Genomic DNA, 57,671 nt, shown 5'->3' on the forward strand with positions numbered 1-57,671 from the left:
CAGTAAATAAACGCTAACCTGCTGATAAGATGTCACTTTAGGTCTTATCACGACAGCGTTCGCCTTGAGAAAAGTATCAAGGCGTGACCACCTGAGCCGACAATCGCACAATTTACTTATAGAGAGACAACGGGCTTGTTCAACACTCGGGATTTAACGCTGGCTGGCGCAGCGCTTAATCCTTATTTGTTATGGCTTTAGCTCAAATTTATCTACTTTAGTTCCTTGATGATAAACCATTTTCCAGCCGTCCACTTCTAGTCTCCAAATTGAAGTACGACGAGAATATGCCCCGACCACATTATCGCGAGTTGTAATATGTGCTCTAAAAATTAACTGAGCAATATTCTCATCCAACTTTCGAAACTCAAAATCTTGTGCATGGCATTTCCAGTTATTTTGAATCGGCAGTTCGTTCAATACTTCTGGTAACCCGAAATAATCTCCTGATGCACCAACTTCTAAGAACTCAGATGATAGCAATGATTTCAACGCGCTTTCACTATGCCTTACCTCAAAGGTTAATAGAGAAAGCTCTTTTTCAATGATCAGTTTTTCTAAATCCAAGTTAGTCATCCTTAGCAAACGGTTAGGAGAGCCATAACGCCCAATTAACGTGTGAGCAACGCAAGCACTGAACTTGAACATTATGCCGTAAACACCAAACTCAACTCGAAGTGAGAGCGCCAAGCGTTGCGAATCACTGTTGAATTGTTTGTTATGTTTTACCACAAATACATGATTTACTTGAGAAAGAACTGCAATTTCTAACTAGTTTTCTGAACCAAACCACAAGGCTAAAACCTACTTGACCGCCAAAGGCGACCAACCTAAAACGTGTAATTCCACTTCCCTGCCTAATGAGACAACTCAGAAAAGCACCAACAAGTGCCCTGTCTTTCCAAGCAAAGCGCAAAACAATGGCAAATTGCCGAGACAACTGCCAAGCCAAAATACTACTTGGCTAAGAATCTCAAAGCGACTTTGAGCCAGTTAAACCTGAAACCGACCGCTACGACCTTACAATGAAGCAACCCTCGAATATTGGCATGTTTTACGGCCTGAGTGATTCAAGAATTTAAGCCGACAATACGGATTTGCTGAGTCTACTCGGAACAAATTGCCAGAGGGACAAAGAGCTAAAGCCTAAGATATTTAAGCCTTTGAAATACAAGTAAACATAACGCCAGCTTAAGCGGACAAAAATAGTTGGCTATAATTGTGGAGCGTAGCGGAACGTAGCCAACTGTTTTTGTTCCGTTTAAAGCTCTTGTTAGCAATAACTTACGACAATGCTTGTCTCATTTTACGACCACCAACAGGATTCAAACCGTTTTTTTGATAAAAGTTTAACGTACGTTCAAATTCAGGTAGAGGTGGCGTACATAATTCAATACATGACCATTCATTCTTATTACCATACTTTTTAACCTGTTCAATTAACATTGAACCTATACCTGAAGCTCTAAAATCAGGTGAAACGTAAAACTCTTGTATGACACCGATTTTACCACCGGCATATAATGCATATGTTTCTGACATAGTTACGACTGCAATAGGAGTATCGTTTTGACTTCCAATAATTGCGGCATAGTGACCATCGTTAATTAACGTTTTACAACGTTCAATTGTGCCTGATAAATCTATATCAAAATGTGCGGTATTGGTTAATTCACATATTTCAGCAGTAAGATCTACAACTAAAGAACCTATTAAATCTACATCATTCACGGTTGCTACTCTAAAGCTAATTTCCATATACCCACTCGATTATTGCTAACAGCTTATTAGTAGGCGTTCCCACTAATCCAAACAACACCGTCGGGACTCATAGCCTACTAATAGGTTTCCTATTAATTCATCAAGATAGTTATTAACCTGTTAATAATCAAACACATTTATCCCTGATTGCGATCCAATCGGGAATACTCATCGTAAATTCACACCTTTTTCAGTCCCTCAGTTTTGTTCAATCCCATATGCTAATAGCTTTATAACAGCGAGGGTAGGCTCGGCCGTATGGCAAGCGAATTTCTAAGTGAAGTGAAGCAAGGAATGCGACTGCGTGGGTATGCGCTTAAAACAGAAAAGAGCTATCTGTATTGGATCACCTACTTTATTCGGTTTCACAAGTTTCGACACCCCAGTGAGATGGGCGCAAAAGAGGTTGAAACATTTCTATCGCACCTTGCCAATCAGAAATGTGTTGCTATTGGCACTCAAAAACTGGCTCTTAATGCATTAGCCTATTTATACAACCAGCACCTTAATAAGCCGTTGGGAGATTTAGGTTTTCATCATGCAAAATCGCCTCGGAAGATACCGAGCGTCCTCACTCCTATGGAGGTAAAGCAACTTATTGAGGCGAGTGATGGTAAATTTCGCACGCTTTTTTCTTTGCTCTATGGTTCAGGGCTGCGGGTGAACGAGGGGCTTAGGTTACGGGTGATGGACTTTGATTTTGAGGCTTGCGCTCTTACTGTGCATGATGGGAAAGGGAAAAAAGATCGCAAAACACTACTAAGTCAGCATCTTGAACCCGAGGTTTCAGCATTAATTTCTCAAGCGAAAGCGCTGCAAATTAGAGACAATAAACAAAATGTTGGCCCATCGCTTCCCTATGCACTCGATAGAAAATACCCACACGCTTATAAGCAGCTAAGTTGGATGTATGTTTTTCCATCTGTTGGGTTGTGTCTACACCCTTATACAGGAGTTTTATGCCGTCACCACCTGAGCGACTCTGCGGCAAGAAAAGCATTGAAGAAAGCGGTGAGTGCCTGTGGGTTTGGCCACAAGCGGATCCATTGTCACACCTTTCGCCATAGCTTCGCCACCGAGTTACTCAGAAACGGCAAAGATATTCGAACGGTGCAAGAGCTGTTAGGCCATACCGATGTTACTACCACCCAAATTTATACTCATGTACTGGGCACTCATTTTGCTGGCGCTAGAAGCCCTTTAGACGACATAAAATAAAGCCCCGCGACTGCGAGGCTTTTGGAGTGATTATCGCGACTTATACGTCGTAGGTAGTCGATGCGGTATCGCCGCCTGTCCCTGTCCAGTTGGTGTGGAAGAACTCACCACGTGGACGGTCAATACGCTCGTAGGTGTGTGCGCCAAAGTAATCGCGCTGTGCTTGCAGCAAGTTGGCTGGCAAGCGAGCGGTTGTGTAACCGTCTAGGAACGTAAGCGCTGAGGTTGTACAAGGCATTGGAATGCCGACTTCTAGCGACTTAGCCGCAACTTTACGCCACGCGCCTAGGCAGTTGTCTAGGATGCCTTTGAAGTACGCATCTGAGCCAAGGAACGCAAGCTCTGGATCGCTTTCGTAGGCGTCACGAATGTTGCCTAGGAATGCTGAGCGGATAATACAGCCGCCGCGCCACATAAGCGCTACGTTGCCGTAGTTTAGATCCCAGCCGTTTTCGTTAGACGCTTCACGCATCAACATAAAGCCTTGTGCGTAAGAGATGATCTTAGATGCAAGCAGTGCTTGGCGCAGGGCATCAACCCACTCTTTTTTGTCACCCTCAACCGGTGCAATGGTTTTGCCAAACAGTTTTTCGGCGTCAACACGTTGGTCTTTTAGCGCCGACAGGCAGCGAGAGAACACAGACTCAGAGATCAAGGTCAGTGGAATGCCAAGATCTAGGGCGTTAATACCGGTCCATTTACCGGTGCCTTTTTGGCCAGCGGTGTCGAGAATTTTCTCAACCAACGCTTCACCATCTTCATCTTTGTAGCCAAGGATGTCGGCGGTGATTTCTACAAGGTAGCTGTTTAGCTCGGTGGTGTTCCAGTCGGCAAACACGGCTTGCATTTCATCGGCGTTCATACCAAGGCCGTCTTTCATGAACTGGTACGCTTCGGTAATCAGCTGCATGTCGCCATATTCGATGCCGTTGTGCACCATTTTAACGAAGTGGCCAGCGCCATCGTTGCCCACCCAGTCACAGCAAGGCTCACCGTTGTCTGTTTTTGCAGAGATGCCTTGGAAGATTGGCTTAACCGCTTCCCAAGCTTCAACTGCACCACCTGGCATGATAGACGGGCCAAAGCGCGCGCCTTCTTCACCACCCGATACGCCAGTACCAATAAAGTGGATGCCTTTTTCGCGTAGGCTTGCAACGCGACGGTTGGTGTCTGGGTAGTTGGTGTTACCGCCATCAATAATGATGTCGCCTTTGTCCAGCAGCGGTACCAATGCGTCGATGAACTTATCGACAACATCACCGGCACGTACCATTAGCATCACTTTACGCGGTGATTCTAGTTTCTCTACCAATTCTTCCAGTGAGTAAGCACCCACAATGTTGGTGCCCTTTGCTGGGCCTTCCAAAAACTCGTCCACTTTTGCAGCAGTACGGTTGTGAGCCACCACTTTAAAGCCGTGGTCGTTCATGTTCAATATTAGGTTTTGCCCCATTACAGCAAGACCAATTACACCAATATCACCTTTCATTATCTCTTTCCCTATATGTTTTGGTAGCAGTCAAATCAGGCGATTTTCGCTGCTGCATCTAAATCTAAAAACCACTCGGTGTCACCCTTAGTGGAGTGAATTTTTGCTGCCGGATAAGGCAGGTTCGCCGCGTCGGTGGTGTGAATTTCTTCTACTATGTCAACCTTGCCTGCGCCTAGCACCAAGTAGCTAATGCGTTTGGCCGCTTGCAACACTTTGGCGCTTTTGGATACGCGCACTTGCCCAGATTCTGGGTGTGTGGCGGTAATTCCTAGTCGCGGCTCGTTGTAATCGGTTTGCCCTGGAAACAGTGACGCAGTATGGCCATCGGCGCCAACGCCTAGCAGTATCCAATCGAACACCGGCACGCCGTCTTCGCAATCAATCTCGCTGGCCATTTCGTTGGCAAATCGCTCGGCTTCGGCTTGTGGCTCGTTTTCACCTAAAATGCGGTGAATATTTTGCGCAGGAATATCAATGTGGCTAAACAGCAGTGAATTGGCTTCGCCGTAGTTGCTCTCGGCGTCGGTTGGCGCAACACATCGCTCGTCACCCCACCAAAAATGCAAGTTAGCCCAATTGATACTGGTGGCGTAATCTCGCGCCAGCAAATTGAACAGCATTTTCGGTGTGCTGCCACCAGATAAAGATATATGAACAGGAGTGCCCTGCTCGCTCAGTTGTTTTAGCTCTTGCGCAAGGTGCATGACCACCTTGTCGGCTGAATCAAAGATCTTGGCATTGATCATAGTTCGCAATAATCCGTGTCAGTAAGGTTTTTACATGGGAAGCGCCAAGCGCGATCGCGACGTGCTAGCAGGTCGTCCGCTTCTTTTGGTCCCCAAGTACCACAGGCATAACCAAACAGTGCTTTTGGCTCTTGCTTGTAGTCCAGTATGGGTTGTACATATTCCCAGCACGCTCGCACCGCATCGCTACGGGCAAATAGAGTTGCATCGCCGTTTAGTGCGTCGAGTAGCAGCCTCTCGTAGGCGGTCAACATGCCAGTTTCTTGTAATGAGGTGTAGTGGAAGTTCATTTTCACTTCCTTGGCTTTAAAGCCAGCGCCTGGCTCTTTTAGACCAAAGCTCATCTGTATGCCTTCATCAGGCTGAATACGGATGATCAATTTGTTCTCTGGTGCATTTTGGCCAAACACAGGGTGTGGCGTGTTCTTAAAGTGGATCACCACCTCGGTGACACGCGTCGGTAGGCGTTTGCCACTGCGAATGTAAAATGGCACACCGTTCCATCGCCAGTTGTTAATGCACGCTTTTACCCCTACGTAGGTCTCGGTACGCGAATCGTCTGCGACACCGTTTTCATCTCGGTAGCTGGGTAAGAATTTACCGCGCACGGTCGATTCGGTGTATTGGCCTAGAACGAGATTGTCTTTTAAATCGTTTTCATCCAGTGGCTTTAAGCACTGCAATACTTTAACCACTTCGTCACGCATTGAGTCTGCATTAATTTGAGCTGGCGGCTCCATGCCCACCATCGCAAGCACTTGCAGGAGGTGGTTTTGGAACATGTCGCGCACCGCACCCGACCCATCGTAATAGCCGCCGCGCTCTTCAACGCCAAGCGACTCGGCGCCGGTGATCTCGACATACTCGATGTAGTTGCGATTCCATAGTGGCTCAAACATCGCGTTAGAGAATCGAAACACCAGTAGGTTTTGAACGGTTTCTTTGCCTAGGTAGTGGTCAATTCGGTAGATCTGATGCTCTTCAAAATGCTGATGAATATCGGTGTCTAGTTTGATCGCCGATTCCAGATCATAACCAAATGGCTTTTCAACAATGAGGCGTTTCCAACCGTCACTTTCGTCGTTAAGTCCATGGTAACCAAGGCTTGCCGGGATCACGCTGTATAAGCTCGGTGGCGTTGCCAGATAGAACAACGTATTGCGCTGCTCAAAGCTATATTGCGTGGCGAGCTCGTCTAAACGGGTCACTAACTTCGCGTAGTCTTCGCAGTCAGAGGTGTTCACTGCTTGGTAATGCAAATGCTCACAAAACGCATCGAGCTTCGAAGGCTCGGTTTTTTCTAACTGGTGAAGGGATTCTTTGAGTTTTTCTCTATAGCTTTGATCGCTATATTCAGTGCGGCTTACGCCCAAAATAACAAAGGATTTTGGCAGTTTGTCTGCGGCATATAGGTGATAAAGAGCAGGGATCAACTTACGGGAAGTTAGGTCACCAGATGCACCAAAAATCACAATACTACTGTTTTCAGGTATTACCATGGTCTTTCCTTGAGAAATAGTCACAGTTTGCACGTTAAGGCCTTTTTCCCCGACTCAATGCGGATAGGAGTCGACCAAGTCGCTTCGATCCCAAGGCTAATTTGTTAAAGAAGATGAGTCTATCTTGTTGCGAAAAGGCTATATGGCTAAGCCAACATCGTCAACATAATTTGATATTTATCACAATTCTCATTCTCACCTATACAGTTGTGGTCGACCTTAGCTATTTTCAACCCTCTAGGCGTAGATTCTGCGGGCTATTTTGTTCCTGTCTATACTTAATGCATCAAACTGATCATAAGGACAGACTATGAAGATTCGCCGCCTAGTAGCTCCCTTAATTTTCTTAGCTTGTTACGGCCTATCGTTAAGCAGCTTTGCCGCGGTAAACTTTGGCTTAAAGTGTCAGCTTATTGATACTCAAGATCACTTTGTTTTCTATCCGTCGCAATTGGTTTTTCAGAGCGAACAATTTGCGCTGTTTCAGAACTTTAAAGGACGTGTTGTGACCCAAGTGGATGTCAAGACATCGCAAATGATAAGGACAACCTACTTAGGGGTAGATTACACCCCTCAATACCAAATACTGTTTGGCCGCTGTAACAAAGTGACAGAAACTTTGTCACTTTGGCGTAATGAACAGGTGTCACTTCACTCTCTCAATTAACAAGCCATTAACCAGCGTGACGAGAAAATAGCCAGCCATTAATTTCAGCCGATTTTATGCGTGACATAAAAATGAGATTTGCTTACCATACGCCCAATTATCGAAACCCGATAATTGTTCCGGTGAAGACCGCAGGAGAGTGGAAACGTCCAGCTTATGATTAAGAACTGGCGCTTCCTACCGAAGAAGTAAATCTTTCAGGTGCTTTATTACGCAAGTAATGGGCGGGGACTGTCGTTGGAGGAACCTCTGGAGAGAGCCGTACTACTTAGTGGTAGAAATCGGCCGCCGAAGGAGCAAGCTTTGCGCATATCGCAGAGTGAAACTCTCAGGCAAAAGGACAGAGGAGCGAAAGGCACCAATAGTATAGTATTGTTTTTACTTCACATTTTTGTACGTACTATCTACTGGTCTGCAGGTTAATACCCATAAAATTTACCCTTTACAGTGTAAATCCTTTCTCTCTTCTCCTTATTTTTTAGTTGTTTAAGGAGAAATCATGCTTGATGCACACGCGATACTGCTCGCAATTGATAATTTTGTTTGGGGGCCTCCCCTACTTCTGCTACTGGTCGGCACGGGCGCGTATTTTACGTTTAAGCTTGGGCTTATTCAGATCCGCCATTTACCTACGGCTTTAAAACTCGTTTTTAGCAAATCCAGCTCCAGCAGTGCCAAAGGCGATGTCTCGAGTTTCGCGGCATTGTGTACCGCGCTATCGGCGACTATTGGTACGGGTAACATCGTTGGTGTCGCCACCGCCATTAAGGTCGGTGGCCCTGGTGCGCTATTTTGGATGTGGTTGGCCGCTTTATTTGGAATGGCGACCAAATACGCAGAGTGCTTGCTCGCGGTTAAATACCGCAAAACCGACAGCAAAGGCGAAATGCTAGGCGGGCCAATGTACTATCTGCGCGATGGTGTTGGTTCTAAATGGCTCGCAAACCTATTTGCTCTATTCACTATTGGTGTGGCGTGTTTTGGTATTGGTACATTCCCGCAAGTTAACGCCATTTTGGACGCCGCCAGCATTACTTTCTCACTCTCTCGCACTGGCTCAGCGGTTGTGCTAACCCTACTGGTTGCACTTGTAACCTTAGGCGGGATTCAATCTATTTCAAAAGTCGCGACCAAAGTGGTGCCTACCATGGCCGTTGTCTACGTTGTGGCGTGTTTAAGCGTGATTGTGCTTAATGCCGATAAACTGGCCGACGCGGTGCAACTGGTGCTAGTGTCTGCATTTACGCCAACAGCAGCCAGCGGCGGCTTTTTAGGGGCCAGCATTATGCTGGCCATCCAATCGGGTATTGCGCGCGGGGTGTTTTCTAACGAATCAGGACTGGGCAGTGCGCCAATGGCCGCAGCAGCAGCAAAAACCGACTCTTGCGTTAAGCAGGGCCTCATCTCTATGACGGGGACGTTTTTCGATACCATCATCATCTGTACCATGACGGGTTTGGCACTGATCCTAACGGGCGCATGGCAAACAGACTTTGCCGGTGCCGCCATGACAACCCATGCCTTTGCCACGGGGCTCAACTCGGACACCTTAGGTCCAATGCTGGTGTCTGTGGGTCTTATCTTCTTTGCCTTTACCACTATTTTGGGTTGGAACTACTACGGTGAGCGCTGTGTAGTTTACTTGTTTGGCCAAAAAGCAGTTCTGCCTTTTAAAGTGCTATTCATCGTACTGGTGGCGCTTGGCTCTGTGATGAAGTTGGATATGATTTGGATCATCGCCGACATCGTTAACGGATTAATGGCCATCCCTAACCTAATTGGCTTAGTGCTGCTGCGTTCTGTGGTGATTGAAGAGACTAAGCTGTTCTTCCAGCAGTCTAGAACTGCACCTGTCGATCACAACGCTTAATCTTCTGTGCTCGCCTCATTGATCGATTATTCTCTTTAACATCGATCAATGAAGCGAGTCGAATTGATACGTAACCCCATCCCAGCTTTGCTGCTTAAAGTAAAACTGCTTAGGCTGGACGCTCGCCAAAGACAAGCCTAGCTGGCTCAATACCTTGATTGCAGCCTCGTTGTCACGCAGCGTCTCTGCGTAAAAGCGCGTCACCTGATACTCGCTTTGCATAAACCGCATTAACTCTCGCATCGCCTCTACAACATAGCCTTTTCCCCAATGCTCAGGCGACAATCCAAAACCTATCGACGCAGTACCACTGCTTTCAATTCGTGCGCTGGCTACGCCAATCCAGCAGTCGTGCTGCGAGTGACAGATCGCCATGTGAAATCGCAAACGCGGCCACTGCTGAGATTCGTCAATAAAGCTGTTCACCAGTTGAGTGCCAAAGGCTGCGCTACACTGCTCGTCGGGGTAATAACGTTGATACGACTCACTGGCGGTCATCGCTAAATAGTGGGGAAGATCGTCTAAACAAAAATTGCGTAGCATGAGTCGGTCGGTAAATATTTTCATATCGCAGACTCGTTTTGATAGATCCCCGGCTGCCAAATTTGCATCAGCATTTCTGGGTACAATACAGGCTCAAATCCAAATTGCTTATACAACCCATGGGCGTCTTTTGTCGCTAACATCATGCGGCGAAGGCCCTGAAGCTCCTCATCGTCTAATAGTTGTTTTACCAGCTGTTTCGACAGGCCTAGCCCGCGATAATCGGGCATCACAAATACATCTGCTAAATACGCAAATGTGGCGCAATCGGTGATCACTCGCGCAAACGCAACTTGCTTACCATGTTCGTCTAAAAAGCCGTAACAGCGAGAATTGGCCAGCGCTTTATCAAACAGTGGCCGCGGCATATCTTTCGCCCAGTAGCTCTGACTGATAAATTTATAGATGGTCTCTGTGTCCATCTGCTCCAGTTGAGTATGTAGTTTATAGATCACAACCTCTCCTTGGTTATTACGGTTCAATCAATCCTTGAATGATTGTGTGTCGGTTTGAGTGCATATACTTAATGTCATTTTTGTAGGTGCCTAACTGCGAAGACGTCCCGTATTCGCCACCTTGGCTCGACTGCATAAAATCCACCAACGCCTGTACTCTATCTTGCATCACTTGCACAAGCTGAGTCCGCTGCTGATTGTCTAAACCATAGCTATCACAAAACACTTTGGCTCGTTGGATTTGCTGATTTAAGGTAAACAGCTGATCGTGCTCGTCGGTTTTAAAGGGTGCGAAGCAATACACAGTATACGCCACATCCCATAATGCAGGCCCTGGGTGTACGGTATCAAAATCAAATACGCCAGTTACCGTCTCTTTATTGAGCGCGACATTGTAAGGACTGAAATCCCCGTGACATAACACCTCAATAGGCTGGCGGCTGGGTAACATCCACTCTATTTGTTGCCAATCTGGGCGTTGACGAAGCTGCATTAAGTAAGCCGCAGAAAGAGTGTGGTAACGCTTGAGTAATTGTGCGCAACTTTTTAAGGCCGTTGTCGAGGCTATGGGACCTGTGAGCGGAAAGTCATACGTCTCTCCCTCGACCAGCGTCAACACTTCCCAGCGGCTGTGCTGCTGGTCTGTTTCTACACGTATTAGCTGTGGCGCAGTCTCGTATCCGGCCTCAGCGAGAAAATTAAGCAGCTTATGGACCTCGCATGACCATGGTTGAAAGGGTCTACGTACTTCACTGCCGTTTAGCGAAATGCCATCGCGGCCTACTGCGGGTTGCGTCATTGATAGTCCTGTTCTGTTTCTATGTTCTTAATCTCGCCATATAGATAGCATCAACATACTCACCTTTTCGATAAGCAAAGCCTTGTGCGATCCCTTCTTGGACGAACCCAAACTTTTCGTACAGTGCAATAGCCGACAAGTTATCTTCAAAAACGGTGAGTTCAATGCGTCGTACATTCAACCAGTTGTCGGCAAGCTCGATCATGGCACCAATCAGTGCGCTTCCTACACCTTGACCCTGATAATCATCCATAACCCCCATCCCAAATGACGCGACGTGGCGGCGACGAGGATTTTTTTGGATCTCCATGCCTAAGTTACCCACAATTTTGCCGTCAAATTCGGCGACAAAGCTGTATACATTATCGGGAATGTTGGATAGTCGCTGCTCCCATACCTTTCCTGATGGGTAAGGCAATTGTAGCGTACCGGAATGAGCCACCGGATGGGTGTAAATGTCTTTTACCGATGGCCAATCTTGTGGTTCGGTATGACGGACGACAATGGATCCCATAGTGCTTCCTCGCTGCTTTTAACTGTGATCATCTACAATTACAGTGTGCAACGAATGAGCAATGTAAAACAATAAGATTTTGTTTATTAACGGTAAATAGACGCAAAAAAGCCAGTCAATGACTGGCTTCTATCTTAAGAAAATTGGCTACTGTTGACGGCGACGGCGTACACCCACTCCCATACCAATCAACGCAAGACTGAATAGCGCGAGATGAGCCGGCTCTGAAATTGGGTCAGGGTCGATGCCGAATGTCGTAATCTCAAGGCCTCCTCCATAGATAAATGCACTGTCACTACATTCGCTATCCTGATCATCATCAAATGAAGTAATTACATCACAAGTCAACTCTAGTGCTTGCACGTGTGCGCCAAATATTCCACCAGGACCTGCGGCGTCGTCATTACTTTTGCCTAAGGGTGCACCGTCAAAATCTTCGATTACCCACGCTGAATTTTTGGTGACAGTAAAAATTAGGTCGTTGCTAACAGTGACATCTTCAACATCTTTTCCTGGAGGTGGAATGTCAGCTTCAAAGGCAAAACACGCACCACCAGACCCTTTAGCCGTACCGCCAATCGCACATGTTGGAGAGTCAAGCTCATCAATTGCCCACCCAGTTGGTGCTAAGCCGCTAAACGAAAACTGGTCAAGCTCACCGTTCAAGTTAAAGTAAAACGCATCTAGCTTCGCGCCGCTATGGAAATACGGCGGTGTCAGTCCAGCGTCGCCGCTTTCAGTCCAATCCAACAAATCGAATGTAAATTGAATCTCTGTGTCGGATAACGCTTCTAAGCGCAATTCGGCAAAGACGTTATTAGGGTTAGCTGGCCTTGAGTCCCCAACCATCAAAATCGTTGCGGTATCACCCGCTAAAATCGGGGTGGCCTGTGAGGTAAAAGGAAGTAACATCACTACGCAGAGTAAAAACAGTTTTCTCATTTGCGCTCTCCTATTTCTGATGTACGCCTTTTTCTAAACGCATAATTGATGCCATATTAGTAAATGATTGAATACGTTCACCTTGAAGTATTAACTCTAAACCCAAGTGTAAAAAAACCTGACAGTTACTAACTCTTAAACAAGCGTAGCCAGTTAATCCTTGGCAGCGTTATACTACTTGCAATTAATGCTTCTTTAGGAAAAGAACATGCAGAAAGTAAAAACGGCCATAATCGGCTTTGGGATGTCAGGACAAACGTTTCACGCGCCTCTTATTGAGGCTATTGAAGAGACTGAGTTAGTTGCATTTCTTTCCTCTAATGAAGCGCTGGTGCATCAGCGTTATCCGCAAGTCAAGGTCTACCAAGAGTACGATAAGTTGCTTGCTGACCCTACAATAGAGCTTGTTGTGATCACCACACCCAACCAACTGCACTACTCAATGGCTAAAGCCGCTATTTTGGCTGGTAAACATGTCACAATCGAAAAGCCTTTTGTCGTGGAAACTGTCGAAGGAGAGCACTTGGTTGATCTTGCAAAACAACATGGCGTTGTGCTCTCGGTCTATCACAATCGCCGCTTTGATGGCGATTTTAAAACCGTTAAAGCCCTAATAGAAAGCGGTGAACTAGGCGATGTTCATACTTTCGAATCCAGCTTCAACCGATATCGGCCTGAGGTTAAAACCCGCTGGAAAGAGTCTGATGATGCAGGAAGCGGTATTTGGTACGATCTTGGTTCTCACCTCGTCGACCAAGCATTGCAGTTATTTGGCTTGCCAACGTCTGTATACGGTTCTCTACGTGCACAAAGACTTAATGCTAAAGCAGTAGATCAGTTTATGGTTATCCTTAACTATCCGCATTTAGATGTCCTTCTACGTGGCGATTGCCTTAGTACCGAAGCAGGACCAAGATTTACCATTAAAGGTACGAAAGGTCATTTTATTAAATATGGTTTAGACCCTCAAGAAAGCGCGCTACAGCAGGGCCTTACACCCGAAAAAGGCTGGGGTATTGAGGATCCAAGTTATTACGGTACGTTAACCAACGAAAATGAAATCAGCAGCAAAGTCGCTACAGAGAATGGAAGCTACCCTGAGTATTATCAGCAACTTGCTGGGCACATACGCCATCAATGCGACACTCCAGTGTCTGCGATTGACGCGCTAAATGTTATTAAGGTTATTCAGGCGGCAGAGGAAAGCGCCGCGACACACAAGGCAACATTTGTTTAACGCCATGTAATTTCCACTTTCACCTAGGACATATTTTGAAACACACAAAACACGCCCCAGCTCACAATTTGCACACATCATCACAATTTAGTGAACTTTAGGACTAAAAAACAGTCCAGCTTACACGCCGTTACAATTGACCCTGTTTAACGTTCGTCGTACTATTAATCAGATAAGGAACCCCGTTCCGTAACAAAAAATTAACAACGACACAAGGCAGTGGCTATAATGAAAAAAACTCTTCTATCGGTGGCGATCTTGTCAATCGGTTTTGGCCTAGTGGGCTGTAACGAAGTTGACCAAAATGGTGAGCTTTGCAGATACTACGTAAAACAAGATCTAAGCACCCAAAATTTCAACTCAGCATTGACTCGTCTTGACTCCCAATCATGTCAAGATTCGTACCCAAATGGTGATTACATGGTTGATCAAGGCGCCGCCTATATGGGACGTGCGGGATCATCTTTAATTGATATCATCGATGCGACGACGAATGAAAACACAGAAGGGTTTTCATCTTTCGTTAGCTCAATGCAGCAGAGTAAAACGGATACGACATTAGTCGACCTACAATCAGCGGCTCAAGTTTTTAATCAATACATCACAATGCATGAAAGCGCTAATGTCAGTAATACCACCATCGATAGTGTTAGGTTGTTTAATGGCTTCACTAATGTAGTAAAGACCAGCACAGCTATTGACTCACTTCTAAATGGCAACTTAGACGCTTGGATTGATAGCGATAACAATCCTGATGATAAAACCGTTGATCGTGCAAGCTGTGCTTTGGAATACATTTATCAAACTAACTCTTCATCAAGTTGTGATGATTTAGAGACAACTGAAACGGCCAACATTAGCTTCGACGATGGAAGTTCTTATACATTACTTACTGTCACAGACCCTGCGCCTAGCTTTGAATTCGACCAATACCTAATAGGCACTCTAGCTGATGAAAACGATAGCATGGTAATGACCGATGGCTATTGTTTCAGCGATTACAGTCCTGCAGAAAAAGGGGATGTAACAAGCTACCCTTGCCCTGTGAATAAGGGGGTTGGTGACGATCTAAACATGGAAGAATTCCTTGTTGGTGCAATCAATGAAGGCTTTGACTCCATTCTAGCGGTTGTTGATTCTAGTGGACAAGATGAAGATGGTGATATTCGTAAATCAATCATTGAATTTAAAGAAGAAATAGCAAGTGGACTCGGCGAAAACGACGAAATCACTCTAGATCACATCATTCAATACTTAAACGACCAATAGGATTAACGACCATGTCAAACAAATGGATACTTCCAACACTGGTCGCTTTGACCGTTTCTAGTTCTGCTTTGGCTGCCCCACACGCTTATTTATACAAAGACTCACGCGTTATGGCGATGGGTGGTGCTGGGGTTGCGACTGGTGGATACAGCACGTCACTTTTTCAAAACCCTGCTGGTTTGTCGAACCTCTCAACAGAGCACGGCCTCATCGTCGAACTATTGGGCCTTAGCTTTACAGCCTCTGGCGAAGCGGCTAACGTTACGCAAGATATTTTAGATGCTATCGACACTGATGATACGGAAGCAGTAAAAGACGTTCTGAACGCTTATGCAGGTACTCCTGTCCATCTCGATTTCTCTAACTACTCGTCGGTTAGCTATAACCATGGTGACATTGCATGGAGCTTAGGCTTGCTAGCTGCGTCAGAAGCTAATCTTCTTGTTAACCCTTATAGCGTTGCTGACTCAGTCGAAATACAAGCACGAGGCTATGGTGGTTTAAATGCGGGTGTTAGCTATACACTTCGCGAGCTTTGGATCGGCGATTTGGCTTTGGGTTTAGGTGGTAAGTTTTACGCCCAAAACTCTTATGAAGATACGCTTAATGCTCAAGAGTTAATCGACTTTGAACAGTCAGGTGATGACATCGCAGATAGAGCAAGCGAAACGCGCACTGCTTTTTCATTCGATATTGGTGCAATCTATCAAATCGACGCCCCTCTTAGCCCTTCTCTAGGCTTTAGTGTAATGAATATTGGCGGTCTCGACTTCGAAGATGCGTTTGGATCACAGCCAATGACCGTAAATATTGGTGGTGCAATTGAGCCTGAAATCCCATTTATTAAGCGTACTCGACTGGCTATCGACTACATGGATCTACTAGGTGCAAATACCTACCGTTTGTATTTCCCTACAACGAATGAAGATGGCTCACCATACTACAAAGATATTGAATCTGATGACATGATGCAGAACCTTCGTTTAGGTCTGTCTGCGCTTATTTATGATAACTCATGGTCTTCACTTGAACTTGCTACAGGACTGTACCAAGGTAACGTTACAGGTGGCATAGACTTTGTTGCATCTATATTTAAGCTATCTGTTTCCACCTATGCTGAAGAGGTTGGACCCGTATCGGGCGACTATACCGATCGCCGTTACACTGTTGATTTAGGCATCGCTTGGTAGCCGCAATCAATCGACACTGATGCATTCGCTCAATCTCTAGAATAAACAACCAAAGCGCCTTACCACAGAGGCGCTTTTTTAATTTTCGGCCTCCACACCATGCTATATTGGTTTCGATCACCAAAGTTAAAAACTAAAACACCGCCTGCTTGTTTAAGTCTATTACGCACAAGGTCGATGAAGCCACCTAGCTAGGCTAATCAATGATTGACCATACTGCGATTGCCATCGGTGATCTTACCCAACAAATCGACCAGGAGATTTGAAGAAGTGGGGACACTGGATGCCGCTACCGACAACATTGAAACGATGTTAAAAGTCATCAACGATAGTACTGACCAAACCAACCTACTGGCACTGTGCTGTCCAGCAATAAGTGCGATGAATCCTAGTAAAAGCGAGGGTGTACAGTGTGTGGAGCAGTGTCCAATTTTATAAATTAGCAGTAAAACCCCCTTCATCTACCAAGCAAAATCACTTTATGTAAGCCTACAAAATCTGAGTTTCATCATAGCTCAATTGAATACGGCCAAGCGTCACTATTCGGAAATTAAATCCGATTTTAACTTGGCATTTCCACTTCTAATTCCTACTATTTCTCAATAGGTTATGAAATTATTGAGGGAATAATGAAAACACTACTTCATGGAATGATGCTATTCATCCTGTGCCTTACTTTGCCAGCGCTTGCTAATCAAGAAACAGAGCAAAGTGATTTAGCAGGGCAAATCTTAGCAGTATTAGAATCGGATGCGACTCAAGCCATCTACTTAGAAGATATCTTACGTCGAAAAAACACCGAACATCGAAAAACTCTCGCGGATTCAATTGATGCTGGCATTAAAACCCCCGACACTAAAGCTCAAGTTTCTGAACAGATTTATGTGTTAGAGACTCTACTAGTTCATTCCGATAAAACAGCCGATCAGCTATTAGAAGCGGCGTTAACCGCAGAGCCGGACAAAAAAGCGGTGCTATTTTTTGAAGCTCAACAGCGGATCAGTGCAGCAGACATCTACACCCGACAGCTTGCTCAAACCTTTAAGTGGGCTGACCAACTTGACATAGAAGCAGACACCAGTGATTTTCTGACCGAGCTTAATCTTCGGGCGAAAGATCTGTCAGAGCTCATTCTGTTTTTCGATGAGCGTAACAGTGGCTTAGCGCAACTCGCCAAACTCACCCCAGCAGACGAAGTGGCTAACGTCGAGAAGCAGCAACTTATCTATACCCAGATGCAGAAGTTTATGTTGATAAGCCTCAATATAACTGTTGGCCTGTTAGAAACCTATAAGCAAGATGTCACCGAGTACAAACAGTTGCTGTTCACTTTCACTGGGGATATAAACTCTGGCATATTAGATATCAATGTTGCGTATGGCCTTCTCAATCAATGGCTGGAGTCTTTTAAAGATTGGGCAATTGAAAATACCCCCACAATCATCATGAAGCTGCTGGTATTTTGCTTGATCATTTGGGTAACTCGAATGGTGGCACGCGGTGTGGCTAAACTGGTTAGGCGTAGTGTTACGCAAGCTAAGCTTAAGTTCAGTGTTTTGATGCAAGAGTTCTTTATCTCAATGGCATCCAATACCGTAACCTTTGTGGGTATTCTCATCGCGCTTTCGCAATTGGGTATAAACCTCGGCCCCTTGCTAACCGGTTTTGGTGTGGCTGGTGTGATCATTGGTTTTGCACTGCAAGATACACTGTCTAACTTTGCATCGGGGCTTATGATCTTAATCTATCGCCCATATGATGTACGCGATTTAGTCCAGGTTGCTGGGATCAAAGGTAATGTGAGTCACATGAGCTTAGTGTCTACTACCATCCGAACCTTAGACAATCAGACACTGGTGATCCCAAATAACAAAATTTGGGGGGATGTGATCAATAACATGACTGCGGAGCGCGAACGCAGAGTCGATATGGTGTTTGGCATTGCTTATCAAGATAACTTTGAAGATGCAAAAACCATTATTAAGGAGATACTCGCCCAGCACAAAATGATCTTACCGGCACCCGAGCCTATTGTACGTGTGCACACGCTCAATGAATCCTCCGTCGATATTGCCGTTCGCCCGTGGGTAAAAACCGTCGATTATTGGGATGTATACTACGACGTCACCGAGCAGGTGAAACAGCAATTTGATGCCAAGGGCATTACCATTCCATTCCCACAGCGCGATGTACATATATACAAAGAAGAGAGCTAATACCAACCAAAGCCCCAAGTGACACAATCACTTGGGGCTTTATTTAGAGCTCGTCTATTAGCATGACATACCCGCGAGCTGGGATCTCAAACTGAATGTGCGTCGCGTCTTGGTGTACCCATTGTCCATCGACCATATTTTTCATCGCTTTAGACCATCGCAGTCGCACCGTTTTAGCCTGTTGCGATTTATTAATAGCAACAATGCCTTTATCGCCACGACGACAGACAAAATGGTCATCGCTGACTTCAGACACACCCATTTTTTTGCCATGAACCAAATTATGAAACGCTATCATTGGCTGAATGCGCGGATCGCACCACGCATTCTGCCAGCGAGGTTCTCCGTTTGAGCCTTTAATACCACTAGTATTCAAGTCGGTGTAGATCAACGGTACGCCGCCGTCACGACACAACACATAGCAATACGCCAACCATTCTAGCTCTTCAGTCATGATCAGCGGCATAAATACATCGTTATTAGGAATATCGTGCGTGATGGCAAAGGTGATAGCACGCTTACGAGACAACGCTTCACCAAAGGTAAATGGGTCGACCAAGTCTGACAGTACGCCGTCGGCTTGCAACGAACGATACAAGGTACTGAACAGCGGGAAATCGTACGCTGCGAGAAGCGTCTCTTCTAAATAGGGCTTCAAAAACAAAGCGTATTCTTTGCGCGTAGCACCACCATCGGTAATGATTTCACCAAATATATGCACACCTTCACTGATCTCTTCGGTCCACACTTGTTTAATATGTTCAATGCTAAGATGTTTTGCCGCATCGATTCTAAACCCTTTCACACCTAATGCCTTGAGGGCTTTAATATAGTCTTGCTGCACTTGAACAACGCGATCGCACACCTTTAACGTTGGTAGGCCTGGATCGTGCTCACCGCCTGTAATACGGCCATTTTGAACTTCCCATGTGTTTTGCCAATCCTTGATACCAAACGCTTCAACAAAGTGCTCTTCAGTAAAGAGCGGTTCGGACAAATCGCCAAACAGTTTTAACGATTCATAGTACTTAGCGTCTTTTTGGTAAGCGGCCATCTCTTGCACACTCGGGTATTGCAAGTCTTGGCGCTGATAAGCTTCATTGGCCATATGGTTAAACACGACATCGACATACACACGCAATCCGTGCTGCTCAAGCGTCTTGACCATTTTTTTAAAATCTAATGTGTTGCCTAACTGATTCTCGATCACTCGATAATCTTGCGGCTGATATCGCTGCCACCATTTTGTGCCCGACTCATGGACGAAAGACTTCATCGGTGGTGATATCAACACGGTTTTATAGCCAAGCAGATGGATCTGCTCAGCGCGTTCGGTGATCAATTGATATGGCCAATCAAATGCGTGCAAAATCACATCTTTTGGCTCACTTTGGTGGGTTAAATGCCCCATACCTTTAATCCTTGTGTCTCGATCGTCAACTGGACGCACTGTAAATCAAGCAATAATTGCACCTAGTGGCGCTCAATGGATCGTTCTGGCCTGCCTTAATGCAGCAGGCTAATTGAGAGTATAACGACCAATGATTACAGTTCCGTCCTTTAATGGCCGACATTATAATCAACTCTCGCTGTTCTCACTCCCCCCTAGTCAAAAAATAGACGGTGGAGAAAAAAGGCGTAGAAACAAAGCTATACCAATGTGCGAATATCAACTTGCTGCATAAGCAAGGGATCGATTAGAGGCGTTTCAGGCGAGCTAGTTGTTGTGTGTTCCAAAATTCACAGCGTCCATACCAAAGGCAGATTGCTGGTCAAGAGTGTATGAAGTGTTCGATATTCCCGCAGGGTGCTCGCTACTCACCTGCCCGGTTTGTGCACCAATTTGAGTCGCACCGTCAACAGGAGCCTGTTGTGAATCGATGGGTTTTGAATCGGTTTCAACAGTTTTTGCTGTAACCTCGGGAAAATAGATGGGCCTGTTGTACAACTTATTGAGCGCCTTAATTATGGAGTGTTTCACCACGTCACCCTTGGCAATCTTTTGATGTAGCGGCTTTGCCAGTGCCTGCAAACCCACAATAACGTCAACCCCAATCGCTGAGGCGACCACATCACGTTGCTTAACTGACTCGGCGTGGCCACTTTTAGCCGCCATGAATAGCCAAACGTAGGCCACGGTATGAACACCAGCATTGGACCATAGGCACCCTGCTCGATATTGAGCGTTTAAATCACCTTTTTCGCCCGCCAGCTCATACCAGTACCCGGCTTTACCGATGTCTAACGGCACACCCTTTCCGTGCTCATACAGCTCGCCCAATCGAGTCATGCTAGCGGTACTTTGCAGCTTAGCGCCGCGTCGAAACCAAGTTGCCGCTTTAGAGTAATTACGCTCTGAATTATTAGGGGACTGCCACCAGTCACCCATATAGATGATCGCATCAATATAGCCAAGCTCTGCGACTTCCTGCATTTCTTGAATGCCTTTCTCTAAAGCTATATCAACCCCATAACCTTCAATTAACGCAATAGCCTTCTCTACTTTGGCTTCATTGCTGCCTTGTAGCGCACTAATAGCTAACTGCCAAAATTGTGCTTTTTTCTGATAGATAGGGTCACTTTGCGCTCGTTGACACACACGTACAATGCCTCGCATCGCAATTTCGTTATCTTGCATGGCGGCTTTTTCGTACCAGTACAACGCCTCTTTAGGTTGGTTTCGCTCTGCTTCTTTAGCCAAATAGAGTTGCGTCGCTATATGACCCGTCTCGGCTTTAAATACTTTATCACTGTGCTCTTGCGCGCGGGCTTGTTGCATAGCTTTTCTGTAGGCGATTTCTTGCCTACGCTTTTCACGGCGCTCACGCTTTTGACGCGCTATCGTAGAAGCGATGAACATACAGGCCATCAGAACTAAAAAACAGATCGCGCTAATAACCAGCGTGGTTGAGGTCATATTTCCTATACCGTTTGCATGAATCAGGGTTCAAGCATCAAAAAAGAGTCAAATGAGAGTATACAGTAGCCCTTCTAATATCGGCCAATGCATTCCATTCTTTACAAAAATTTATCTGGATCACGGTTTTGCGCTCTACGCCCCCTAAAGTTCCAGAAAAGGAGGAGTATGAGCCCCACGGTTCAGCGATATGATTATGGCATTAACCTCAACCTTATAGAATGCCATGTCATATAATAAACTTAACGTGTACCAAGTTTTCACCCGTCTTTTTGGTAACACTCAAAGCCACGTCACACCATGGGGCACCATCGAACAAAATGGCGTCGGCAAGTTCAGCGATTTTTCGCCTCTTGCATTACAAAAAATCCACGAGCTCGGTATGACCCATATTTGGTATACCGGAGTTCCGCATCATGCTGTTATTAATGATTATAGCGACATTGGCATTAACAATGATCACCCAAGCGTTGTAAAAGGTCGTGCGGGCTCGCCTTATGCAGTAAAAGACTATTACAACGTTAATCCAGATCTCGCAGACGACCCCTCGCAGCGTTTACAAGAGTTTGAATCGTTGATCGAGCGAACCCATCAAGCCAACTTGAAAGTGATTATCGACATCGTGCCTAATCACGTTGCGCGCCAATATCAAAGCACCACTAATCCCACAGGCACGGTCGATTTTGGCGCAAATGATGACACCAGCGTTGAATACGCCAAGCACAATAATTTCTACTACATCCCGCAAACACACTTTGAATTGCCGGATATCCCGCTGCACCTTCAGCCTTTAGGTGGGGAGCAGCACCCTTCAATGGTAACGCCATTTGAAGAGTACCCGGCTAAATGGACGGGCAACGGCTCTCGCCTTGCCAAGCCGGATGTGGACGACTGGTATGAAACCGTCAAAGTAAACTATGGCGTTCGCCCAGATGGAACCAAAGATTTCGATACCCTCCCCGAGCACTACCGCACACTGGGTCACCGCGAACACTTTGAGTTTTGGCAAGGTAAAGAAGTCCCCGACTCGTGGGTTAAATTTCGCGATATAGCTTTGTATTGGATTGAAAAAGGGGTCGATGGTTTTCGCTACGATATGGCTGAGATGGTGCCTGTCGAGTTCTGGAGCTACATGAATGCCTCAATTAAAATGCGCAATCCTGATGCCTTTTTAATGGCCGAGGTCTATCAGCCCCACCTGTACCGAGACTACATTCAGCTCGGCAAAATGGATTACCTGTACGACAAAGTAGACCTCTACGATACGCTAAAAGCCATTATGCAAGGGACGCAGTCCACACAGTCGATTAATTCCATCCAGCGCGACATGCTCGATATTGAGCATCACATGCTGCACTTTTTGGACAACCATGACGAGCAGCGAATTGCCTCACCGGAGTTTGCGGGCGATGCCGATAAAGGCAAACCCGCGATGCTGGTCAGCGCGCTGTTAAGCACTTCACCCACCATGATCTATTTTGGTCAAGAAGTCGGAGAGCCCGGAGACGAGATGGCTGGATTTGGCCAACCCACTCGCACCTCAATTTTTGACTACGTGGGTGTGCCTCATCATCAGCGCTGGATGAATAACGGTAAATTTGATGGTGGGCAGCTGACTGAGAAAGAATCTAATTTACGCCAATTCTATCAAAAACTGCTCAACTTCACTCTGGCAAGCAAAGCGTTAGAAGGCGACTTTGATGCGCTGCATGAGGCCAATGAACAGCAGATGTCTGACGCCTTTTCTCGCTGCTACGTCTTTGCACGCAGTAACGTAACCGATGATCAGTCGTCGATCGTGATTGCGGCGGCTAACTTTGACGCGCAGGCTGCTCATGAGTTTGAGCTCACAATTCCTGCCGAGTTAATCTCAAAGTGGCGCTTGTCTGATGGAACGCACTTAGCCGTCGAGCAGATCGAACAATCCGACGCTTATCAGTTGGAAGTGACGCAAGGTGTTGGCACATTAGCCATTACCTTGTCGCCACTCGGTGCGATTGCGCTCACGCTATAAGGCGTTAGGTTAGAAATAGGGTGGTACAGCGTCTTGGGACAATGCACCACCCTTTTTATTTTCCCAGTCGCTTTTCTAAGAGCAATGTTGGATGAAATTTGGGACTCGTTTTTGCCAGTCCCGTTCGTTGTGAATGGCGTCCTCGCATACCTCAAACCGGACACCAACATTGTCCATATGGGTCAATACTCTGGCCACTTGCTTTGCATCATCAACATAAACTTGGTTAAAGTCATCGCGTGACTCATCGCTGGTCTCATTGGTCCCAACGTCCATATACAGTTGCAAAGGCAAGTCCAATTGCACCCCAGACAACCAGGCTAAAAATTTGGGTTTGTTGAACCAGAACGCGGGAGAAAACACACCTGCACTCCCAAATACAGAGTTATAGCGCATCGCTATATAGGCGCTGATCAAACCGCCCATCGAACTTCCCATTACAAATCTATGTTCTCGTGCGGTCAGGGTTCTAAATTCTCTATCTATATGTTGGCGCACATCGTTAGCAACAAAGTCAGCGTAGAGGTCACCGAGTCCTCCTAGCTCATAAATGCCAGCGTCTCGTCCGGGCAACTTAAAATCTGGGTCCATTTTCCACGGAGAGTACTCATTAAATCGTCCATTGAAATCATGAGTTGGGCTGTTATCTATTGCCACCACAATCCACTCTTTGTAGGGATCGGCTTGATAAATACGGTCAAGTTCATCTTGAATGCGCCAGCTAGTGCCATATTTGGCGTCCTTATCAAAAAAAGCATTCTGCCCATCGTGAAAGTAGATCACGGGATAATGCGCGTCCGATTGTTGGTAACTGCGTGGCAGTAGCACCCGAATTCGTCGGGTGGTGCTCAGGCCCGTAAAGGGAAAGTCGTCAAGAGTGACAAGTCGTGATTCGATATTTAATGGAGACATAGCTGCCCAAATGAAAAGAGGTTTATGCAATCACAAACTCTTTCATATTTTGCAATTTCATGACGTGATCTCGTTAGCATTCAGATGAAAAGCGTCGTTAACAAGGCGGAATACTCGTGTTGGGTGTCCATCGCGACGAAAATGGAAGCATAATTTGCTGCGGAGCCACAATGCGGGAAAATAGGCATGTCAGTCGAAAATAACGTCCAACCATAAAAAACACGACAAAGTAATGTCCATAAAGGCTATCCCCAGCTAACCAAAAATATAAAACATTGCCTAGCAAAGCCTTATGCACTTCACTGTCCAGAAAAGTTCAACCACGCATAACCTCAATAAACATTCATCGGTAGTGGACTGGGAGGATGCCATTGCGCGATTTAATGTGAGTGGTAAGCCATTTGAAGTTGGCGTTAAAGTTCGCGGCATTGAAAAAGCGGGTTAAATAATGGGGATTCACTGGCCCCGTATGACTTGTGAGGCGAGAGTTTGATGACTGAGAGCTTGGCCCGAATCCACGGCGAAATCCCACCCGTTGGTGGGCCCGAATCATGGCTTCGCGTCGAACCAAGCTCTCATTCATTATCTGAAAGTGTACGAGAAGAGCAAATTTTAAGCAAACGCCTTGAGTTGGTGGAAATTGAATGGAAATCACCGAGCCCCCTACTCTGGCCGAATCAGCGCTTGATTCGCAAGTCAAAGCAACCGAGCTAGTGCGCCAAGCTAAAGACTCTAGGCAGAACATCGATGAGCTAAAGAGCCCTACAACCGGCCTACGAACAGTGAGCAGAGTCACTTTGTCATGACTTATTCATGAAATGATGCGACACTGTTATTGATTTTCGTCCGTGAAGTATTAATTTAGCTATCAAAACAGTAGATTCGCAAAACACTATGAATGTTCAGTCTCGCCCGTTCCCACTTGGCGCCACACTTAGAGACGGTGGCTGTAATTTTGCCGTCCATGCTCCACACGCATCGCAACTCAAATTAGAACTCTTTGACGGCACTTCGCGCCGCTCTATTGAATTTGAGCATCATTACTCTGGTGTACGTCATGTATTTGTACCGGGTGTCACTGCTGGTCAAGAATACGGTTTTAGCGTCAACATTGATGACAATGCCTATTTACTCTCTGATCCTTACGCTAAAGCGATTAGTAAAGCCCTTGATTACAAGCTGCCGTACACCGCTGAAAAAAGCTGGGACATGGCGCACTCAGTGGTCTGTGATCCTGACTTTGATTGGCAAAAGACTCAGCCGCCACGCATTCCTCGTGAACAAACGGTACTGTTTGAAACACATGTGAAAGGCTTGAGTAAGCTTCATCCCGAATTAAGCAAGCAGGAGCAAGGTACTTACCTTGGCCTTGTGAGTAAACCAATGCTGAAATACTACAAGCAGCAAAACATTACCTCTTTGCAGTTGTTGCCTGTTGCAGCGTGCATGCACGAGCCGCATTTGCTCGATATGGGTAAAGTGAACTATTGGGGTTATAACCCTTATCTTTTCATGGCACCAGACCCACGTTACGCCAATCAAGATGCAGTAACAGAGCTTAAAACTGCAATCAGAGAGCTGCACCGTAATGGCATCGAAGTCATTTTGGATGTGGTTTACAACCACACCGCAGAAGGTGGCGAAGGCGGACCAATCTTTAACCTTAAAGGCCTGGATAACCACTACTACCTGAAACATGGCTGCCACTACGCCAACTACACGGGCTGTGGTAATACTGTCGATTTAGATCATCAAGCGTCGCTAAATTTGGTTATGGATACTCTGCGTCACTGGGTAAGCGAATACCAAATTGATGGGTTCCGTTTTGACCTTGCCGCAACGCTGGGTCGCAATGGTGACGACTTCAACCCGCGCGCTGCGTTTTTCCGCGCGGTCGCTCAAGATCCTGTTCTTCAACAAGTCAAATTGATTGCAGAACCTTGGGATATCGGTCCTAACGGTTATCAAGTGGGTGCTTTCCCTGACGGCTGGAATGAGTGCAACGATAAATTCCGCGATATTACGCGCAGTTTCTGGCGCGGCGATCAAGGCTACTTGAAAGAGTTCGCTACGCGCCTTATGGGCTCTCGCGATCTATACAGTGCCAGCCGCTGGCCTCAAAAAATGACCATCAACTACATCACCTATCACGATGGTTACACCCTACAAGATCTGGTGAGCTACAAGCATAAGCATAATGAAGCAAATGGCGAACATAACCGTGATGGTCATGGTGACAACCGCTCTGACAACTACGGTGTAGAAGGTCCAACAGACAGCATGACCATAAAAGCCATGCGCGAAAAACAAAAACGCAACTGTCTGGCTAGCTTACTATTCTCGTTCAGTATTCCGCACATTCTAACCGCAGACACCCTGTCACATACGCAGAATGGTAATAACAACGCTTACTGCCAAGACAATGAAATCAGCTGGCTAAATTGGGAGCTCACTGAGCGTAAGCGCTACTTTAGCCAATGGATTTCGGATATGTTGGCTGCACGTAAGCAATATATGACTCCGTTTATCGAGGCCTTCAGTGGTGAGACACGTAATCAAAACCGTGTCGGTTGGTATCGTCCAGATGGGCACAATATGGAAATTGCAGATTGGAACCAGTTAAAAGCTGTCGCGCTGCATTTGGGGATCAATAAAGACGGTGACGAACTACTGTTTTTCATTAACCAATCACCATCACCGGCTCGATTTGTGACTCCAGTAAAAGGCGACAAATGGAAACTGATTGTCGACACCTCTCAACGCTCTGTGGGCGAAGGGGATTACATCGACAAACCACTCATTGAACCTGTTTCGATGATGATATTCAGTCGAAGTGTTAGTTAGCTAACTAACCAACGCCAAGCCTAATCAGCTTGGCGTTTTTGTTTACCCTAAAGCCCACCACACACGTCAATAAACGATCCGGTGGTAAACGAGGCGTCTTCAGATAGCAGCCACGCAATAGAATGAGCGACCTCTTCTGCTTGTCCGCCTCGCTGCATCGGTATGTTCGATGACAGCCTATCGACGCGAGCAGGCTCACCACCATCGGCGTGCATCTCGGTATAAATCAATCCTGGTCTAACCGCATTGACCCGTAAATTTTGATGGGCGACTTCTTTGGCCAAACCAACGGTTAACGTGTCGATTGCCCCTTTACTGCATGCGTAATCTACGTATTCATTCGGTGAGCCACTTTTGGCCGCGCCAGACGAGACGTTCACTATCGCCCCCGCCTTACCATTGCGACGCAATACAAACTCTCGACAGCACAGAAAGGTGCTGGTTAGATTGGTTGTTACAGTTTGCGTAAAACGCTCAAGCGACGTATCCACTAATCGCGATTGGGCAAAAAGCCGACCCGCATTATTCACAAGCGCAGTCACTTCACCGTACTGCTGCTCGGCAAAGTCAAACAGCTGCTTAACCTGCACTTCATCCGACACATCTGCTTGATAGATCTGCACTTCGAATCCGAACTTGGTCAACTGTTGTTGCAACTGCTCAGCGGGTGCGCGTTGAAAGCGAAAATTAATGATCACCGAATAACCTCTTTGCGCAAGCAAAGTACTCGTTGCCCTGCCAATACCGCGGCTTCCACCCGTCACCACCACCACTTTTTTCACACGTAAATCCTTTTACATTATTGAGTTAGGTGCGAAGCAGTATGACCAAAGTGACGTTTAAATTCACGACTAAATTGCCCCAAATTGTTGTAACCGACTTTGTAGGCAGCTTCCGACACACTTAGTCCTTGCCATAAATAACTGCGCGCCTGTTTAAGCTTTTGGGTTTTTATAAAGTGTAGCGGCGTATCGTGCATCACCAGTTTGAATTTTTCATGAAAGCTCGAATGCCCCATGTTCGCCAAGCTCGCCAGCTCATCCACGGTGAAGTGTTGTTCAATGTTTTGGGTGACATGTTGTACGACTCTCGACATGGTGCTTGCATCTTTGGTTTGATGTAAAAGACGTGACAACTGCCCAGCAGGCAGCGGTGACAAAAGCCGGTAGTACAGTTCGTCGAGCAGTGATTCACATAGCACCTCTCGCTCACTCGCATCATCGAGTAACCACGAAAGACGCAGCAAAACCATCCATAGTTTGTCGTCTAAATCCATCGCAAAATGATCGTTGGGATTGTTGCTTTGACTGTGTGACGGTGCCCCACGACTCGATTGCAGTTGAAGTGCGACTTTGGTCATTCGGTCTGGGTCGAGCAGCAATACCAGGCAACTGATTGGGTGTTCTGCGCTGATCATGTTTTTTTGGCACTCCACCATAGTGGGCGACAAATTGGAAAATAGAGTCCCTAACGGTTGTGCATATTCTTGTTCAGCGACTTTCAATACTCGCTCACCCTGCAGACCTACAATCGCCATAGGTTGATACAACTCGTCTACGGGACGCCCTCTACGGCTATTGCGATAAACAAACATCTCAGGAATCGGCGTTTGATGGAATCCATCAAACTGCATATACGGCTTAAATCGCGACTCAAGCTCTCGCAAAGATTGCGTCTGTTCCATCAAACTGCTCCAGTTAACATTTGTGTTACTAATATACTATGTAAACGTTACCAAAACTACAAATTGGAGTTTTGTGTAAAAGACTCAGATTTTCGTGCATTCATCCCTATAGGCGGTTTTCTTAGACTGAGGCCACTTTTCTAAGACCGCGATACGTCTTAGGCCTTCAACCCGTTACATCAAGGATCGAGTATGAAACCAACAACCGCACTATGGTTAACTGTTGGCGTGTTCAGCGCACTATTAACCGGCTGTAACTCCTCCAGTTCGCCCAAATCCGACTCAACACCCAGTAAATCAATATCCACTGCAACCTGTGAAACCGAGTTCACACAGGGTCGCTGTGTCTCCAGTACCGATGGTGTCAATGACCGTGGTTATTATGAATACATAGCAGACAGCGTCACGGACGAATCGCCTGCATTATTAATCAGCCTACACGGCTTCGGAAATAACATTGATTTTGTGACTGAGTTCGCACACGGTAAGTCGTTGAGTGAGGCGCAAGGGTATGTCTATGTCGCCCCTCAATCTTTCAAACAAATCGACGGCGGAAGCGCATGGAATGGTCCGACGGCGTGCTGTTGGTTTGACCGATTTAACCCCGCAGGCGTGCCCGAGCCAGACGACAAGGCATTTTTAAAGAACATCATCGACCAGCAAATTGCAGACAACAACGTGGATCCTAATCGCGTGTTTATTATGGGACACTCTAATGGCGGATTTATGGCGCTGCGAACCGCGTGCGAAATGTCTGAAAAAGTGACTGCAGTGGTGAGTATTGCAGGACTTATGAGACCGGATGTCGACCAATGCCAACCAGAGAACCCCGTCTCTGTTTTGCAGATCCATGGTGAAGCAGACCAAACCGTTTCCTACTTGGGCAACACCTTTAACGCGCGTCTTTTGGCAATGGCGAGTGCCGAAGCCGTAGTCGGACGTTGGGCGCAAATTAACCAGTGTGATGCTACCCCAACAGCGAGCAGCACTATCGATTTGACCGAATCCGATGTAGTCGGTGGCATTGGTGACCCAAGACACCCATTACTACTGACAACTCGACAAGCGCAGGTCTCTCAATATCAACAGTGTGCCAACGACACCAGTGTCCAACTCGCTACCATAGAACAAGGTACTCACGTACCTGAGTTTATTGAATCCCAGTTTATCGATCTTGTTGGACGCTTTTTAGAGGATTACGGCACTCGTACCATTAGCACGGTGACTGATGTCGCCGATATGGCAGAGCCTATCGTTGTTGATGTGCAAAATTACGCCATTACACCGCTTAATCGCAAAGCCTTGTCGCTAAGCAGTCCATCAGAGGCATTTGGTATCGCGAAAATGACCCGAGTTAACGACGACACGGTTCACTTTGAGCTCAACCTCTACGATATTGATCCAACGACCATCACCTCAATTGTTATTAATAGTGATGCCACGGGTAACGCTGATAGTGAACTGGTCGAGCTGTTTGCTGACTCCTCCTACGCGTTTCAAGGTCAAAGTCTCTTTGGCTTGGCGACACTATCCCAATCTGCGTTCGATGCAGCCAATCAACCCTATTTGCTGATCAAAACCACCAACAACACCGCAGGTGAACTTAGCGGTAACATTGTCTTTGATCGTGCACTGCTGCCGACTCAGCAAATGGCCACCTTATCAGGTGGAAGTGGAGAAACTGCAGACGTCACGCTGTCTTGGAATGGCCGTGGTAACATGAGTTACTCTCTTGCCTTTGAGGGTATCGATAGTAATACCATCACCTCGATCACCATTAACCCAGTAGGCAGCGATGAGGCTGTGCTCAATTTGTACCCTATCCCATCAGGCTTCCCAGATCCTGACGACTTTGCGGGTATCAACGCAGTGAAACCAGAGCTAGAAGCGTTGTATGGAAGTGCAGACTGGGTTGGAACCATTGTAGATGATGGCGGTCTGCAATTTGTGAGAAACAGCGCCACATCGGCTGAGCTGTCTTCTACTCTAGAGATAAAGTCGGGCACACAAGGTGTGTACGAACAGATGCTTGCCTACCCAGAGCAATTTGAAGTTATTGTCGACACCAACGCTCAACCGGCACAGCTAACTGGCGCCATTGCCCCTTAAGCAGCTTTACCCTTCCAGTACTAACGATTCAGCGAGCAGTTATCTGCTCGCTTTTTTATTCCGCTGTTGCCAACTCAAAACAGACGGCATAGAGCTGAGTGACCCCAGGGTAAATCTCTCCAATAACACTGACCAGCTCATCTAATGTCATATTCTCTTGCTGCGCGTGTTCGATGGTTAAGTCCTCCAGCCTAACGGGCTCAACAGACAGTATTTTTAAATCGCAAAAATAGCGGTCTTCTACAAAGGTTGAAACTGGAACGACGCTACCAACTTTATAGGCTTTTTCAGCCTCATCACGTAAGGTAATGGTTTTCTTTCCAGCAACAATATCGTGCTCAAATCGTTCGAAGAAGGTCATTTTAGATAGGTACATTGTGTGCTCACTGTGTGGGTCTGTTAAGACGGGTTTAGTGGTGACATTTAGCTGCAGTTTAGGCCATTGACTGAGCCAGCGTTTTGCGACAATGCGCTGCTCAACCACGTTAATATCTCGTTTGGGGTTAGGAGTAACCTGCAACGACATCAGAGAGTCGAAACCAAAGGCCGACACACACTGGTATTGCTGGTATGGAAGCTGACGAATAGCGACTGCCGTTTCAATTTCCGGCCAATAACGCATCGCATCTATCGAACCGATGTAAGGAGCGTCACCGTTTTGTGCATGCATCCTAGCTTGGTTTCGAACTTGCCAGTTAACGTCTGGCATCCATTGCGAAAGCAACCGCTCGTAGTGACACTCCGTTTCCACTGAGATAGTATCCGGATCGTAATAAATCACGTCGATGTCATTGAGCGGGGTCGACGTTTCAACGTGGTGCAGACGGTCCCACACTAAGTTGCGTACAAATCCCGCTGCTATATAACACTGTGGCAATTGCAGGCGAAATACACCCTCTAACGCCTTACATCGGAGCGGATCGTTTTTGACCCACTGAATTATTTGCTGCACCAGTCACCTTTTAGTTGGTTTACGCGCGTCGACCTGCGACAATCATACCGAATTTAATCTCAGGCAACTATTATGAAATTACTCGTACGCAATTTGGCTCGTACAACTGCAGAGCAAGATCTTCGCGTGGCATTTTCTGCACACGGAACCGTCACTCACTGCAACCTCGTCTTAGACCAAGAAACCGGCAAATCTAAAGGTTTCGCATTTGTTGAAATGCCAGAAGAAGCAGAAGCAAAAGCTGCAATCACGGCGTTAAACATGACGTCTATGGACAAAAGCACGATTCGAGTGAAACAGGCTAAGGACTAATACCATTAATCGAAGTAATTAACTGGTCAGAAAATTGCGCCGGAAAAATCGCTAAGAGCAAGGCAAAGATTGCCGTAGATAGTTGTTCTACCTACAAAATATTTAACGCCGCTATTAGCGATTTTAACAAGCAAGAATGACCAGTTAATTGCTTTGGTTGGTATAACCTCCCCGTTTTGCTCTTTGGCGATATTGGTTGGCAACACAATGACGAAACCGGATATTCAAACAACGATTGAACGCTTCACTTGCATTGAAGAGGCGCTTGATTACTTTGAGATTGGTTACGACAGTCAGTTTATCAACCAATATCGCTTACCACTGACCAAGCGTTTTAATGGGTATGTGATCCTCGAAAAACCTGATGATTGGTTTTCAGCAAGACGCGCGCTTAAAAACGCCTATTGTAAAATCCAACGTGGACGACTGGACAAACACACCCGTCAAGCGTGTACTGGATGCACCACCTGCCAGAGACGCTAGCCCCTTCGTTACTCGTTAAGTATCACCACTTCATTATCCAGTTTCTGCAACAGTGGCTTTAGTTGAGCCGTATTAATCTCTAGCGTAACCGCATTATCAAACGGATGACATTGGACACTTTCGGAGCTCCACACCGATGGCGTCACCAACAATGTGACTTGCTGTGACTGAGCCTTAAACATATCCAATAGCGATACGCGACCCGGCGCCGAATCAAGGAATGTTGCTAACCGCTCACTTGACGCCAAACTGAGTCGCTTCACCTCTAAGCGCTGTGAAAGCCTCGCAAGATCCAATGAATCGTCGTCCGCACCTACCCACAACCAGTGACGCTTTCCCTTGCCATCACGCAAAAATAGGTTTTTTGTCGCCAAACCCGGTATGTTCACATCCAGTTGATTGGCCTGCTGAACCGTAAACACCGCAGTGTGCTCGTAATGCCGAAACGACACATGATGCTCGGTGAGAAATTGAATGATGTCCATTTGTACCTCCTCCTTCATTAAATCAGACCTGCGAAAACGAGAAAAGGCACTTTTCAACTTGAATAAGTCTCTAAGTGCCTTTTATTACGACTAATGATGAGAGCGAATCTCAGTTAATTATTAGGTTTTCGCATAACGTAATGAGTGCGTCGCTAGCTCTGTTTTAAGTCCCATAAGCAATGTCACACACATCAGCAGCAAAATAATGGTAAATGGCAGTCCTGTGGAAATAGTGCCTGCTTGAAGTGCCTCTATGGTTTCTTTTCCACCAACCCAAAGCAGCGTACCGGCAATAGCCCCCTCTGTAGTCGCCCAAAATATTCGCTGTGGGACGGGTGCCGTCACCTTGCCTCCCGCGGTAATACTGTCAATCACCAGCGACGCTGAGTCTGAAGAGGTTATAAAAAAGATCATGATCAACGCTACAGAAAGCAGCGACAATAGGTTCCCCATTGGCATCGCATCGAAAGTATGGAATAGCGCTAGCGTGATATCGTTAAGGCCATTTTGCCCTAACTCGCCGACTTGATTAGCCAACTGATCGATCGCCATACCACCAAAAGCCGCCATCCAAAGAAAAGTGATCAGTGTTGGTATAAAAATCACTGCAGACAAGAACTCACGAACGGTTCGCCCCTTTGACACTCGCGCGATGAACATGCCGACGCAAGGTGACCAAGAGATCCACCAAGCCCAATAGAATACCGTCCATCCGTGCATCCACGCTTCGTCTTCTCGACCATACGGATTACTGAGTGGGATCATGTTTGTCACATACCCACTTACTGTCGCCCAGAGCGAATCAAAAAATATTGAAAACCCAGCGACTATCATGAACACCAACAGTGCAAATGCCGCCGCTAAGTTAATATTACTCAGTATTTTAACTCCGCCATGTATGCCACGGATCACCGATACAATGGCCAGTGAAGTCACAAACACCACAATTGCCAGCTCAACTTGGACCGTCGCATCAAAACCAAATACATGGCTTAATCCACTTGCCGCTTGCTTTGCGCCTATGCCCAAAGACGTCGCGAGACCAAACAGGGTCGCAAGTACCGCTAGAATATCGATGACATGTCCCATCCAACCCCACGCACGATCACCCAAAATAGGATAGAACGCAGAACGAATCGACAGCGGCAAACCTTTGTTGAAGGCAAAAAACGCCAACGACAAGGCCACTACGGCATAAATTGCCCAAGCGTGGATTCCCCAGTGGAACACACTGGCACCTAAAGCTGCTCGTTTTGCTTCTTCTGTAAACGGTTCAACAGCCAGAGGGGTTTCGTACCACCCTGTATAATACGCTGCAGGCTCTGCAACTCCGTAGAACATTAACCCTATACCAACGCCAGCAGCAAAGAGCATCGCTATCCACGACACATTAGAATATTCTGCTTTGGCATCGGCTCCACCAATACGGATTTTTCCGTAAGGGGACACGATCAGCCCTAAGCAAAATAGGATAAAAATGTTACCTGCCCACATGAATAAGGTATCAAACTGATCAATGATGCTCCATTTAGCACCATCGAGGACGGCTTTTGCGGTAGATGGGTCGGCGACTAATAAGGCCGCTAGAAAAAGAAAGATGAGACCGGCGCTGGCGCCAAAAACAGGGTTATGAACATCAAACCCCCACTTCGTAATGTTGTCTTGACCAACTTTATAGTCGGTGTTTTCTATACTGTACTTATCAATGCCTCGAGTCATGAATCCTCTAGTGTCTTGCGGACACATTTAAAAATGAGCCCGAAGTATACCAATCCATCGTCCAGTATATTGGCTGTGGTGTAAGCAAACCTCTCTAAGTGTGTACAGAGATGTCTAAGTGCCTTTTCAATAAAATACCTTTTAGGCTAAATCCATCAAATGTTTAAGCCTTTGGAGTCGCAATTAGACAGCGTTAATACCTAAGGTTTGGCAAGTATTTTGATAGGCGTCCAGCAACTCTTGTTGCCTAGGGATCTCAGCGATCACGTCGGGATCCAGCGGGATATTTTTTAAGACTTTTCCAGAGTAGATATTTTTAGAGTTATCACCGACAAAACGTGTCCCCGTTTTATCCATAATTGTGTAGGACTCGCTAAGAGGTTGTTTAAGCTCCATGAATTGACCGATTTGAGCCAACGTATCTGTTGGGTTATCCCGAACGGCGGACGCTCGAAAGCACAATGCACGACTCTTATCACTCAAGGATTGATACAGTTTGGCAAGTGAATTTACACGCTGGATATAGTAATCGATAGCACCTTGGTAGGTGGCACATTCATGCTCTGGCTTGTTTTTTTTGTATAGCTTGACCGTACTCACCACGGTTTCAAATGGCTCGCGAATAGAGAACAGCAACTTAACGGACGGGTGATTGACTATCGCTTCACTCACGTGATGCTCATCATGCAGCACTTTATCAAAAAAGATCGACCGAAACGGCTTACCTGGATTTTGTTCCATGTATTTCAATTTCTGGCGATACAAACTTTTCCAGCTGTAATAACCAATGTGCATTTCATAATAGCCACTGACCTGTGGATTACTGCCAATTAAGTGAGACACAAGGCTTGAATTAGAACGCATGTGGCTTAACAGCAACACATGCTTTGCAGGTAATAATACCTTGGAATAGTTAATTGCAGTATTCACCGACTCTCCTTAACAGGCGCACATACTTGTTCCATTTTGGCAGCACAAGTAATGAATAATTTCCTATAAGAGGTGGAAAAAAGGCCTCCTCTTTTTGAGCAAGAATAAGAGAAAGTGTGGGGCTTTAGATGTAGCAAAACTAAGATCAGCGGATCAGTGACCCTATTTTCACTTTAGATTGAATGTTTGTCTCATAAATGGGGACAAAAGCATTAGCAGCAGGCGTGTACTCCATTCACACATCGGCAATGCCCAACTCTTGTCGTTTTCGCTTGCTCAGACCTCGTGCCACCAGCTTATAAGACTCGGATAAATAATACTCTAAGTCGTCATCCAGTTCGCCATTGGTGTTGATTTGCTGGATCCATTTCATACCGCGATTGGCAAAGTAAGGCGCAGGAATATAACCGTCATGATCACTAAGAAATTCAAAATTCAAATCGGAGGTCTTAAAGGTAAACGTGGCTTGGTTGGCTTTACTCGTCCCCCCTATGGCAAACACCTTTCCGCCAACTTTCCACACATGAGCGTCTCCCCATTGGACAACGTGCGTAGTTGCCACAAAGCTGTTGCAGAAGTGATTAAATTGGTCATGATCCATAAGTGTTATTAACTCCATTTGGTCTGTTTGATTGAGCGCCTTTATTAAGCTAAGCCCCCAGCAAAGGCAGATGCTTTACGCGGTTGTAAGTGAGTACTAACTCCAAACAATGCTCAACAACCGAGCGCGAGAGTAATGCATCCATTCTCAGTATCATCGCTCGATTGCCTTCAAAAGGTAAGCAGTCGAAATATAGCTCTCCAAACGTCTCAACCAGTCTAGTACAAATTGAGCCTCTCCCCTATTCACCTTTATTACGTAATCGCATTATGCTGACGAAGCGCCTTATTGATAAGAAAGTGCTTAGGGCAGCACTAAGTCACCGTGGCATATGTGCCTCGTCATGCCTTTATTCCATACCGATTCTTAAACAGAAAATCCGCTTAGATCCAAAGCGACTTCATCCCCAAGCCAGTACGCGTATCGCGTATGGTCACTATAGTCATCACCGGTATCGGCATGAATTAGGACACTAAGTGACTGCCGGTGTTGCTCTAACCACGGAATAAGCTGCTCGAAGTGCGAGTGATTAAACAGTATTTGGCAGCTCCATAACGTATGAGGACCCACGGGCTTTTTATGCACGCGCCCTACAGGGAGGCCAAATTTATTACCTGCGGCACAACACAACTGTTGTGCCAGTGGTAACGTTTGTTCGTCAAAGTAGACGTGCGCATGATAGTGCTGGTGAATGTTAATGGGACGATTAGGTGATGACACAGTGTATGACCTTCCAAAGGCGAGCCCTTGAGTTACACCCAAGTACGCTGTTTATTCTTAAACTCTTTATCGACAAACGCTTGTTTAAGGTCGATATCGTAGCGATTCGCGATTGAGCATAGATAGATAAAAATATCCGCTAACTCATCACCGATGTCATTAATTTTTGATGTTGGGTCAACCGCAATTCCTTCGGCTTTACGCACCGCTTTAAAAAGCTCTCCGATTTCCTCACCCAGCAGTAAACACTTTTGCTGAGTCGGTTGATCAGAAAATCCGCGTTCAACTTCCAGCTCAGAAACATATTGTTGGAAGTCTAATAGCGTCGGATGCTCAGGTAGTGATGGCATTCGTACTCCTTAAAAATGGGGTCAATACAAACAATGCGTCACCAATGCTAAGCTTTCTTCACATATTTGGCCGTGATCATCATCTCACCCGCACCGTCGACTCTACAATCAAGTTGATGATCTTTACCTTCAACAATGCGGCGTATTTGCGCTTTGGTGCCTATTTTTATTACCTGCGAGCTGCCTTTCACTTTTAGATCTTTTGCTACCGTCACCTTATCGCCTTCTGACAGCAATGTACCATTGACATCCTTTACCATCGGTTGTTGTTCTAGCTCATTAGGATCCCACTCATAAGCGCACTCTGGACACACCAAAAGACGTTGGTCTTGGTAAACATATTCTGACTGACAATTTGGACAACTAGGAAAGGACATGATGGCTCTCATTTCATTGAAATGAGTTATGACTACCATAAATGTAGGGGAGTCAAAGAAGGCTGTAGTGGGGTTCAGAAAAGTTGGCAATCATCTGAAAATAGATAAAAAAATGCCTAGCTCAAAAGCTAGGCATTGATTGTTAGTAGCAAAAAGCCACCAATCTAACAGATAGATTATACCAATCGAAGTAATTAACTGGTCAGAAAATTGCGCCGGAAAAATCGCTGAGAGCAAGGCAAAGATTGCCGTAGATAGTTGTTCTACCTACAAAATCTTTAACGCCGCTATTAGCGATTTTAACAAGCAAGAATGATCAGTTAATTGCTTTGGTTGGTATTATAGCTCGATAGTGACTTTTTCACCGTCGATGACTAGCTCAAGCGTACTACCGTTTAATTGGTAAGATACGTCTGCTGCTACACCATTTTTCTCTGGTACTAATAGCGTCAATACATTGTGCTCTTTAGCGGCAGAAAACTCAGTTTCAACATGGCGGTGGACTTCAAGATCTTTAAACTCGTACGGATCAACCTCACCAAAACCTTCAACGTTCTTAATTGAAGTGATGTTGTCTGCGCTGTCGTTAATGAAAGACACGTTAAGCGTGGCTTTTTCGCCAACAATCTTGAACGATTTGTCTGAAGTCTCAGTGCTGAATGTGGTGTGCATTAGCCAAGTCAGGTCTTTTTCAGACTCAAAGCTTGCTTTGTCTTGCATTACGAAGACTTTACCTTTTGCAAACCAGATCTTACGCTTGTATGACTTGATGTCTGGAGTAAAGAACTTGTACGACGCAGTCGCATCACCTTCAACAAACTTCACTTCAGACTCGGTATCGTAGTCAGTGATGTTGCCGCCTGCTTCGATACAGAAGCGATCTTGGTGACCTTCAAACTTAGTGTTTTTGTTCTCACCGTATTGGCCTTTACCACCAAACAGTGGCAAGTTTTTAGAGAACGTTTGACGACGCCACTTAGTGTGCATGTCTACACCAAAACCACCGTAGTAACCCGTGATAGACGCAAGCGTCTCGCCAAACGCGTGCAGCGTAAAGGCATTTTGGTCACCGTGTGAGTGGCTGATAGAGCCAAATGGGCTGCACTTGAAGACCATATGAATGTGCTCGTCACGCTCACACATCTTGTTGTGGAACGCAGCCCAACCTGTGATTGGGAACACTTTCAATAGTGGATCGTTTGACGGAGCTTTCTCTTCCGGGGCATCCCAAAGGATGTTGAAGCGAAGATCGTCATAGCCAAAGTCCCACCAACCGAAGTTGTAGAATTTAGTGTGCGCTTCAGTGTCACGGCCTTTAAGTTGGTTGTAGTACCAAACGTATTCAGGTTTTTGGTTAACACCAGCGTAGTGCTTGATGTTGTAAGCCAGTTTAAGTCCTGGGAAGTCACCAATCGAAGACTGGTCACAGAAACTTGCGCGCTTTGAGTGAACAGGCATGCAGTAAAGTGGGAAGTCGCCAGTGTTTTCGTAGAATGTTTTGTTAAACATGTCTACACCACAGTAAGCTTTCAATAGGTCAAACGCTTCGCCTAGGAATGCAGTCTGCGTGTTCCAGTAGTCAGGACCTTCAGCCCAACCACCATCTTCACCGCCCCATGGTGGGTAGTGTACTGCGTAGTATTCTAGTGCGTAAGCGATGTACTCGCCTGCTTTCGGGTGATCGTGATAAAGCGCGATACACGTTGGGATGATAGCAGAAGAAATTGAGCGAACACCGTGGCTGTTTAGTGGGTTGTTCAGTAGATCAACGGTCACTTTCAGGTGGTGCATGATTTCGTCTAGACGCTCAATCAACGCATCTTGAACTTGCTGACGCTCTTCGTCAGTAAAGTAAGCGTGTAGCCAGTCGTAGCCCCATGCCATTGCTGCAATAACGCGGAAAGCCGCTTCGTCGTTGTAACCGCGAGACGTTACGCCTTCTGGATCGTACGTCGATAGCTTCAACGTCCACGCTTTCGCTTTTGCGATAAGCTCGTCGTCTTCTTTAACGATACCCGCAATAGACAGGTTACGCGTTGCGTTCATCGCCATTTGGCAATCAACGTACATTTGACGCCAGTAAGGACGCCACAATGATGCTTTACCAACAGTCTCTTCTGGGTAAGGCTTTGGCTCTTCGTAAGGTGCCGTATCAACAAACTTCTGAGTTGAGTTTTTGAAGAAATCGTCAAACATGCAGTATGAAGGGTCAGCCTTCACTTTTGCTTTAAAGTCAGCCAAGTCTGCAGACTGAACCAACAAGCGTGGACGAGCCTCAGATAGGGTGTCTAAGAAAGAGAGGTCGAAGTCGCGCTTTTGCACTTCGATTGGCAGCAAATCAACTAAGTTACCTGCTGAGGTATCATTTTCTAACTTCATCGCTCTAATAGCGTCTAACGATTTTTCTGTACTCATAAGAACCCTTTACATATCTAAATATGGATGCATATTCACCGTACCGGTGTTTATATGACTTATTGTATTACAAAACGACAATAACAATAAAGTGTAACCGACTAAATTGAGATCTCAGTACGAGAAATCGTCAGCCATACCCCTGATTTCGCAGCAACGCTTATAGCGTAGAAGAGTATGTTTTAGGGTCAGGCTGAACCGCGAGAAAGCGTAACCGAACGTGACAAAGAGCGTTAAGGTATGATTTAGTATGAGTACTGACTAACCGAGTTAAATAAAGCTCGATTCAACGTAACTGAGATGATGAGTTGGGATGATCTAGATTGAAAATTTATCAACATAATTAGTGGATTACGGTTAATTTTATCGCTAACGTATACGGATAACGATTGAAAGACTTACAAGGATCGACGAATAGCGATGGCAACCATGGAACAGTTAATTGCGCAGTACACCGGTGCAAACGAAGATTCTCGTTTAACGCGCCAATACATCGCCCAACTAGAATACGACACCACTATGCACATGCTGCAGCTAATGATCTATCGACCAGCATCATGCTGTGGACGCAAATACCATAATATTGAGTGGTGGTGGACTCTAGACTGTTCCACCAACCAACTCATTACACGTCGAGCAGATAGATCAAAACTGTCATTGCTGCTGCGCAAACACTTCCGCCAGCATGCAACGCACACTACCGCCGCCAATGGATTCGATGGTAGACACATCAAACGGCAATAACTTTCCATGAGAAGCCAACTGCGCTTTTTGCGCATCGGAGAAATGATCAAACGCAGACTGTGACATGGCAATCAGCTTGTGACCTTGAGCGTTCTCTAACTGCAAAATGTTTCCACAAAAATGGGCCATTTGCTCAGCACTGATTGAGATCACCTGTTTCGTTTTTGCCAACTGCTTAATCACATAACGCCTTTCAAACTCTGGGATCACTTCATCACAAATCACCGCAAAACGTTCACCCACTGCCATCATTACATTGGTGTGATACACCGGGGTGCCAGATTGAGTTTGGGTTTGGAAAGTGATCGCTCGATAACCGACCTGCTCGGCAAATCGCTCTAAAAGATCACGATCGCACCGCTGTGAAAGCCCAGCGTACAACTCACGATTTTGATGATCAAAAATCATCACCCCCGTGCTTTCTAAAAAGCTCTCGTGGACGGCATCGTCCAACCAGTGATCTTGCACGTTTTTTAGGTTAAAGCTGTGCTGAGATAGCAGCTGTGTAAGCTGATCGGTGCGAACCTCTTCTCGTCGATTGGCACAGGCCATGGGAAACAGGTGTAATTCACCGTTAGGCAACGAGCAAAACCAGTTGTTTGGAAACACGGCATCAGGTGTCGATATTTTACTTGGAGAATAATCCAGCGGCATCACATTGACGCCATTTTCTCGAAGTGAAGTGACCATGCGCAAAAACTCACCCATCGCCTGTTCACGGATTTGTTCAGAGGTCAGGGAGCTGCTGTGCTGAAACTCATTATCCGCTGCCGTTTGTGGGTTAAATCCAAACTCTTTGGGCGGCACCATCACAACATGACGAGTATTTTGAACAGCCAATTTTGGCTTATGCGATAAAAAATCGAGTGAGCGCATGGTTAATTCCTTTAACCAAATTTAAGACGAAAGCCAATTGTAATCAGTTTGTAACCCTTACATTTACCGTTTAACCTTCCTTTTTGAAACAGCTGCAGTTATTTTCACTTAGAAAGAATACATATTCAGCAAATATAGCTTTTAACTAAAGCCAACTTAGCGGCAGCCGATATAGAGTTATGTAAACAGTTGATGTTGTTATGTTTGTCTGTTTTTTCGTCGCACTCCCCTTTTAACAGGTATACAATAGTCACGTCACGGATGATTTAAGCAATGCATTTCACAGCGCCTTTCCAAGGGTTTTCTATCAATCGTCCTCTTTGCTTACTCTGTTTAGGAAAACACTATGTTCAAACTGTTTGAAGGCTTCACTCAAGCCTTCCCGCAAGACGATCCCGGGCAACCACCAAAAGGGGTGTTTGCTTTTTGTCGTCACTACACCAAGGGATTTGAAGTACCACTGATCATGATGGCTATCATGAGTACCATTGTTGCCATTGTCGAAGTGTCACTATTTGGCTTTATGGGGCAGCTGGTCGATTGGTTATCCCAAAGCGATCCCGCTACCTTTTTAGAAGACAATGGCTCAACACTTTGGTTTTACGGCATTCTTTTGCTTGTGGTCATGCCCATCCTGATTGTCGTCTATTCGCTGTTAGTCCATCAAAGTTTACTTGGTAACTACCCAATGTCGATCCGTTGGTCAGCCCATAGATACTTACTAAAACAAAGCCTGTCATTTTACCAAGACGACTTTGCTGGACGTGTTGCCACCAAGGTCATGCAGACCTCGCTTGCGGTACGCGAGAGCGTCATGAAAACCATGGACGTATTTGTCTATGTCGCGGTGTACTTCACTTCTATTGTTGTCTTACTCGCCAATGCGGACGTAAGGCTAATGATTCCATTTTTGGTTTGGTTGGCGGTATATGTAGGCATTCAAATCTACTTTGTACCTAAGCTTAAAAATGTTGCTTCACAGCAAGCCGAAGCTCGCTCGATGATGACCGGACGCATTGTCGACAGCTACACCAATATCGCCACCGTGAAGCTGTTTTCGCACAGTACTCGTGAAACCGAATACGCGGAAGAAGGCATGGATGGCTTTTTACAGACCGTTTATCGTCAAATGCGCCTAGTTACTGGCTTCGATGTGTGCGTAGAGATCACCAATTACATCTTGGTATTCAGTATTGCAGCTCTATCTATCATGTTATGGATGGACAGTGCAATTTCGATTGGTGCTATTGCGATTGCGATTAGTTTGGCGCTGCGTATTAACGGTATGTCAATGTGGATCATGTGGGAAGTGGGTTCGCTATTTGAAAACATAGGTACTGTGGTCGATGGCGCATCGACACTGTCCAAGCCTATCGACATTACTGACAAAAAAGACGCCAAACCCATTGATGTGGCCAAAGGTGAGATCACCTTTGACGATGTTAGTTTCCACTATGGTGAGAATAAAGGTGTCATTGATCACCTCAACCTCACCATCAAGCCGGGTGAAAAAGTCGGTCTTGTCGGACGCTCAGGTGCTGGCAAGTCAACGCTAGTCAACCTTCTGCTGCGTTTTCATGATGTTGAGCAAGGCCAAATTCGAATCGACGGACAGCCTATTGATGCTGTAACCCAAGACTCTTTGCGCAGTAATATTGGGATGGTGACTCAAGATACGTCACTGCTGCATCGCTCCATCCGTGACAATATTTTATACGGACGCCCCGATGCGACTGAGGAGCAATTGATCAAAGCAACCTCTCAAGCGCAAGCGCACGAATTCATCGAAACCCTGACCGACCCGTTTGGTAATATTGGCTACAATGCACAAGTTGGTGAGCGTGGTGTTAAGCTATCTGGTGGGCAAAGACAACGCATCGCTATCTCGCGAGTATTGCTCAAAGATGCACCCTTACTTATCTTGGATGAGGCAACATCGGCACTCGACTCTGAAGTTGAATCGGCGATTCAAGAAAGCCTGAACGAGTTGATGCAAGGTAAAACGGTGATTGCGATTGCGCATCGTCTTTCTACCATTGCTGCGATGGATCGCTTGATTGTCTTAGACAAGGGGAAGATTGTAGAAGAAGGTACCCATCAGCAATTGATCAAAGGCAGCGGTATCTATGCTCAGTTGTGGCAACATCAAACGGGTGGGTTTATTGGAGACGATCCTCAATAGCACTTCTGTTGTTTGTTTTGATCACCCCTTTTAAATAAAGCCCGCGTGCGGGCTTTATTGATCGAGATCCAACACATCCACATTCACACCAAAACTGGTTTTGTGCTCTTCAATCACAAACTCACTGCGGGTCTGAATCACGCCGGGCAAGGTCGGCAACTTGTGAGCCATAAACGCTTGGTAAGCACGCATATTTTTTACTCTTACCTTTATCATGGTGTCAAAGTCGCCAGACAAAGAATAACAAGATTCTATTTCGGGCAGCACCGCTACCGCATCAGAAAACTTTTGAAAAATCGAGAAGTTATTTTGATCTAATCGTATGTGTATGAATACTTGCACATCCATACCTAACTTTTCTGGGTTCAATTGTGCATGGTAGCCAATAATGTAGCCCTCTTTTTCTAAACGCTTTACTCGCTCAGAACATGGGGACGTGGTCAGGTTTACCGCTTTCGCCAATTCAACCACAGGCATTCGCCCCTGTTTATGCAATAACCTCAATATTTGTTTATCAACTCTGTCCAATTTCATCCGATCAAACCCCATAGTTTCGGCGCAATAATTGCTTACATATTATCCTGTTATGAGCCAAATTTGAAAATTGATTCTATACCGTATAGCGTGAGCTAAATTGAAACATAGCATTAGCATTCACTAAGATAAGTGTGAACAAATGTAAGATCTCGATCACACCACGGTATATAAGGTCTTCAGCGTATCAATGATCTTATTATTCAATACCAGATAGATACTAAATGCTGACAAATGTGTGCTTTCTAATCAATCTTTTGAGCTAATTTAGAAAGCCTCGTGTCAGAAAAAAGTCAATACTGTATGTGTAAAGTGTAAGAAGTTACCCTTAGGGTAAGGCGCATAATAATAACTAGGAAGATTTTTTGCGAGGGTAAGGAAAATGATTAAAGCAACATTGTCGTACATTCCGTTGGGAATTGGGTCTTGGAATACAGTAACTGTTTCTAAAGAAATCGCCGTAGCACTAGCGGAAGAGTACAGCTCATACGGCTGGCCAGTACAGCTAGATGGTGAAGAGTTCTCGGTAGATTTGTCGTCAGCAGCATAAGCTTAGCAATCACCCATGAAAAAAGCAGCCATTGGCTGCTTTTTTATTTTTAAATTCATTACTTTACATCGACAATCGCTTGACTAATCAAGTGTGATCTTGACTGATTTTCTAAACTGGTTTGCTGATTACATTCTCGGCAAAAATAGCGATGAACAAACTCGTCGTTGTCGTCAAACTTACTTGAGCCAAATGTAAGTAACGACAAAAACGTTGCAGATTTTGGTGTTAACTTTCGCTTTACCAGAGATTTGTGCTGAGTTTCACGCTCACATTCGCAGCAAAATAGTTGAGGCATCGCTTCCTCTCGACTTATCTTTCAATTTATCAGTTATTCGAACTACTCTATTAAATTGCTTTGGTTTTGTACCACTAAAGTATCAAAACTGTGTACTTTCTCGCCAAATCAGCTGGACTTACCAGTTAAACATTGATCATCATCACGTTCAAACTATGACCAAAATATGCCCTGCCAGCGGCAAGGCATCTCCTCAACTAAAGTACTAGAAAAATCTTAGTGGCTCAGCTCCAATAAGGTGGCATTACCCCCAACCGCCGTAACATTTATGGTGCGAGTGCATTCTGTGATATAACGAAAACTTAACCTCGGGTCATTGAGCAGCGGTGAGTCCAGATGACCCGAGTCTTCAATAACCGACGTTATCGCCCCTGTATTGCCTGCCAATACTGACGCAATATCGTTGGTTGGTGCTTGCTCTCCCACCAACGTAACGACGGCAATATTTTCGTCGCATAATTGCACCCAATCTTCAACCGATACCACCTGCAACACACCCTGCGGAAAGTCTAACCCTATAGACTTTAATCTGCCTGATAGTTCCTCAGAATCGGTGGCAACTAATGTCGTGTTGCCGGTCATCAGAGCAATAGCCGCATGCACAACCACGGCTAAAGAGTTACCGTCGACTGTAAAATCACCAATCAATGCCACACCACGCCCTTGTGTGTAAAGCTCATTGCTTTCGCCAGTTGGGCCAGGCATTCGCAGCGTCTTACTCACAAAAGCCTCGATGTCGTGGCGTAACTTCGCTATCGCAGCGTCGCCACACACTGCGTGTTCAAGGAAGGATTTCGCCACTAACTCAATGCGAGCGTCAATGTCCACTAAATACCAAGTCTGAAATGCACTCGCCGCATCGGTCTTAATAAGGGTATTATTCATAATAGATCTCCAATTACTGCCAACGACTTGCACTAAAACGCGCTAAGTATCTCGGGCCACCCGCTTTAGGGCCAGTCCCAGACAATCCCTGCCCGCCAAAGGGCTGGACACCAACAACCGCTCCCACCTGATCTCTATTGATGTAGCAGTTTCCAACCCGAGCGTGTCTTTCTATCCAGCGATACGTGGTTTCATTTCGGCTGTGAACACCCAATGTCAGGCCGAAGCCTGTCTGATTGATTGCGTCGACCACTTGGGGCAACTGATCCGATTTAAAGTGAATGATGTGCATGATTGGGCCAAACATCTCTTGTTCCAGTTGGGCAATAGAATCTAAGCGAATCACTGTTGGTGGGACAAAATCACCCTGCGCGCAGACATCACCGATCTCTAACTGAGCAATCACGCTGTGTTGATGGTGTTGAATGTGTTGCAGCAGTTTCTGTTTTGCCGCGTTATCAATGACCGGTCCAACATCCGTTGAATGATGATATGGGATGCCAATGCTCAACTGCTCCATTGCACCTTTAATTAAGGTCTCTATTCTTGGAGCGATATCTTCTTGTACATATAAGACACGCAGCGCTGAGCAGCGCTGGCCAGCCGATGCAAACGCCGATCGAACAGCATCTTGAACAACTTGTTCTGGTAAGGCCGTGCTGTCGACAATCATCGCATTTTGGCCACCGGTTTCAGCAATCAGAGGGACACTACCGACTCCTCGTGCACTCAAACTGCGGTTGATTGCTTGCGCAGTTTGAGTGGAACCGGTAAATGCCACGCCCGCGACACTTAGATTGGATGTGAGTGACTGCCCCAACTCCCTGCCACTTCCAAGAATCAATTGGATGGCCTGTTTAGGAAAGCCAACTTCTAACATAAGCTCAACAGTGCGAAAAGCGATCAAACTGGTTTGCTCTGCAGGTTTTGCAACGACAGTGTTGCCTGTGACTAGTGCTGCACTAATTTGCCCCAAAAATATCGCTAGCGGGAAATTCCATGGACTGATACACACAAACACTCCTCGGCCATCGTAATGCATCGTGCGAGTCGTTCCATCAAATGAAGCCATAACTTCCGGCGTTAGCTTTAGCGATTGATTGGCGTAGTAACGACAAAAATCGACCGCTTCTCTCACTTCATCAATACTGTCATGAATGGTTTTTCCGGCTTCCATATGACATAGGGCGACCAACTCTTCCATATGTTCTTCTAGCTTGTTGGCGAGTTGATCGAGTAACGCACTTCGTTGTTGTCGAGGCGTGCTATTCCAAGTTGGCTGATAAGACTGAGCAAGGTCAAAAGCTTCGGAAACATGATCAAGGTTAGCCGGTGTCCAACGCCCCACTTTTACTCGACGATCAAACGGCGCGCAGACATCAATACTCGCGTGCTCTTCCTTGATCATGCTTTCGTGATTGGCCACACCATTTACAATTGAACACGCCTGCCAATGATGACCTAAAAAGTGTTCGACACTGCGCTCAAAAGGTAAGCGCTCACTATCTACATCGATATTGATGCCTCTAGAATTTTTTCTATCTTCAAAGATCTCTAGTGGAAGTGGGATCTTGTCATTGAATAGCTGGCTCTGACGCTCGATTGCTGTGACTGGATGTTCGGTCAACTCTTCAATGGGGCATGTCGCATCAACGAGTCGATGGACAAAAGAGCTATTGGCACCATTTTCCAATAGTCGACGCACCAAGTAGGGCAATAGGTCTTTATGGCTGCCGACAGGTGCATAAATTCGAACGCGCTGTTCATACGCCGCAATAGCATGTTCGTATAACGCCTCTCCCATGCCATGCAGTCGTTGAAATTCATAGTCACCGTGTTTAGCCATTGACGCTATGGCACTGACCGTGTGTGCATTGTGACTGGCGAATTGCGGAAATAGCGCACCTCGAACCGAGTCACTCAATAGAAAACGAGCACACGCTAAATAGGAGACATCCGTCCCTTCTTTGCGCGTAAATACGGGGTAATTGTGATAACCCGCTTGCTGAGACCATTTTATTTCACTGTCCCAATAGGCACCTTTCACCAACCGCACTGGAATGGTGTCGCCCATCTCTTTTGCCAGTGCCGTTAGCCAAGCCAACACAGGAAGTGCACGTTTAGAATATGCCTGAACCACCAAGCCCAGCTTACCCCAGCGCCGAACCGCTTCATTTCTATAGACTTTTTCAAACAGACGTAAACTGAGCTCGAGCCTATCGGCTTCTTCTGCGTCAATGGTGATAGCAACATCTTGTGCAATCGCCCGCTTAACAAGGCTCAATAATGTGCTAAATAATTCGTCCATGACTCGCGCTTCGCAAGCCACTTCATAACGAGGATGCAGCGCTGACAGTTTTATAGAAACCGAAGGGGCAGGATCAACCTGATGCTGCCTCGTATGCGCACCGACTTCGTCGATCGCACCCAAATACGCATCATAATATTTCTTCGAATCCTGCTCGGTGAGAGCCGCTTCCCCCAACATATCGTACGAGTAGGTTTGGCCCTTTTTCATCGCCGATTTGCCGTTGGATTGGGCTTCAGCGATTGTGCGGCCAAGGACAAACTGGTGCCCCATTATTTTCATTGCTTGTTGCATCGCCTTTCTGACTACAGGCTCAGAAAGCTTATTGACCAAACCGCCGAGAGCCGAACTGGCTGAAGCGTTGCCCTGAGGAGCAATACCCACGACTTTGCCGGTCAACATTAGACCCCAGGTGGAGGCATTGACGAATACAGAGTCGGAGCGTTTAAGATGCGACTTCCAATCTGCAACTGTCAGCTTATCTTTAATGAGTGCATCTGCCGTGGCTTTGTCGGGGATGCGCATTAATGCTTCAGCAAGGCACATCAATAAAATGCCCTCCTGGGTATCCAGACTATATTCCAACAACAGTGCATCAATCATCTGAATGGCGTTTTTATCTGCACGGATTGCTTCAATCAAACGAGTCGTAGAAAGCGCTATAGTCTGACTTTCGTCTTCAGTGGGTGTTGCTACGGGGATCAGTTGCTGTAACCACGCCGATTCATCAACGCTGTACATTGGAGAGATTTGTTGCCACAAAGATTGAACCAAATCGCTACTCGATGACTGGTCAAAATACCCTGGTGCAAGCAAATGCGATGCAGTAAACATGTCAACTCCTCACAGTAATTTATGCGCGCCAATTGTTGCCCTTTTGCAGGGCGTGGCACGTTAGTGTCGTGAGACGCAGTGTAATTGGATAGCAACGCGTAAAATTGCAAAATTCTCGGCCATGATTGCAATATTCTTCACAACCTAACAAACCTAGAACAACCTCTCACATTTTGCTCACAACTATGGCAATTTGTTGGCAGATGTAGGAATGAGTGATTGGAATTTTGCCGGTGTCACCCCAACCGCTTTTTTAAAGCTATTGGTCATCGCGCTTTGGCTACTGTAACCGCATTGCTGGGCTATTTGAGACAGAGGTAGATCGGTCAGCAGCAAACACTGCTTAACCTCTTCAATACGTAACTGAGAGACATAATGCGCTGGTGTAATGCCCATTTGCTGCTTAAAACGGGTGTAAAACTGGCTGTCGCTCAGATACACCAATGCAGCAAGTTGTGGAACCGTGAGTTTGCTCCCCAAATGTCGTCGAACGTAAGCTTCGATGACCAAAATATCGAGCTTAGACTCTCTAAACTGACGCTCAAAAGTTTGGCTACGGCGCGCGACAAGAGTCAGCATTGTTTGCTGACAGGTTTGCAGCAGAATAGCGTCACTAGGATCACTGCGCGTTTGCGCCAACAACATGGCAATGAGTTGCTGCACTTGAGCATCGAGTTGAAAAAAGGCTGGTGAATGCGTATCACCCAATGAGGAGGTCACTCCCGGCTGATTAAGCACCAAAATTCGAGAATCGTCCGACAGGGCCGCATACTGATGCGGCAAAAACGCATCCACGGCACAGCCTTGCCCAGGCAAGATTTGCCTTGGCTCACCATTCACTTCCATCAACGACACCCCTTCTAATCCAACCACCACTTGCGAGTGCTCGTGATGATGAGAATGGGCCTGTTCTGGTAGCGTGATCAAATCGATTAAAGGAAGTCGTTGCAGCATACTGTATTTTGAAAGCTATTCACCGTATAGTGTGCATCAAACCCTAAACAGAGCGATCTGGTTAAGACTTTTTTACTTCTAATCTATGGAAGAATGATCAAGCGCACACTAATTACGGTAAACGCTTGCTCAACCCCCTTAAAAAAGGATTTACTCAATCGATCAGTTTAGAACTTTTACACCCATTAGTATGAATATTAGTGGTATATTATTTGCTTCTACTATTTACTTTCAGCTTGACTGGCAATGACCATCAATTGGATGATGACTATTGCTATCGGCCGTTAAAAAATAACTAATAATGACATATTTTGGCAAGGAACTATGATGAGATGTCGACAGTCAGCGCTGCTTGTTGCGCTGTTATCCACGCTAACCGCGACCAGCTATGCTGCCACTGAGAACCGCTCTCCTGTAGATCCGGTTTCCGCAATTACGCAAGATATTGAACAAAAAAGAACTGATATCGTCGCAATCGATGCGGTAGTCGCTCAAGAAGCTGACGCCCTCAGCGAACTGCAACAAAATAGCGTCATCTTAAGTCGTCAATACAATGATCTAGAAACGCGCCTAAACCGTGCAAAATCAGAACTCGACAAGCAGTACGCTCGCCTTCTCGAAGATCCAGATGTCGATCTCTCTAGCTTTCAAAAACGCTATCAAGAGACATGGGCTCAAATTAAAGAGAACCAACGTCTACAGCTTGAAACCAAGCAAAAAATAGCCGAAAGCGAACTCAAGGTTAGCCAAACTAAGCAGAAAAAAGCGCGTCTCTACAGCGAACTAGAAAACCTACGCGAAGCAAAAGTGGGGGCACGAGTTAAACGCATCAACAGTGAATTGCGTGAAAGCTCTGTTGTTGAGACTAGCTACCAAACAACCTGTTCAAGTACGATGACCCTAGGTGAATGTAGTAACCAAGGACGTCATCTCAACAAACAAAAAGCGGTTAACGAATTCAAAACCCAGTTGATTGCCAAGCTCACCGAAACCAATCTTGCTAAGCAACATATTGAAGGTGTGCAGCTGAATATTCATATTCAAGAAAGCCAGTTTTTGACCAGCGGTTTTACCGGAAGCAATGGTTACTACACAGAGCTACAAGCTCAACTGCAAGCCAAGCCAGATACTACGGCCGCATGTACGTTACTCAACGTGGCAAATCGCTACTGCTTAAACAACAGCACCCAGACGAAGAAAAATGACAAAGAGTGGGCGAACATTACTGTTCGTTCTGATCAGTATAACGATCGTGTCACGATTAATGGTGTCAGTTACGGCAGCACGCCGGTTGAAATTGTACTGCCATCGGGTCAGCATCAGATTTCTGTTACAAAAGATGGTTACGAAACATACAACCGTAAAGTAAGTGTAAATGGTAACGACACCATTTGGGTGAAATTATCACCGTCTAAAGAAGGTTAGCCCTTCTAAAACAGAGACTTTTGCGCTTCTAACGCCACTATGTTCACATCTGCATCGATTGCACGTTGTGACCTAGTGGCGATTTTGTATAGAATACGGGATATTCAACTTTCGTTTAGCTATTGGAACATGCGCCAAGGATTATCAGCACTATGTAGTGCACTGCTTTTATGTGGTGCAGCAAGCGTCAATGCGGCAGAAGAGACGACTCAATCCGTCGATCCGGTCGCTCAAGCACTGCTTGCCATTGAACAACAACAAGCGGAAGTTACCAGTACCGGTACCGAGCTCGACTTAATCAAGCAATCTCTTGATAACGCCAAGAGTAAACAGTCACGTCTCAAAAATGAAGCCATAGAACTTGAGAAGCGACGTCAGTCTGCACAGACTAATTTGGATCGCGACTATGCGCGTATGCTTGAAGAGCCCGACCTCGATATTGCCGCGTCCCAGCGTGCTTACCAACAGACTTGGGAAGCCATTAAAGACCACCAGCAATCGGTACTTAATAACCAACATCAAGTCCATGAGTTAACGGCGTCGTTACTGCTTGCTCAAGCTCAGCAAAAACGAAACCTCGAGGCGCTTGAGCAAGTCAAAGAAGAGCACATCCGTGCTCGCGTGACTCGATTAAGAACAGAGCTTAGCACTGGAGAAATCGCAAACGTCGATTTTACTCACGACTGCGACACGTCAATGACGATCGCTCAGTGTGCTGATCAAAGCCAAACCCTTGCGGTTCAAAAAGCGGTGAGCCAGTATCAAGACAAACTGATCTCAGCCACCACCGAAACCAAGCAGGTTAAACGTCACTTGGGAGAAGCCTCTCTCAATATCCACGTTGTCGGTAAAGACGTAAAACAGGCCCAGTTATTTGGTGATAACAAGTACCGCACTGAACTTGATATTCGATTGGAAACTCGACTTGCAACCAATGCACCATGTCGCCTATTGGACGTAGAGTCTCGATACTGCTTTGCACCAAGTAATAACAGTAACGAAACAAGCCAAAGCCAAGAAGTTCAGTGGGTCAATCTAACGATTCGTTCAAACCAATACGATGATCAAGTGTGGGTTGATGGTGTGTCTTACGGAAGCACACCCATTGACGTGATGCTTCCTGTAGGTATCCACCGCGTTACCGTTTCCAAAGAAGGCTATAAGTCGTTTAACCAAGACCTCACTATTCGAACGGATCATACGTTGCGTGCGGTTTTACGCGAACACAGTAACCTGCCAAAATCTGGCAAGACGTTTGCGGACAAACTCAAAGATAAAAGTAACGGCCCAACCATGGTAGTGATCCAACGTGGTGAATACGCTGTCGGTGACAACGCCAGTGAAACAGCCCTCATTAAGCGCTCGTATGCGATTGGTCAAGCTCCTGTCACCGTGGCTCAATTTGGTCGATTTGTCGAAGAAGCCGGTTACCAAACCGATCCAGAAGTGAACAAAAGCTGCCTAGAGTTTGCCACTAGCACACTGACGCCAAAAGTGAACAGTAGCTGGCGCAGCCCTGGTTTTAAACAACAAGGAGACTCTCCGGTTGTTTGCCTATCACGGACTGACGCACAGACTTATGCCTCATGGCTGTCAAGCCAAACGGGATTTAAGTATCGCTTACCGACTGTGTACGAATGGGAAGTTGCGGCACGAGCGGGAAGCGACACGCAATATTGGTGGGGCGACGAGTTTGGAACGAGCCGAGCCAACACAGGCTGGGGCGGAACTAATTGGTCAAACCTTAGCAGCTCTCCGGTAAAAAGCTTCAGCGCGAACGCTTGGGGCCTCTACGACACGGTCGGCAACGTATGGGAATGGACTAATTCTCCAGAAGGCGTTGCTAAAGGGGGCGCATGGAGCTTTGCACCAAGCAAAGCAACAGCATCAGAGCAGCTGTATGTGAACCCTAACTCTGGCGCGAATTTCTTAGGCTTACGCTTAGTGCGAGAAATTAATTAGCGCTACCATTTAGTTCACGTTTAATTCAATTAAGGCCTTTCATTGTGATGAAAGGCCTTTTCTTTCTTACCAACTCCCACTCATCCCCAACGCCCCCCCCCTAAAAACAACTCAGAAATTGCCCTCAATCCCGTTTTTATTCTATCAACCTATAAAAAGTGTGAGCTTCCGCACTGCACAACATTCTATAAGCTGAAAGAATCTGTGCGAACTTTTAAACCATAAAATATAAAAAAATAGGTTTAATTAACTATTTATTTGCATAATCACAACACAAGGTACAATAATGATCAATAAAAAACGATATCTCAACAATATCGGAGTTCAAGTCGTCATCGCGATGATTGTGGGTACTCTCGTCGGTGCTCTCATGGGCGAAACTGCGGCTGTTTTTGCCCCTCTTGGTGCTATCTTTATCAGCTTAATTAAAATGCTAGTGATCCCGCTGGTCGCCGTTGCGCTAATTTCTGGTGCAGCTGGATTGGGTAACAGTCAATCTGCCGGTAAAGTGGGCGTTGTGACTCTAGGCTACTTTGCACTCACCAGTGCTTTAGCGGTTGCGTTAGCCCTAGTTATGGGTGAAGTGTTTAAGCCAGGTGTTAACATCGACATCGCTGGCATCGAGAACATGTTCTCAGCAGAATATGCGTCTCAAGGAGAGCTACCTACATTTTGGGCGACCGTTATTGGTATGATCCCAACCAACATTTTCCAGTCTCTCAATGAAGCGAATATTCTTCAAATCTTAGTGTTCTGCCTATTCTTCGGTATTGCGCTATCAAAACAAACAAAAGAGAAACGCGATCCGATTATCAGCGGTGTAAACACCGTTGTTGATGCAATGGTATGGATGATCAACAAAGTGATGATCATTGCTCCTCTTGGCGTATTTGGCCTGATGGCAGAAGCGGTTGGCACCTTTGGTTTTGGCGCGTTGATGGTGGTATTCAAGCTATTTGTTGTTTACGTCGCAGCGATCTTAATCTTTGGTTTTGTCGCTTACCCTCTTATGGTGCAAATCTTTACCAAAACATCGGCGAAGAAGTTCTTGTCGGTAATGAAAAAGCCGCAAGCGGTCGCCCTGTCTACAGCATCTTCTATGGCCACTCTGCCTGTGACTATGGACGCGGTTGAACACGACCTTAAAGTACGCAATTCAACGGCGTCTTTCGTACTACCACTGGGTGCGACAATCAACATGTCGGGCAACGCGATTTACTACGGCTTGGTCGCTATCTTCTTTGCTCAGCTGTTTAATATCGACTTGTCGATGGGCGCGTACGTTGCGATCATTCTAACGTCGACGCTAGGCGCTGTTGGCCAAGCAGGTGTCCCTGGTCCGTCTTTCCTTGTTGTTGCAGTACTGATTGCAGCAGGTATCCCAATTGAAGGTCTACCACTGCTGTTCGCTTTGGACCGTGTATTTGACATGATCCGCACCGCATTGAACATCACCGGTGACGCAGCCTGTGCTGTGATTGTGGATGCGTTGATTGAAGAAGAAGATGCTCAAGCTCTTGATCTTGCTGAGCAGAACTCTTAATCGCAACACCAACAAATAGTCGTTAAGGCAGCCACTGGCTGCCTTTTTTGATTCAGTCACTCACCGACCAAAGCCATTTCCCTATGACTCAGTCATTGACCCTCCCCCCACGAAACGCGTAATTTCAACGCCAAAACATCAACTCAAACAAATAAATAGACATCCATACGTCTAACTATTACACTGCCTTTCGCTGGTCTCCGATTGTCACAACAAACGGATCTAACAGGGAATCTGGTGCAATTCCAGAACTGACGCGCAGCGGTAATAGAGAACAAGCGTTCATTCGCACACTGTCTTATGGAAATTAGGCGGGAAGTGGAACGTAAGGTGGGTGATTCACCCGTGCTCTTAAGTCCGAATACCAACCAGTGAACGGGGATGGATATCCCTTCAAACTACGCGATTTTAGGATACAAAATGAAAATCACACCTTTAGCGAGCAAGGTTGCATCGCTGTGCCTTTGTGCGCCACTTTTTACAAGCCCATTCGTATTTGCTCAAGATACATCTGATGAACCCGTTGAACTCCAAATTTCGTATGCCGCGAACCGAATGGAACAACCAAAAACCTCAGTTTTGGCTTCGATTGACATTATCGAGCGCGAAGATATTGAGAAAATGCAAGCAGATAGCGTTTACGATGTTATAGCCACCCTTCCAGGTGTAGAAATTGTACCGCAAGGAACAAAAGGTTCCTCGTCTACAGGAATATTTCTTCGTGGAACGGAAACGAATAAGACACTAATCTTAGTTAACGGCGCTCGAGTTAATAAATCGACTAGCGGAACTTCCTCGATCGGCCTGATTCCAGCTTTTGCAATCGAGAAGATTGAGGTTATTCGAGGCCCGCGTGCAGCAATATATGGTTCGGATGCAATGGGGGGGGTTATCGCAATCACGACCATTCCTGAGTCTCAACAATCGCAACATGAAGTAGAATTAGCTGGTGGGAGTAACTACTACAATTTCCAAGGCTGGAAGTCTTCTGGACAAATCTCTGATAACACGTTTGGCCACTTCATTGCTAGCCGCGAAGCCGACAAAGGTTATGACACCTACAGTAGTGGCGAAGACGAAAACTACGGCTATAGTAGCCAGTCGTTTTTCGGCGGTATCGAGCACACCTTCACTGAACGATGGTCACTAGCCGTAAATGGTTACTATCAGTCAAACTATGATGAATACCAAGGCTACACATCGAAAGATAAAAACGAAGAAGAATCAGCCGGTTTAGCAAGTGCCTTACAATATGCTCGCGACAATTACACCTCATCATTGAGTTTGGACTACACAAGCAGTGATAGTAGCACTTCACCTGTTGATAATGGCAGCGCACCAGCCACTGTCGATTCGAAACGAACTTCATTCTCTTGGTTTAATAGTTACCTAGCCACTAACTGGCTAACGGTAAATGGTGGCTTAGATCATTACTCTGAATCGGCACACTTGGGAGGCATATACAACGACTTTGATGAGACTAACAGGGACAACACAGGTATTTATGCCAGTGCGCTATTCGATTATCAATCAGTGTTAGCTGAAGCAAGTTTACGCCATGATGAAAGCAGTGCCTACGGTGGTAATACAACTTGGAACGCAGCGTTAGGCTACTACTTTTCGGAGTATTTAACAGCGTCGGCGAGTTATGGTACTGCATTTGTAGCGCCTACTTTTGCCGACCTCTATTGGCCCATGTTTGGAAACCCTGACTTAAAACCACAAGAGTCAGATTCAGTAGAGTTTTCGCTTAAGGGTAAAGTTAACAGTTTCGATTGGTCTGCAACCGCCTACCATACAAAAATTCAAGATCTAATCGTTGTAAGTAATGATACTGAAAACATTGATAACGCAACAATTAAAGGTATTGAATTGGACCTTGCATTCAGTACTGGTGATGTAAATCACAGGTTAGTAGCGGATCTAAAAGACCCTGTAGATGAAAGCGACGGTTCCCAACTAATTAGACGAGCTAAGCAAAATTACACCTGGCAGGCAAACTACACCTTTGATAAATTCGATTTTGTCTTGATCTCTCAATATATCGGAGAGCGTAAAGACAACGAGTGGATATGTGACGCATTCTTTAATTGTGTCACCAATGAGGTTGACTTAGACGCCTACCTAAAAGTTGATTTTGGTGCAACTTACCGGATAACTCCGAAGTTAAAAACCACCTTCAAAGTCGATAACTTATTTGACAAAGAGTACGCATACTCTAAAGATGACTTTGGTGGATACATTGTGGGTCAAGAACGAAGCTACTACGCGGGTATTAACTACTTGTTTTAACTATTGACGATGTAGCAAATAATATCGGCGCGTTTTGCGCCG

General features: G+C 45.9%; 50 protein-coding genes, 1 pseudogene and 2 riboswitches. Of the genes and pseudogenes, 21 read left to right on the top strand and 30 right to left on the bottom strand.

Annotated features, from left to right (window positions below; all coding sequences use genetic code 11):
* Nucleotides 1-189: 189 nt before the first annotated feature.
* Together ST37_RS17390 and ST37_RS17400 are read right to left on the bottom strand one after the other, a co-directional pair.
* The gene (locus tag ST37_RS17390; RefSeq protein WP_172401030.1) at nucleotides 190-567 is read right to left on the bottom strand and encodes a DUF4440 domain-containing protein; all 378 of its coding nucleotides are present in this window, start codon (nucleotides 565-567) and stop codon (nucleotides 190-192) included.
* A gap of 717 nt (nucleotides 568-1,284) precedes the next feature.
* Nucleotides 1,285-1,758: a GNAT family N-acetyltransferase gene (locus ST37_RS17400; protein ID WP_084888769.1), complete on the bottom strand. Its 474-nt coding sequence runs from the start codon at nucleotides 1,756-1,758 to the stop codon at nucleotides 1,285-1,287.
* A gap of 261 nt (nucleotides 1,759-2,019) precedes the next feature.
* Between ST37_RS17400 and ST37_RS17405 the strand changes: the two genes are divergently transcribed.
* A complete protein-coding gene (locus tag ST37_RS17405) occupies nucleotides 2,020-2,979 on the top strand; it encodes an integron integrase (protein ID WP_084888771.1) in 960 nt (319 codons plus the stop codon).
* A gap of 40 nt (nucleotides 2,980-3,019) precedes the next feature.
* Here the strand turns inward: ST37_RS17405 and gnd are convergent, their stop codons facing one another.
* From gnd to zwf, 3 genes are read right to left on the bottom strand one after another with little or no spacing between them, the layout of a single operon-like run.
* Nucleotides 3,020-4,468: a decarboxylating NADP(+)-dependent phosphogluconate dehydrogenase gene (gene gnd, locus ST37_RS17410; protein WP_084888773.1), complete on the bottom strand. Its 1,449-nt coding sequence runs from the start codon at nucleotides 4,466-4,468 to the stop codon at nucleotides 3,020-3,022.
* A 35-nt stretch (nucleotides 4,469-4,503) separates the two neighbouring features.
* Entirely contained in the window at nucleotides 4,504-5,217 is a 714-nt protein-coding gene (gene pgl, locus ST37_RS17415) for a 6-phosphogluconolactonase (RefSeq protein ID WP_084888775.1), read from the bottom strand.
* A complete protein-coding gene (gene zwf / locus ST37_RS17420) occupies nucleotides 5,214-6,716 on the bottom strand; it encodes a glucose-6-phosphate dehydrogenase (RefSeq protein WP_084888777.1) in 1,503 nt (500 codons plus the stop codon). The genes pgl and zwf overlap by 4 nt, the downstream gene beginning before the upstream one ends.
* A gap of 310 nt (nucleotides 6,717-7,026) precedes the next feature.
* Here zwf and ST37_RS17425 point away from each other — a divergent pair, with 310 nt between their 5' ends.
* Both ST37_RS17425 and ST37_RS17430 read left to right on the top strand, forming a co-directional pair.
* On the top strand, nucleotides 7,027-7,383 hold the full coding sequence (locus ST37_RS17425; protein ID WP_084888779.1) for a hypothetical protein: 357 nt from the start codon (nucleotides 7,027-7,029) through the stop codon (nucleotides 7,381-7,383).
* A gap of 239 nt (nucleotides 7,384-7,622) precedes the next feature.
* A riboswitch (glycine riboswitch) is annotated at nucleotides 7,623-7,737 on the top strand.
* A gap of 145 nt (nucleotides 7,738-7,882) precedes the next feature.
* Nucleotides 7,883-9,253: a sodium:alanine symporter family protein gene (locus ST37_RS17430; RefSeq protein ID WP_084888781.1), complete on the top strand. Its 1,371-nt coding sequence runs from the start codon at nucleotides 7,883-7,885 to the stop codon at nucleotides 9,251-9,253.
* A 45-nt stretch (nucleotides 9,254-9,298) separates the two neighbouring features.
* Here the strand turns inward: ST37_RS17430 and ST37_RS17435 are convergent, their stop codons facing one another.
* The 5 genes from ST37_RS17435 to ST37_RS17455 all read right to left on the bottom strand — a co-directional run bounded on the left by ST37_RS17435 (nucleotide 9,299) and on the right by ST37_RS17455 (nucleotide 12,506).
* On the bottom strand, nucleotides 9,299-9,820 hold the full coding sequence (locus tag ST37_RS17435) for a GNAT family protein (protein WP_084888783.1): 522 nt from the start codon (nucleotides 9,818-9,820) through the stop codon (nucleotides 9,299-9,301).
* Nucleotides 9,817-10,218 carry a GNAT family N-acetyltransferase gene (locus ST37_RS17440; protein WP_084888935.1) on the bottom strand — a complete coding sequence of 134 codons (402 nt, stop codon included), beginning with the start codon at nucleotides 10,216-10,218 and terminating at the stop codon, nucleotides 9,817-9,819. The genes ST37_RS17435 and ST37_RS17440 overlap by 4 nt, the downstream gene beginning before the upstream one ends.
* Before the next feature lie 49 nt (nucleotides 10,219-10,267).
* Nucleotides 10,268-11,050 carry an aminoglycoside phosphotransferase family protein gene (locus ST37_RS17445; protein WP_084888785.1) on the bottom strand — a complete coding sequence of 261 codons (783 nt, stop codon included), beginning with the start codon at nucleotides 11,048-11,050 and terminating at the stop codon, nucleotides 10,268-10,270.
* Nucleotides 11,051-11,069: 19 nt separating this feature from the next.
* Nucleotides 11,070-11,564 (bottom strand): GNAT family N-acetyltransferase, encoded by a 495-nt coding sequence (locus ST37_RS17450; protein ID WP_084888787.1) that lies wholly within the window; start codon nucleotides 11,562-11,564, stop codon nucleotides 11,070-11,072.
* A 147-nt stretch (nucleotides 11,565-11,711) separates the two neighbouring features.
* A complete protein-coding gene (locus ST37_RS17455; RefSeq protein ID WP_084888789.1) occupies nucleotides 11,712-12,506 on the bottom strand; it encodes a PEP-CTERM sorting domain-containing protein in 795 nt (264 codons plus the stop codon).
* A 208-nt stretch (nucleotides 12,507-12,714) separates the two neighbouring features.
* On the opposite strand from ST37_RS17455, the gene ST37_RS17460 reads away from it, so the two are divergent.
* The 4 genes from ST37_RS17460 to ST37_RS17475 all read left to right on the top strand — a co-directional run bounded on the left by ST37_RS17460 (nucleotide 12,715) and on the right by ST37_RS17475 (nucleotide 18,418).
* Nucleotides 12,715-13,743 carry an oxidoreductase gene (locus tag ST37_RS17460; protein WP_084888791.1) on the top strand — a complete coding sequence of 343 codons (1,029 nt, stop codon included), beginning with the start codon at nucleotides 12,715-12,717 and terminating at the stop codon, nucleotides 13,741-13,743.
* Between the two features lie 228 nt (nucleotides 13,744-13,971).
* Complete coding sequence (locus ST37_RS17465; RefSeq protein ID WP_084888793.1) at nucleotides 13,972-15,012, top strand: hypothetical protein; 1,041 nt, start codon at nucleotides 13,972-13,974, stop codon at nucleotides 15,010-15,012.
* 11 nt (nucleotides 15,013-15,023) lie between these two features.
* Entirely contained in the window at nucleotides 15,024-16,202 is a 1,179-nt protein-coding gene (gene traF / locus ST37_RS17470; protein ID WP_084888795.1) for a conjugal transfer protein TraF, read from the top strand.
* Between the two features lie 629 nt (nucleotides 16,203-16,831).
* Nucleotides 16,832-18,418: a mechanosensitive ion channel family protein gene (locus ST37_RS17475; protein WP_084888797.1), complete on the top strand. Its 1,587-nt coding sequence runs from the start codon at nucleotides 16,832-16,834 to the stop codon at nucleotides 18,416-18,418.
* A gap of 43 nt (nucleotides 18,419-18,461) precedes the next feature.
* Here the strand turns inward: ST37_RS17475 and ST37_RS17480 are convergent, their stop codons facing one another.
* Nucleotides 18,462-19,829 carry an alpha-amylase family protein gene (locus tag ST37_RS17480; protein WP_084888799.1) on the bottom strand — a complete coding sequence of 456 codons (1,368 nt, stop codon included), beginning with the start codon at nucleotides 19,827-19,829 and terminating at the stop codon, nucleotides 18,462-18,464.
* A 306-nt stretch (nucleotides 19,830-20,135) separates the two neighbouring features.
* A complete protein-coding gene (locus tag ST37_RS17485; RefSeq protein WP_084888800.1) occupies nucleotides 20,136-21,335 on the bottom strand; it encodes a tetratricopeptide repeat protein in 1,200 nt (399 codons plus the stop codon).
* Between the two features lie 226 nt (nucleotides 21,336-21,561).
* On the opposite strand from ST37_RS17485, the gene ST37_RS17490 reads away from it, so the two are divergent.
* Nucleotides 21,562-23,349 (top strand): alpha-amylase family protein, encoded by a 1,788-nt coding sequence (locus tag ST37_RS17490; RefSeq protein WP_084888802.1) that lies wholly within the window; start codon nucleotides 21,562-21,564, stop codon nucleotides 23,347-23,349.
* 75 nt (nucleotides 23,350-23,424) lie between these two features.
* On the opposite strand, the gene ST37_RS17495 is transcribed toward ST37_RS17490, so the two are convergent.
* Entirely contained in the window at nucleotides 23,425-24,291 is an 867-nt protein-coding gene (locus ST37_RS17495) for an alpha/beta hydrolase-fold protein (RefSeq protein ID WP_084888804.1), read from the bottom strand.
* Nucleotides 24,292-24,553: 262 nt separating this feature from the next.
* Here ST37_RS17495 and ST37_RS20050 point away from each other — a divergent pair, with 262 nt between their 5' ends.
* From ST37_RS20050 to glgX, 3 genes are all read left to right on the top strand, one after another.
* Nucleotides 24,554-24,706 (top strand): hypothetical protein, encoded by a 153-nt coding sequence (locus tag ST37_RS20050; protein WP_172401031.1) that lies wholly within the window; start codon nucleotides 24,554-24,556, stop codon nucleotides 24,704-24,706.
* A gap of 199 nt (nucleotides 24,707-24,905) precedes the next feature.
* Nucleotides 24,906-25,067, top strand: a complete 162-nt coding sequence (locus ST37_RS20055) for a hypothetical protein (RefSeq protein ID WP_172401029.1) — start codon at nucleotides 24,906-24,908, stop codon at nucleotides 25,065-25,067.
* Between the two features lie 88 nt (nucleotides 25,068-25,155).
* A complete protein-coding gene (gene glgX, locus ST37_RS17500; protein ID WP_084888806.1) occupies nucleotides 25,156-27,105 on the top strand; it encodes a glycogen debranching protein GlgX in 1,950 nt (649 codons plus the stop codon).
* 47 nt (nucleotides 27,106-27,152) lie between these two features.
* Here glgX and ST37_RS17505 read toward each other — a convergent pair whose 3' ends face one another.
* Entirely contained in the window at nucleotides 27,153-27,887 is a 735-nt protein-coding gene (locus ST37_RS17505; protein WP_084888808.1) for an SDR family oxidoreductase, read from the bottom strand.
* A 17-nt stretch (nucleotides 27,888-27,904) separates the two neighbouring features.
* Nucleotides 27,905-28,789 (bottom strand): AraC family transcriptional regulator N-terminal domain-containing protein, encoded by an 885-nt coding sequence (locus tag ST37_RS17510; protein WP_084888810.1) that lies wholly within the window; start codon nucleotides 28,787-28,789, stop codon nucleotides 27,905-27,907.
* 192 nt (nucleotides 28,790-28,981) lie between these two features.
* Between ST37_RS17510 and ST37_RS17515 the strand changes: the two genes are divergently transcribed.
* Complete coding sequence (locus ST37_RS17515) at nucleotides 28,982-30,898, top strand: PHB depolymerase family esterase (RefSeq protein ID WP_084888811.1); 1,917 nt, start codon at nucleotides 28,982-28,984, stop codon at nucleotides 30,896-30,898.
* Nucleotides 30,899-30,953: 55 nt separating this feature from the next.
* Here ST37_RS17515 and yqfB read toward each other — a convergent pair whose 3' ends face one another.
* Nucleotides 30,954-31,850, bottom strand: coding sequence for a N(4)-acetylcytidine aminohydrolase (gene yqfB, locus ST37_RS20380; protein ID WP_084888813.1), 897 nt, complete (start codon nucleotides 31,848-31,850; stop codon nucleotides 30,954-30,956).
* Between the two features lie 72 nt (nucleotides 31,851-31,922).
* On the opposite strand from yqfB, the gene ST37_RS17525 reads away from it, so the two are divergent.
* The gene (locus tag ST37_RS17525; protein WP_084888815.1) at nucleotides 31,923-32,162 is read left to right on the top strand and encodes an RNA recognition motif containing protein; all 240 of its coding nucleotides are present in this window, start codon (nucleotides 31,923-31,925) and stop codon (nucleotides 32,160-32,162) included.
* 207 nt (nucleotides 32,163-32,369) lie between these two features.
* A complete protein-coding gene (locus ST37_RS17530; RefSeq protein ID WP_084888817.1) occupies nucleotides 32,370-32,645 on the top strand; it encodes a nitrogenase-stabilizing/protective protein NifW in 276 nt (91 codons plus the stop codon).
* Between the two features lie 8 nt (nucleotides 32,646-32,653).
* Here ST37_RS17530 and ST37_RS17535 read toward each other — a convergent pair whose 3' ends face one another.
* From ST37_RS17535 to ST37_RS17570, 8 genes are all read right to left on the bottom strand, one after another.
* Nucleotides 32,654-33,130 (bottom strand): YbaK/EbsC family protein, encoded by a 477-nt coding sequence (locus tag ST37_RS17535; protein WP_172401032.1) that lies wholly within the window; start codon nucleotides 33,128-33,130, stop codon nucleotides 32,654-32,656.
* A 120-nt stretch (nucleotides 33,131-33,250) separates the two neighbouring features.
* Nucleotides 33,251-34,849: a BCCT family transporter gene (locus ST37_RS17540; protein ID WP_084888820.1), complete on the bottom strand. Its 1,599-nt coding sequence runs from the start codon at nucleotides 34,847-34,849 to the stop codon at nucleotides 33,251-33,253.
* A 183-nt stretch (nucleotides 34,850-35,032) separates the two neighbouring features.
* Nucleotides 35,033-35,779 carry a hypothetical protein gene (locus ST37_RS17545; protein WP_084888823.1) on the bottom strand — a complete coding sequence of 249 codons (747 nt, stop codon included), beginning with the start codon at nucleotides 35,777-35,779 and terminating at the stop codon, nucleotides 35,033-35,035.
* A gap of 235 nt (nucleotides 35,780-36,014) precedes the next feature.
* Entirely contained in the window at nucleotides 36,015-36,380 is a 366-nt protein-coding gene (locus ST37_RS17550; RefSeq protein WP_084888824.1) for an MmcQ/YjbR family DNA-binding protein, read from the bottom strand.
* Nucleotides 36,381-36,746: 366 nt separating this feature from the next.
* Nucleotides 36,747-37,100, bottom strand: coding sequence for a DOPA 4,5-dioxygenase family protein (locus ST37_RS17555; protein ID WP_084888826.1), 354 nt, complete (start codon nucleotides 37,098-37,100; stop codon nucleotides 36,747-36,749).
* A 32-nt stretch (nucleotides 37,101-37,132) separates the two neighbouring features.
* Nucleotides 37,133-37,450: a MazG nucleotide pyrophosphohydrolase domain-containing protein gene (locus tag ST37_RS17560; protein ID WP_084888828.1), complete on the bottom strand. Its 318-nt coding sequence runs from the start codon at nucleotides 37,448-37,450 to the stop codon at nucleotides 37,133-37,135.
* Between the two features lie 47 nt (nucleotides 37,451-37,497).
* Nucleotides 37,498-37,827 (bottom strand): zinc ribbon domain-containing protein YjdM, encoded by a 330-nt coding sequence (locus ST37_RS17565; protein WP_084888830.1) that lies wholly within the window; start codon nucleotides 37,825-37,827, stop codon nucleotides 37,498-37,500.
* 339 nt (nucleotides 37,828-38,166) lie between these two features.
* Nucleotides 38,167-40,242, bottom strand: a complete 2,076-nt coding sequence (locus ST37_RS17570; RefSeq protein ID WP_084888832.1) for a DUF4962 domain-containing protein — start codon at nucleotides 40,240-40,242, stop codon at nucleotides 38,167-38,169.
* Nucleotides 40,243-40,671: 429 nt separating this feature from the next.
* Between ST37_RS17570 and ST37_RS20315 the strand changes: the two are divergent.
* Nucleotides 40,672-40,773 (top strand): annotated as a pseudogene (locus tag ST37_RS20315) (SAM-dependent methyltransferase); the annotation flags it as partial.
* Nucleotides 40,774-40,896: 123 nt separating this feature from the next.
* Here the strand turns inward: ST37_RS20315 and ST37_RS17580 are convergent.
* Nucleotides 40,897-41,862 carry an arginine deiminase-related protein gene (locus ST37_RS17580; protein ID WP_084888836.1) on the bottom strand — a complete coding sequence of 322 codons (966 nt, stop codon included), beginning with the start codon at nucleotides 41,860-41,862 and terminating at the stop codon, nucleotides 40,897-40,899.
* 346 nt (nucleotides 41,863-42,208) lie between these two features.
* Here ST37_RS17580 and ST37_RS17585 point away from each other — a divergent pair, with 346 nt between their 5' ends.
* The gene (locus tag ST37_RS17585; protein WP_084888838.1) at nucleotides 42,209-44,044 is read left to right on the top strand and encodes an ABC transporter ATP-binding protein; all 1,836 of its coding nucleotides are present in this window, start codon (nucleotides 42,209-42,211) and stop codon (nucleotides 44,042-44,044) included.
* A 54-nt stretch (nucleotides 44,045-44,098) separates the two neighbouring features.
* On the opposite strand, the gene ST37_RS17590 is transcribed toward ST37_RS17585, so the two are convergent.
* Nucleotides 44,099-44,578: an Lrp/AsnC family transcriptional regulator gene (locus tag ST37_RS17590; RefSeq protein ID WP_084888840.1), complete on the bottom strand. Its 480-nt coding sequence runs from the start codon at nucleotides 44,576-44,578 to the stop codon at nucleotides 44,099-44,101.
* A gap of 382 nt (nucleotides 44,579-44,960) precedes the next feature.
* On the opposite strand from ST37_RS17590, the gene ST37_RS20070 reads away from it, so the two are divergent.
* The gene (locus ST37_RS20070; RefSeq protein ID WP_172401033.1) at nucleotides 44,961-45,128 is read left to right on the top strand and encodes a hypothetical protein; all 168 of its coding nucleotides are present in this window, start codon (nucleotides 44,961-44,963) and stop codon (nucleotides 45,126-45,128) included.
* Between the two features lie 58 nt (nucleotides 45,129-45,186).
* On the opposite strand, the gene ST37_RS17595 is transcribed toward ST37_RS20070, so the two are convergent.
* The 4 genes from ST37_RS17595 to ST37_RS17610 form a co-directional block, all read right to left on the bottom strand.
* Nucleotides 45,187-45,426 (bottom strand): hypothetical protein, encoded by a 240-nt coding sequence (locus tag ST37_RS17595; protein ID WP_084888842.1) that lies wholly within the window; start codon nucleotides 45,424-45,426, stop codon nucleotides 45,187-45,189.
* A gap of 216 nt (nucleotides 45,427-45,642) precedes the next feature.
* Nucleotides 45,643-46,311 (bottom strand): hypothetical protein, encoded by a 669-nt coding sequence (locus ST37_RS17600; protein WP_084888844.1) that lies wholly within the window; start codon nucleotides 46,309-46,311, stop codon nucleotides 45,643-45,645.
* A gap of 13 nt (nucleotides 46,312-46,324) precedes the next feature.
* Nucleotides 46,325-49,453, bottom strand: coding sequence for a bifunctional proline dehydrogenase/L-glutamate gamma-semialdehyde dehydrogenase PutA (putA, locus tag ST37_RS17605; RefSeq protein ID WP_084888846.1), 3,129 nt, complete (start codon nucleotides 49,451-49,453; stop codon nucleotides 46,325-46,327).
* A 183-nt stretch (nucleotides 49,454-49,636) separates the two neighbouring features.
* Entirely contained in the window at nucleotides 49,637-50,407 is a 771-nt protein-coding gene (locus ST37_RS17610) for an AraC family transcriptional regulator (RefSeq protein WP_084888848.1), read from the bottom strand.
* 324 nt (nucleotides 50,408-50,731) lie between these two features.
* Here ST37_RS17610 and ST37_RS17615 point away from each other — a divergent pair, with 324 nt between their 5' ends.
* From ST37_RS17615 to ST37_RS17630, 4 genes are all read left to right on the top strand, one after another.
* The gene (locus ST37_RS17615; RefSeq protein WP_084888850.1) at nucleotides 50,732-51,832 is read left to right on the top strand and encodes a PEGA domain-containing protein; all 1,101 of its coding nucleotides are present in this window, start codon (nucleotides 50,732-50,734) and stop codon (nucleotides 51,830-51,832) included.
* A gap of 129 nt (nucleotides 51,833-51,961) precedes the next feature.
* Nucleotides 51,962-53,794, top strand: coding sequence for a formylglycine-generating enzyme family protein (locus ST37_RS17620; RefSeq protein WP_172401034.1), 1,833 nt, complete (start codon nucleotides 51,962-51,964; stop codon nucleotides 53,792-53,794).
* A 286-nt stretch (nucleotides 53,795-54,080) separates the two neighbouring features.
* Nucleotides 54,081-55,337: a dicarboxylate/amino acid:cation symporter gene (locus ST37_RS17625; protein WP_084888855.1), complete on the top strand. Its 1,257-nt coding sequence runs from the start codon at nucleotides 54,081-54,083 to the stop codon at nucleotides 55,335-55,337.
* A 177-nt stretch (nucleotides 55,338-55,514) separates the two neighbouring features.
* Nucleotides 55,515-55,725: riboswitch (cobalamin riboswitch) on the top strand.
* 32 nt (nucleotides 55,726-55,757) lie between these two features.
* Complete coding sequence (locus ST37_RS17630) at nucleotides 55,758-57,629, top strand: TonB-dependent receptor (protein WP_172401035.1); 1,872 nt, start codon at nucleotides 55,758-55,760, stop codon at nucleotides 57,627-57,629.
* The last annotated feature ends 42 nt before the right edge of the window (nucleotides 57,630-57,671 follow it).

Source organism: Vibrio sp. qd031, assembly GCF_002100145.1.
Classification (GTDB): Bacteria; Pseudomonadota; Gammaproteobacteria; order Enterobacterales; family Vibrionaceae; genus Vibrio.

Coding starts and splice junctions, on each gene's coding strand:
- ST37_RS17400 (WP_084888769.1), bottom strand. CDS start 1,758: ATGGAAATTAGCTTTAGAGTAGCAACCGTGAATGATGTAGATTTAATA.
- ST37_RS17405 (WP_084888771.1), top strand. CDS start 2,020: ATGGCAAGCGAATTTCTAAGTGAAGTGAAGCAAGGAATGCGACTGCGT.
- gnd (WP_084888773.1), bottom strand. CDS start 4,468: ATGAAAGGTGATATTGGTGTAATTGGTCTTGCTGTAATGGGGCAAAAC.
- pgl (WP_084888775.1), bottom strand. CDS start 5,217: ATGATCAATGCCAAGATCTTTGATTCAGCCGACAAGGTGGTCATGCAC.
- zwf (WP_084888777.1), bottom strand. CDS start 6,716: ATGGTAATACCTGAAAACAGTAGTATTGTGATTTTTGGTGCATCTGGT.
- ST37_RS17425 (WP_084888779.1), top strand. CDS start 7,027: ATGAAGATTCGCCGCCTAGTAGCTCCCTTAATTTTCTTAGCTTGTTAC.
- ST37_RS17430 (WP_084888781.1), top strand. CDS start 7,883: ATGCTTGATGCACACGCGATACTGCTCGCAATTGATAATTTTGTTTGG.
- ST37_RS17435 (WP_084888783.1), bottom strand. CDS start 9,820: ATGAAAATATTTACCGACCGACTCATGCTACGCAATTTTTGTTTAGAC.
- ST37_RS17440 (WP_084888935.1), bottom strand. CDS start 10,218: ATGGACACAGAGACCATCTATAAATTTATCAGTCAGAGCTACTGGGCG.
- ST37_RS17445 (WP_084888785.1), bottom strand. CDS start 11,050: ATGACGCAACCCGCAGTAGGCCGCGATGGCATTTCGCTAAACGGCAGT.
- ST37_RS17450 (WP_084888787.1), bottom strand. CDS start 11,564: ATGGGATCCATTGTCGTCCGTCATACCGAACCACAAGATTGGCCATCG.
- ST37_RS17455 (WP_084888789.1), bottom strand. CDS start 12,506: ATGAGAAAACTGTTTTTACTCTGCGTAGTGATGTTACTTCCTTTTACC.
- ST37_RS17460 (WP_084888791.1), top strand. CDS start 12,715: ATGCAGAAAGTAAAAACGGCCATAATCGGCTTTGGGATGTCAGGACAA.
- ST37_RS17465 (WP_084888793.1), top strand. CDS start 13,972: ATGAAAAAAACTCTTCTATCGGTGGCGATCTTGTCAATCGGTTTTGGC.
- traF (WP_084888795.1), top strand. CDS start 15,024: ATGTCAAACAAATGGATACTTCCAACACTGGTCGCTTTGACCGTTTCT.
- ST37_RS17475 (WP_084888797.1), top strand. CDS start 16,832: ATGAAAACACTACTTCATGGAATGATGCTATTCATCCTGTGCCTTACT.
- ST37_RS17480 (WP_084888799.1), bottom strand. CDS start 19,829: ATGGGGCATTTAACCCACCAAAGTGAGCCAAAAGATGTGATTTTGCAC.
- ST37_RS17485 (WP_084888800.1), bottom strand. CDS start 21,335: ATGACCTCAACCACGCTGGTTATTAGCGCGATCTGTTTTTTAGTTCTG.
- ST37_RS17490 (WP_084888802.1), top strand. CDS start 21,562: ATGTCATATAATAAACTTAACGTGTACCAAGTTTTCACCCGTCTTTTT.
- ST37_RS20050 (WP_172401031.1), top strand. CDS start 24,554: ATGCACTTCACTGTCCAGAAAAGTTCAACCACGCATAACCTCAATAAA.
- ST37_RS20055 (WP_172401029.1), top strand. CDS start 24,906: ATGGAAATCACCGAGCCCCCTACTCTGGCCGAATCAGCGCTTGATTCG.
- glgX (WP_084888806.1), top strand. CDS start 25,156: ATGAATGTTCAGTCTCGCCCGTTCCCACTTGGCGCCACACTTAGAGAC.
- ST37_RS17510 (WP_084888810.1), bottom strand. CDS start 28,789: ATGGAACAGACGCAATCTTTGCGAGAGCTTGAGTCGCGATTTAAGCCG.
- ST37_RS17515 (WP_084888811.1), top strand. CDS start 28,982: ATGAAACCAACAACCGCACTATGGTTAACTGTTGGCGTGTTCAGCGCA.
- ST37_RS17525 (WP_084888815.1), top strand. CDS start 31,923: ATGAAATTACTCGTACGCAATTTGGCTCGTACAACTGCAGAGCAAGAT.
- ST37_RS17530 (WP_084888817.1), top strand. CDS start 32,370: ATGACGAAACCGGATATTCAAACAACGATTGAACGCTTCACTTGCATT.
- ST37_RS17535 (WP_172401032.1), bottom strand. CDS start 33,130: ATGGACATCATTCAATTTCTCACCGAGCATCATGTGTCGTTTCGGCAT.
- ST37_RS17540 (WP_084888820.1), bottom strand. CDS start 34,849: ATGACTCGAGGCATTGATAAGTACAGTATAGAAAACACCGACTATAAA.
- ST37_RS17550 (WP_084888824.1), bottom strand. CDS start 36,380: ATGGATCATGACCAATTTAATCACTTCTGCAACAGCTTTGTGGCAACT.
- ST37_RS17560 (WP_084888828.1), bottom strand. CDS start 37,450: ATGCCATCACTACCTGAGCATCCGACGCTATTAGACTTCCAACAATAT.
- ST37_RS17565 (WP_084888830.1), bottom strand. CDS start 37,827: ATGTCCTTTCCTAGTTGTCCAAATTGTCAGTCAGAATATGTTTACCAA.
- ST37_RS17570 (WP_084888832.1), bottom strand. CDS start 40,242: ATGAGTACAGAAAAATCGTTAGACGCTATTAGAGCGATGAAGTTAGAA.
- ST37_RS17580 (WP_084888836.1), bottom strand. CDS start 41,862: ATGCGCTCACTCGATTTTTTATCGCATAAGCCAAAATTGGCTGTTCAA.
- ST37_RS17585 (WP_084888838.1), top strand. CDS start 42,209: ATGTTCAAACTGTTTGAAGGCTTCACTCAAGCCTTCCCGCAAGACGAT.
- ST37_RS17590 (WP_084888840.1), bottom strand. CDS start 44,578: ATGAAATTGGACAGAGTTGATAAACAAATATTGAGGTTATTGCATAAA.
- ST37_RS20070 (WP_172401033.1), top strand. CDS start 44,961: ATGATTAAAGCAACATTGTCGTACATTCCGTTGGGAATTGGGTCTTGG.
- ST37_RS17595 (WP_084888842.1), bottom strand. CDS start 45,426: ATGCCTCAACTATTTTGCTGCGAATGTGAGCGTGAAACTCAGCACAAA.
- ST37_RS17600 (WP_084888844.1), bottom strand. CDS start 46,311: ATGAATAATACCCTTATTAAGACCGATGCGGCGAGTGCATTTCAGACT.
- putA (WP_084888846.1), bottom strand. CDS start 49,453: ATGTTTACTGCATCGCATTTGCTTGCACCAGGGTATTTTGACCAGTCA.
- ST37_RS17610 (WP_084888848.1), bottom strand. CDS start 50,407: ATGCTGCAACGACTTCCTTTAATCGATTTGATCACGCTACCAGAACAG.
- ST37_RS17615 (WP_084888850.1), top strand. CDS start 50,732: ATGATGAGATGTCGACAGTCAGCGCTGCTTGTTGCGCTGTTATCCACG.
- ST37_RS17620 (WP_172401034.1), top strand. CDS start 51,962: ATGCGCCAAGGATTATCAGCACTATGTAGTGCACTGCTTTTATGTGGT.
- ST37_RS17625 (WP_084888855.1), top strand. CDS start 54,081: ATGATCAATAAAAAACGATATCTCAACAATATCGGAGTTCAAGTCGTC.
- ST37_RS17630 (WP_172401035.1), top strand. CDS start 55,758: ATGAAAATCACACCTTTAGCGAGCAAGGTTGCATCGCTGTGCCTTTGT.